Source organism: Flavobacterium sp. (assembly GCF_044377315.1).
Taxonomy (GTDB): domain Bacteria; phylum Bacteroidota; class Bacteroidia; order Flavobacteriales; family Flavobacteriaceae; genus Flavobacterium.
Map to the genome: position 1 here is coordinate 1 of NZ_JBILJG010000019.1, position 57517 is coordinate 57517.

The following is a 57517-nucleotide window of genomic DNA, read 5'->3' on the forward strand; positions in this document are numbered from 1 at the left end:
ATAGAGTTGAAGTTAATGCTACTGATAACACATTAGAATTAGGTGCTAACTATCCAGCTGGAGTTTACAATGTTATTGTATCTCAAGGTGAAAAAGTAGAAACTGTTCGTATGGTTAAAAGATAAGAATTAATTCTTTTCAATAAATTAGAGGCTGTCAGAAATGACAGCCTCTTTTTTTTACAATTGAACTTAAAATAACTAGTAAAATACCTAATCTGTTTTTAGTATATTTGCATAAATAATTAGCATCAACATTAGTGGATACCATCAATAAGCAAAAAATTCTAAACGATCCAATTTATGGATTTATTACGATTCCCAATTCATTATTATACGACTTAATTCAGCATCCTTATTTTCAAAGGTTGCGTCGTATTTCTCAAATGGGATTATCCTATTTAGTTTATCCAGGAGCCCATCATACAAGATTTCATCATGCTTTAGGTTGTATGCATATTATGCAAAAAGCTGTTGAAGTGCTTCGATTTAAAGCAATACTTATTTCACAAGAAGAAGAAGATGCACTTTACATTGCGATCTTGCTACACGATATTGGACACGGGCCATTTTCTCATGCTATGGAACACAGTATTGTAGAAAATGTAAATCACGAAGAAATTTCAATGCTTTTCATGAATAGACTAAATCAAGAATTTGATGGAAAACTTTCTTTAGCAATTAAAATTTTCAAAGGAGATTACCATAGAAAATTCATGCTTCAACTAATATCAAGCCAGTTGGATATGGATAGAATGGATTATCTAAAAAGAGATAGTTTTTACACAGGTGTTGCCGAAGGAAATATTAATTCAGATAGACTTATTCAGATGCTAAATGTAGTTGATGATGTTTTAGTAATGGAAGAAAAAGGAATTTATTCAATAGAAAAATTTTTAATGGCAAGACGATTAATGTATTGGCAAGCTTATTTGCATAAAACCAGTTTGGTTGCCGAATTAATTTTAACCAAAATATTAAAAAGAGCCAAATTTTTAACTCAAAACGGAACAATTTTAGAAAGTAGTAAACCGTTTCAATTTTTCTTGAATACCAAAGTTGAACTTGAAAATTTTGATGAGGCAACCTTACTCAAATTCTCTCAATTAGACGATTTTGATATCATTAGCGCTATTAAAGCATGGCAATTTAATGATGATTTTATACTTAGTTCGTTAAGTAAAATGATAATTAATAGAGATTTATTAAAGATAAAATTGAGTAGTGATAAATTTCCGGTTGAAGAAATTCAAAATCTTGGTGCTAAATTTTCTGAGCAACATACTATTTCGAAAGAAGATAGCAACTATTTTATTTTTAAAGGAAAAATTAAGAATCAGGCATATAGCAAAATTGCTGAGCCTATAAGGATATTGAAAAAAGACAAAACAATTGAAGATATTGTAGAAGCTTCAGATCAATTAAACTTGAAAGCGTTATCAAAACCCGTTACAAAATATTATATTTGTTACCCAAAACAACTACAGTAAATCTATTTTTTATATTTTTGTCGTAATGAAATTTACAGCCGAACAAATAGCCAAAATTCTTGATGGAGTAGTAGTAGGGAATCCTAGTGCAGAAGTATATAAATTAGCCAAAATTGAAGAAGGCATAAAAGGCTCATTGACTTTTTTATCTAACGCAAAATACAATAATTATATATATTCAACCGAGGCTACAATAACAATAGTTAACAAAAATTTTGAGCCCGAACAAGAGGTAGCTACGACAATGATAAAAGTAGATGATGCTTATCAATCTTTTTCTAAATTACTAGAATATTACAACCAAGTCAAGTTAATGAAGTCGGGTATTGAACAACCCTCTGTTATTTCAGAAAATGTAATTTATGGCGAAAACCTTTATTTAGGAAGTTTTTGTTATATTGGTAAAAATGTTACGATTGGAAAAAATGTCAAAATTTATCCTAATACTTTTATTGGTGACAATGTTTTAATAGGTGATAATTGTGTTTTCTTTGCGGGTGTTCGAGTTTACTCTGAAACAGAAATTGGAAATAATTGTACTATTCATTCGGGTTCTATAATTGGTTCTGATGGATTTGGGTTTGCACCACATGACGATGGAACCTATAGCAAAATTCCTCAAATTGGTAATGTTATTTTAGAAGATAATGTTGAAGTTGGAGCCTGTACAACCATAGATAGAGCTACATTAGGTTCAACAATTATTAGAAAAGGAGTAAAGTTGGATAATCAAATTCAAATTGCACATAATGTCGAAATAGGTGAAAATACTGTAATTGCAGCTCAAACAGGAATTGCCGGCTCAACCAAGATAGGAAAAAATTGCATGATTGGCGGTCAAGTTGGATTTGCGGGTCATTTGGTAATTGGTAACAATGTAAAAATTCAGGCGCAATCGGGTATCGGTAAAAATTTGAGTGATGGCGAAACAGTTCAAGGTTCACCGGCATTCAATTATAGTGATTTTAGCAAATCATTTGTTCATTTTAGAAATTTTCCAAAAATAATTTCTGAAATTGAAGATATAAAAAAGAAAATAAATTAAATTTTCAATAAAATAATAAAAAACTATGGTTAAACAAAAAACCATCAAAAACGAAATTTCTCTAACAGGGGTTGGACTTCACACAGGAAAAGAAGTAAAAATGACATTTAAACCTGCACCCATCAATAATGGATATACCTTTGTCCGTGTTGATCTTGAAGGTTGTCCCATTATTGAAGCAGATGCCAATTATGTAGTAAACACTCAAAGAGGTACCAATCTTGAAAAGTTAGGAGTTAAAATTCAAACTTCAGAACACGTATTGGCCGCATTTGTAGGTTGCGATGTAGATAATGTTATAATTGAATTAAACGAATCGGAGCCTCCAATTATGGATGGTTCGTCTAAATATTTTGTAGAAGCTATTGAAAAAGCAGGAGTTGAAGAACAAGAGGCAGAAAGAAAGTATTATGTGGTTAAAGAAGTAATTTCGTTTACAGATGAAGCAACAGGTAGCGAAATTATAATAATGCCATCTGACGAATATCAAGTTACTGCTATGGTCGATTTTGGAACCAAAGTTCTTGGTACTCAAAATGCTACAATGAAAAATCTTTCTGAATTTAAAGCTGAAATTTCTGATTCAAGAACGTTTAGTTTTTTACATGAACTAGAAACACTTTTAGATAAAGGATTAATTAAAGGCGGTGATTTAAATAATGCTATTGTTTATGTTGATAAAGATATTTCTGAATCAACAATGGAAAATTTAAAAAAAGCCTTTGGCAAAGAAACTATTGCTGTTACTCCAAATGGAATTTTAGATAATTTAACGTTACACTATCCAAATGAAGCTGCAAGACATAAACTACTTGATGTAGTTGGTGATTTAGCACTTGTAGGTTGTTGGATAAAAGGAAAGGTAATTGCTAACAAACCTGGCCATTTTGTAAATACACAATTCGCAAAGAAGTTAGCAAAAATCATCAAAATTGAGCAAAAAAATCATATTCCAGTTTACGATTTAAACAAAGAACCATTGATGGATATTCACCAAATTATGGCGATGCTTCCTCATAGACCACCGTTTTTATTGATTGACAGAATTCTTGAAATGTCAGATTCGCATGTAGTTGGACTGAAAAATGTTACAATGAATGAAAATTTCTTTGTTGGACATTTTCCAGATGCTCCAGTTATGCCTGGCGTATTAATTGTAGAAGCAATGGCACAATCGGGTGGAATTTTGGTTTTGAGCACTGTTCCAGACCCCGAAAATTATTTGACCTATTTCATGAAAATTGATAATGTTAAATTTAAACATAAAGTGTTACCCGGTGATACTTTAATATTCAAATGTGATTTAATTTCTCCAATCAGAAGAGGAATTTGTCATATGCAAGCCAATGCTTACGCTAATGGAAAATTAGTTGCAGAAGCTGAATTAATGGCACAAATAGCAAAAAAACAATAATTTAAGGCAGTAGGGTTTTGGTAGTAGCTAGTAGAAAAGCAACCTACAACCAAAAACCTACAACCTAAAACCTATAAAATATGAATCAACCATTAGCATACGTTCATCCGGGCGCAAAAATAGCCAAAAATGTTGTCATTGAACCTTTTACAACTATCCACAACAATGTAGTTATTGGTGACGGTACTTGGATAGGTTCCAATGTTACTATTATGGAAGGAGCAAGAATTGGCAAAAATTGTAATATTTTTCCAGGTGCAGTTATTGCAGCTGTTCCCCAAGATTTAAAATTTGGAGGTGAAGATTCACTTGCAATAATAGGTGATAACTGTACTATAAGAGAGTGTGTTACAATAAATAGAGGAACTATAGCTTCGGGTCAAACTAAAATTGGAAATAATTGCTTACTAATGGCAACTGCGCACGTTGCTCACGATTGTCATATTGGTGATAATGTGATAATTGTAAACGGTGTGCTTTTAGGTGGTCACGTAACAATAGGTAATTATGCAATTATTGGTGGTTTATCTGCTGTACATCAATTTATTAGTATTGGCGATCATGCTATGATTTCTGGAGGTTCATTACTTCGTAAAGATGTTCCGCCTTATACTAAAGCTGCAAAAGAACCGCTATCATACGTTGGAATAAATTCTGTAGGTTTAAGAAGAAGAGGGTTTACCTCTGAAAAAATTAGAGAAATTCAAGAAATTTATAGAATACTATATCAAAAAAACTATAACACTTCACAAGCAGTTGGAATTATTGAAGCCGAAATGGCTGCTTCTCCAGAAAGAGACGAAATATTAGATTTTATAAGAAATTCATCTCGCGGAATAATGAAAGGTTATTCAGGAAGTCTATAAATATTGCAAATAGTATGAATTTTAGTAGAAAGCTATTTTGGTTTAAAAAACGATTAGGTTGGAATCATAAATATTTCGTTGGAAAATGGAATTATATTGATAGAGAAACATCTAGGTATCTTAAAATAGTAGAGTTTATTAAAGAAACTAACATTGAAAAACCAAAGATATTAGATCTTGGCTGTGGTTTTGGATCTTTGCGAAAAAATATACAAGTTGAAGATTTTTCACACTTTTTAGGAATTGATTTATCAGATACGGCTATTTATCAAGCAAAAAAAAAGAACTATGAAAAAACTCAATTTTTGGTTTCTGATATTCAAAGATATAGTTCAAATGAAAAGTATGATGTTATAGTTTTTAATGAAGTTATCTATTATTTAGATGATTATATGGAAACACTGAAGTATTATTCAAATTTTTTCAATAATGGAAAAGGTTATTTTATAATTTCTATCTACGGAATTGGGCAAAATTTTATTGATGCTATTTCAAAGGAATACGAACTTGTAAAAACTGAAAATGTACATAAAAAAGATAATAATGCTTATTGGGGCATAACATTATTTAAAACAATAAATTAAAAACTAAATAAATTAAAATGGCATCTACATCAGATATTAGAAATGGACTTTGTATAAAATTTAATCATGATATTTATAAAATCATCGAATTTCTTCACGTAAAACCAGGAAAAGGACCAGCTTTCGTTAGAACAAAACTTAAAAGTTTAACCAACGGCAAAGTTCTAGATAATACTTTTTCTGCTGGTCACAAAATTGATGAAGTTCGTGTAGAAACACATACTTTTCAATATTTATATGCTGAAGGGGATCAATTTCACTTTATGGATAATGAATCTTTTGAACAAATTACTTTGAACAAAACCATTCTTGATGCACCAGATTTGCTAAAAGAAGGAACTAATGTAATGGTTCAAATTAATACTGAAACTGATTTGCCACTTTCGGTAGATATGCCAGCTTCTGTAGTATTAGAAGTTACTTATTCTGAACCAGGTGTTAAAGGAAATACATCAACAAATGCCACTAAACCTGCAACAGTTGAAACAGGCGCAACTATCAACGTTCCTTTATTTATAAATGAAGGCGATAAAATAAAAATTGATACAGCAACAGGTTCTTATATGGAACGTGTAAAAGAATAGTTAATTAGATAATTTGTCAATTTGAGAATAAAATAATTTTCATTGACACATTTTCTAATTATCAAATTATCTAATTGAATTATGAAATTTTCAAAAAAACAGTCCTTAAAAGATATTGCAAAAATCATCGATTGCCAATACGTTGGAAGCGATGATTTTCCTGTTTTGGGAATGAACGAAATTCACGTTGTTGAAAGTGGCGATATTGTTTTTGTAGATCATCCAAAATATTACGATAAAGCATTGCAATCTAAGGCAACAATTGTTTTAATTAACAAAAATGTTGATTGTCCAGAAGGAAAAGCATTGTTGATTTCTGATGATCCATTTAGAGATTTTAATAAATTGACTAAACATTTTAGACCTTTTCAATTTTCAACTATTTCTATTTCTGAAACGGCTACAATTGGTGAAGGAACAATTATACAACCTAATTGTTTTATTGGAAATAATGTTTCAATTGGTAAGAATTGCTTACTTCATTCAAATGTCTCTATTTATGATAATACTGTTATTGGAAATAATGTCATAATTCACGCTGGGTCTATTCTTGGCGCAGATGCTTTTTATTATAAGAAACGTTCAGAAGGTTTTGATCAATTGATTTCATGCGGTCGAGTAGTTGTAGAAGATAATGTTGGGATTGGAGCACTTTGTACCATTGATAAAGGAGTAACAGGCGATACAACAATTGGTGAAGGAACAAAAATGGACAACCAAGTACATGTTGGTCACGATACAATTATTGGAAAAAAATGTCTCATTGCAGCTCAAACCGGAATTGCTGGCTGCGTAATTATAGAAGATGAAGTGACACTATGGGGACAAGTTGGTACAACCAGCGGAATTACAATTGGTACAAAAGCAGTAGTTTTAGGGCAAACAGGTATTACTAAATCTATCGAAGGAGGCAAAACGTATTTTGGAACGCCAATTGAAGAATCGCGTGAAAAGCTAAAACAACTTGCTAATATTAAGAAAATTCCAGAATTATTAAAATCTATAAAGTAATGAAAGCAAAGGAACTAGTTCTCGATTTTTACAAAAATGATTTAATTTTGAATAAAGAGGAAGTTAAAGAATTTTTACATCCAGATATTATTATTGAATGGAATAGTAGTAAAGGTTTTTTACAAATGAAGTATGATGATGTTATAAACTTAAGTGAAGAACTCAACCGTTCTTATATTCGTTCAAAAATGCAAATAACACATACTATAGCAGAAGATAATAAAGTATTTATAAGATATTCGCATTTTGTAAAAACAATTGAAAATCCTAGAGAAGATATGTTATTAGGTCACTTTTTTGTTATTTGGGAAATAAAAGACAATAAGTTATACCGCGGTTTTCAAATGAGCCAATTTTCATAAAACATATATAGAAAATTAGCAAAAATTGTATAAAAAACTAATTACTTATCACTAAATACTAATTACTATTTTATACTTTTGCAACACAGTAAAATATACACAAACAAATTAAACATACTATGAGCGTTTTAGTTAATAAAAATTCAAAAATAATTGTTCAAGGTTTTACAGGTAGCGAAGGAACTTTTCACGCTTCTCAAATGATTGAATACGGAACAAATGTTGTAGGTGGTGTAACGCCAGGAAAAGGTGGTTCAACACATTTAGACAGACCTGTTTTCAATACTGTAAAAGATGCTGTTGAACAAGCAGGAGCAGACACCACTATTATTTTTGTACCACCAGCTTTTGCTGCCGACGCCATTATGGAAGCTGCCGATGCTGGAATTAAAGTTATTATTTGTATTACAGAAGGTATTCCAGTAGCAGATATGATTAAAGCATATTCCTATATTAAAGATAGAAATTGTAGATTAATTGGACCAAACTGTCCTGGTGTAATCACTCCAGAAGAAGCTAAAGTTGGTATCATGCCTGGTTTTGTTTTCAAAAAAGGAAATGTTGGAATCGTTTCTAAATCTGGAACTTTAACTTACGAAGCTGCTGACCAAGTGGTAAAACAAGGAATGGGAATTACAACAGCAATCGGAATAGGTGGAGACCCGATTATCGGAACAACTACAAAAGAAGCTGTTGAATTATTAATGAATGATCCTGAAACGCATTGTATCGTTATGATTGGTGAAATTGGTGGTCAATTAGAAGCTGATGCTGCAAAATGGATTAAAGCTGATGGAAACCGTAAACCAGTAGTTGGATTTATTGCAGGTGAAACAGCTCCAAAAGGAAGAACAATGGGACACGCAGGTGCAATTGTGGGTGGCGCTGATGATACAGCTGAAGCAAAAAAACGTATCATGAGAGAAAACGGAATTCACGTAGTAGATTCTCCTGCAGAAATTGGTAAAAAAGTTAAAGAAGTTATGGGATAATAAATATCTCGTTTATATAAAAAAAGAGCTTTCAGATATTGAAAGCTCTTTTTTTGTAAAAATATTTTTAATCTTAAAAAGGACTAGACCATTTACTATCTACATAAACATTTGTTCCAGAAAGTGTTCTTAAAAATGCTACGACAGCATTAACTTCTGGAGCTGTTAAATTCAATTGTTGACCAAAACCATTTGGACGTAATCTAGGATCTAGATTAGTATTTCCAGGAGCTAAGTTAATAGTTCCATAATGTCCGATAGCAGCTTGTAAAGTTGTAATAACTCCTGTGTGCATCATTGAACCATTTGTATTTCCATCTGTTTTAACTAAATCTCGTAAAGATGGCGCACGAGTATTAGTAATGTCAATTCCAACACCACTTATAGTTCCAATTATTCCATTATTTCTTGAATTGGGATCAATATCAAATTCTGGAGCAGCATGACAACCAGCGCATCCTAAACCTCCACCAGTTCTACTTCCAGTTGCATTAAAAACAGGAGGCGATAAAAATAAATTCTTTCCTTGATTTTCTTGTGCAGTAAAATTTGAGAATGGTTGTCTATCATTGGCTACTAAAGCTCTTCCGGCGTCATATTTTGAATCAAATGATTGAATACTTCTAATAAATTGTGCTAAAGCTAATTGCATTTTACTTTCAGTAATTTCTTCAGAATCATATACAAATTTGAACAGCTCCTTATAATAACCAATTGCAGATAATTTTGTAATTAATCCTGAAAAAGCCTCGTCACCATTTGTGCCACTATATCCCATTTCGCCATGGTCTTTTATTGGCATTGTGGTTTGAGTTTCTAAATTAATGGCTCTTTCATCCCAAAAGAATTTTGCTTCATTTGCAAAACGATTATTAATTAATCGCATAGAATGTCTTCCTGTTGTTCCGTTTACACCTTGACTCGCTACTGCAACATCACTAAAAGCATTAGCTTGTTGGTGACAACTTGAACAAGAAATGGTATTATTTGAAGAAAGTTTTTTATCATAAAATAAAACTCGACCTAAAGTAGCCCCTTTATCAGTAATTGGATTATTCGTACCATTAATTCGAGTGATATAATTTGGAATAGGTTGATTGGCATAATTTACTAAATTATTCAAATCTATTTTTGTGCCAAATGCTTCAGTTACGTTAGGAAAAGTAGTTGTTACTATTGCTTGGTATGCTGTATCATCATCAGAATTACAAGATATAAGAAAAGAAAACAAGAGAGGAGATAATGCTTTTAGTAATTTCATATTGTGTTTTTTATTGGTTTAAAAATTAATGTTTAAGTCTTGGTTTATGTGAAAACAACCTGCTTAATTCTCCTGTTAAGTATTCATAATCATCTAATTGTTCTTTTTTGCAAAGTTTTTTTATTTCCAAAAAATGATTGAAGTGAGTTGTTTCAATCTGCTTTTGATAATTAGCTAATTTCAAATACAAACTATCTTTTTGCGATGAATCAATTTTTTCTTCATTCAATAATTGATACAATTCGTTTTTCGTTTTTCTAATAGAACTATCTAATTTCCTAATTAATTTTTGATGTTCTTGTATTGTTTTTTCATATTTAACAATTTGATTTTCATCAAAATGAAGTATCTCAATTATAATTTCTCTTGGCATTTTTCTTCCATTAGGCTCATGCTTATTTGATAGAAATAAATATCCTAAAATCCCAAAATTTAGCACTAACAATGCTATAACAGCTACTGATAATAATTTAGTTTTGTTCATCACTTATATAATTGATTACTCTTATTTATAGAATGCTCTAAACTTGCCATTTTAGATTCTCCTGAACTAGGTTTTCCACTTATTAAAAATAGATTTATTGCAATCATAACCGCAGTTGAAACAGCAACAAGCCACAAGGTTCTTAATGAAACAGTTGTTTCTTGAATTCGTTGCTCAATTTTTTGAAAAAGAGCCTCGTTCGGTTTCACTTTTACAATTCCCTCAACACTATTTAAAATTTCATTTATAAAATTTTCTCTTTCCATATTATTTTAGACGATAACTTATTTTATTTTTTGCGATAATTTTCAAATTTGGTACTCAATTTTTCTTTCAAAGAAGCTTTTGCTCTGAAAATCAATGATTCAACCGACGAAATGCTAACATTCATAATTTCTGCAATTTCGGGATTATTCAATCCATCTAATTTTGAAAGTATAAAAGCAGTTTTTTGATTTTCGGTTAATTCATTTATAGTTTGAAACAAAATCTGAGCATTTTCCTTATTTTCCAATGCAACTCCTGGATGTTCAAAGGTGGAAAGATTATTTATTTCAAACTCATTTTCTGATTTTTTTCCAAAAATGAAGAAACGTTTTACACTTCTTTTATGCTTTAAATAATCTAAACTTTTGTTAATTGAAATGCGATAAATCCATGTTTTTATTGAAGCTTTTTCATTAAATGAAGCTAACGAATCATAAACTTGAACAAAAACATCTTGTGTAATTTCTTCTGCATCTTCCATATTTTGAAGATAATGCAACACAACATTGTAAACCAAAACATTATATTGGTTATAAATAGTCTCAAAGTCATGTTGCATTTTTTGCATTAATTAGTTGGCTAGCTTAATTGTATTAGACGACGAAATTAATTAGTTCTTGCGGTCAAATTCTATTTTTTCAAATAGTAAAATAGTGCTATATTTGGCGTTTATTAAGTCAAACATAACACAAACATTTTAGATATGAAATTACTTGAAGGAAAAATAGCTATAATAACTGGCGCAAGTCGCGGAATTGGTAGCGGAATTGCAAAAGTATTTGCACAACACGGAGCAAACGTAGCTTTTACATACAGTTCATCTGCTGAATCGGCTCTAGTTTTAGAAAACGAACTAAGCGGTTTAGGAATTAAAGCAAAAGGATATAAATCTAACGCAGCCGATTTTAATGAAGCACAACAATTGGTTGACGATGTTATCGCAGAATTTGGAAACATTGACATTCTAATAAACAATGCCGGAATCACAAAAGACAACTTGTTAATGAGAATGAGTGAAGAAGATTTTGATAAAGTAATCGAAATCAACTTAAAATCAGTTTTCAATATGACAAAAGCAGTTCAAAAAGTAATGCTTAAAAACCGTAAAGGTTCAATTGTAAATATGAGTAGCGTAGTAGGGGTAAAGGGTAATGCCGGACAAGCCAACTATGCTGCATCAAAAGCTGGAATGATTGGTTTTACCAAATCTATTGCGCTTGAGTTAGGCTCTAGAAATATTCGTTGCAACGCAATCGCTCCTGGATTTATTGAAACCGAAATGACTGCTAAACTAAATGAAGATGTTGTACAAGGTTGGAGAGATTCAATTCCGTTAAAACGTGGTGGAACTCCAGAAGATGTTGCCAACGCATGTTTATTTTTAGCTTCAGATATGAGTGCTTACGTTTCAGGGCAAGTATTGAATGTTTGTGGTGGAATGTTGACTTAATTTATTTATTAGAAGCTATTTCCAGCTATACGTTGCAATTTTTTGTTTTTTAAATAAAAAAAGGAAAAGGATTTCCACTGCTATCTGGGCTATAGCATTCCGTAATTAACCATTATTAGTTTTAAAATGAAAAATAAATATTTAATAATCATTATTGCAATAGGAATGATTTATATTATTTTTGGTGTACTATTCAAAATAACACATCTTGAAATTGGACCATTAACAGGTAATTCATTTTTAACAATAGGTTTTTGCATAGAAGTTTTAACATTAATTTTATTTATACTAAAATTAGCAAAAAACAAAAAGAACGATTTTCTAAACAAATAGAATAATTATTCAATAAAATAATGCCGACAAACACAATTCTTTTACTATTACTTTCCATAGCAATTGCTGGTGGTTTGTCTTATTTTCAATATTTTTATAAAGCTAGTAGTAAGTCTAAAGTGACCAAAATACTGGCTTTTTTACGTTTTTTATCTATTTTCGGAATTTTACTTTTGTTAATCAATCCAATTCTTTCCCGAAAAACATTTGAAACTATCAAAACGCCATTGGCAATTGTGGTTGATAATTCCAAATCTATTGCAGATCTTAAAGCAGATAAAACTTCAAAAGAATTATTCGAAAAACTAAATGCAAACGCTTATTTAAAAGAAAAGTTCGATATTCAATCGTATAAATTTGATAGCGAATTTCAATCGGCTGACGAATTCGATTTTACAGGAACTGAATCTAAAATTTCTGAAGTTGCCAAAAATCTAAAAAGTAGTAACAAAAATCTAAGTTATCCAACGGTTTTAATTTCTGATGGAAACCAAACTTCGGGTGAAGATTTTGTCTATAGTTTTGATACTAAAAACAAAGTTTATCCTTTGGTTGTAGGTGATACAACTACTTATCTTGATTTGAAAATAGTGCAAGTTAATGCCAATAAATACGCTTTTCACAAAAATAAATTTCCTGTAGAAGTGTTTTTGCAATATGCTGGTAACAAAAGTATAAATACAAATTTCAGTATTTCACAAGGAAATAGTGTTTTAGCTAAACAAACTGTTGCTTTTTCACCATCAAGAAAATCGCAAGTTGTTACTGTATTGCTTCCTGCTGATAAAGTTGGTTTGCAATTATTCACGGCAACCATTTCATCATCAGAATCTGAACAAAATAAGTACAACAATTCAAAGAAATTTGCAGTCGAAGTTATAGATCAGCGAACAGAAGTGGCACTAGTTTCTGTCATAAATCATCCAGATGTTGGCGCCTTGAAAAGAAGTATTGAATCTAATGCTTCTCGTAAAGTAACTATTGTAAAGCCTAAAGAAATCAACGATTTAGACAAGTTTAATGTTTTGATTTTGTATCAACCAAATGGTGAATTCAAACAACTTTTTGAAACCAATAAGAATGCAAAACTAAACACTTGGATTATTACTGGAACTAATTCCGACTATAATCTTTTGAATCAATATCAGAATGTATTCGATTTCAAAATGTCTTCTCAAAAAGAGAATTATTTGGCTTCATATGAAAGTAATTTCAACTTGTTTGCACTTGATAATATTGGTTTTGAAAACTTTCCTCCATTAGAAAATCCATTTGGAACAATAACAGCAAATGAAAATATTTCGGTTTTATTAACTTCAAGAATTAGAAATATCGAAACTAATTCACCGCTATTGGCTTTTTCAGATAATCAAGGTTTGAGAAGTGCATTTTTGTTTGGAGAAAACAGTTGGAAATGGCGAGAACAAAACTATTTAGACAAAAAAGAATTCACCGATTTTGATTTGTTTGTTGATAAAACCATTCAATTCTTAGCCACTAATAATTCTAAAAAATCTTTCATTATCAATCATGAACGTTTTTATAATTCTGGAGATGCTTTAGAAATAACTGCTCAGTATTTTAATAAAAATTATGAGTTAGATGAAAAAGCTCGTTTGACGATTTCGGTAACAAATACTAAAACCAAACAAGTTAAGAAATACGACTTGTTACGCGATTCAAATGCTTTTAAGGTTAGTTTGGACGGATTAATAGCTGGTCAATATACATTTACGGTAAAAGAATTAAATTCAAATGCTTCTTATACAAATGGTTTTGAAATTTTAGATTTTGATATTGAAAAACAATTTGTAAATCCAGATTTAACTAAGTTGAAACAATTAGCTTCTCAAACCAATGGAAAAGCTTATGTTCCAAATCAAATTGATGATTTAGTAAAAATACTTTTAGCCAACGAAGATTACAAGGCAGTTCAAAAATCAATTGTAAAGAAAACGCCAATTATTGATTGGATTTGGTTACTTATTTTAATAGCTATTTCATTAGCTTCTGAATGGTTTATTAGAAAATATAACGGAATGTTATAAATAAAATTTACGATTCAACAATCTCAAATAATTGTATCTGATTCTTTATTCTTTCAATTAGCATATTCATCATTCGTTTGTTTAGACTGGATGAATTTTTAATGTAAGTATTATATTCATCGATGGTAAAAAGGCTTATTATAATACCTTTCATGCTATTCCTAAACTTCACTTCACTTTTAATAATATGCTCAATGTATGCCATTTTCTTTTCTGCTGGAAAATGGTAAAAATCAGTTTTATGTTTGCTTATTTGATTTTTAATTACTTCAATGAATAAATCATTTTGTAATTTTAAAATAGGGCGTAGGGTTTTATTTTGAAAAATTTCATCCACTGACGATTGTTCGGTTATAGTTCCGATTGGTTCTCCTCTGAATTTTTCTATGAATTGATTTCTATCTTCCATTTTTTATTTTAAAGATAAAAAAAACCTCTGTCGTTATGACAGAGGTTTTACATTAGTTATTAATAATTAATTGTTAATTATTTTTTAATTTTGAAAGACACTTTTCTTACCAATCGTCTAGCTTGAGAAGAATTAGGATTAACAGATTTATCTTCACCTTTTCCAATAACGACTAATCTACTAGCATTTATACCTGCATCTATTAAAACTTTTTTAACATTTGCAGATCTATTATTGGCTAACTTATTGTTATATTCACTGTTTCCAACTTCATCGGCATGACCTAATATCTCGATAGTAGATTCTGGATGGTTACGCATATAAGTCAAAATAAAGTCAATACCTTCTGTAGAAGCGTCAGTTGGATCAGTTTGATTAAACTCAAAGTAAGCAGTAACATAACCTTCATTTATTAATTTTTCAATCATTTGAGCGTTTATAGCATTTGCAGTTTTGGTTTCACCACTTACCCCATCAACACCATCTTTACTTGTGGTCATTGTTACTAATTTTTCTAACTCATCTGGAACACCATTTTTGTTAACATCAATCATTCTACCTTTTGTATCAACAGCAACACCTGTAATAGAATTGTTTTCAACATCTAAATAATCTGGAACACCATCTTTATCGGTATCGTTCATCAGTGTCTCTAAATCATTAATTCTATTATCAAGTTCTGTAATTTCTTGCAGTTTTTTATCTTCAATTAAAGCCCAATCACCATGAAAATCGCTACTTCCCAATGAATAATTTAGTCCAAAATTGTAATTTATCATTCGACCAGATAAATTATTGTTTTCTTGAGCATAGTGCCCATCCCATGCAAAATGTTGTCTGTAGTTACTAATTGTAGATAAATCAAAACTAATTGCTAACTTATTAGTTATTCTATATTGTGGAGAAATACCAAAAATTAAACCTCCATTATATTCAGTATTTCCTGCATTTGAATCTTGCACATTGAATTCAGCACCAGGAGTATTTACTAAAGTTATATCTTTTCCTGTATCTAATTTAGGCGACATTGCCAATATATTTACTCCTCCATGAATAAGTAGCCCAAATCTTTTAAGATTTTCTTCAATACCCAATAATCGTGAAGCGTTTATTACACCTTGTATTCCCAAACGATATTGTTCAACTTCAAATTTTTTAGGACTATTATCAAAATTTTTAAATATATCGTAATTTAGATCTGCTTTTACTCCAAATTTTGGATTCATCATATATCTAGCACCAATTCCAAAATTATTAAATGTAAATTTACCTAAAATTTTACTTGCATCACTAGAAGAATAACCTTCTGAAAAAGGATTTAAACCTCTGCTTTGACCAGCATTAACTTCAATCGTCCAACGGTTATATCCATTTGATTGTTTTTCTCCATCTGTGTTTTCGTCAGTTTGACTGAAGTTTGTTGCAAATGATAATAATGAAATAAGTAGTAAACTTTTCTTCATGATTTGATATATAATTTAACATTTTTTTATTGTTCTCAACATCTCACAAGCTGCAAATATAGTTTTTTTTTTTAATTATCAAGTAATTAAACAGTTGTTTGCACTTTTTTGTTATGTGTTTTATAAACAATTAAATTGATTTTCGTCTTTCAAAGTTAGTTTAAAATATAATACGGGTAAAGATAAATGTCATGAAACGGGTTTTTAATGACATGAAAGAAAATAAATAAGTTTGGTTTAATAAACGTAAATAACTCAAAAACAAATATTTAAATCCGTTAAAGACAGGATAACTAAAGAAACATTATCACAATAGATAAAATAACAATGGATTAGTGTAAGTTTAGAAGGAAAATGACAAGTTCATTGAAAAAAAAATGAATATGTTGAAGAAAGATTACAGAAGTTGTGATGCTTCAAAAGTGTCTTTATCTGTGGGGAATTCAAATATTTCTAGATCAAAATAAATAATGGAGGCAATAATATGATCAAAAATATCGGCCATTATATATTCATATTGTTCAAATCGTTGGTCTTTAGAAAATGTGTAAATTTCTAACGGGATTCCGTAAGCAGTAGGTTGTAACTGTCTGCATAACAAAATCATATCTTTGTTCAATCCAGGATAATTTTCTAAATAATTAGTTATATATTTTCTGAATAACCCAAAATTAGTCATGTTTCTACCATTAATAGAAAGTGATTTATCAACATTATAAGTTTTATTATAACTATTAATTTCGGTTTGGCGAGTATCTATATATTTAGAAATTAATTGAATTTTTTTCATTTTTTCTAATTCTTCATCGGTTAAAAAACGAATACTTTTTGCTTTTATAAGTAAATGTCTTTTAATTCTTCTACCATTTGAATCAAGCATTCCTCGCCAATTTCTGAATGAATCTGAGATTAAACTATAAGTTGGAATTGTGGTTGTAGTATTATCAAAATTTCTAACTTTTACAGTTGCCAAATTAATTTCTATAACATCACCATCTGCTCCAAATTTATCAAATGTAATCCAGTCGCCAATACGAACCATATCGTTCAATGAAACTTGAATACTAGCAACAAATCCCAAAATGGTATCTCTAAAAACTAAAATGATAATGGCAGAAATAGCTCCTAATGCACCAAGAATAGTCTTTTTTTCAATATCAAAAATTTCGTAGATAATTATAAAAACACCAAACATCCAAAGCACAATCATTATTACCTGAACGTAACTATCAATAGGTTTATCACTAAAACGTTCTTTGGATTTAAGAAAATCTCTAAAAGCATTTAAAAAGCTTCTACTTATCCATAAACTAAATAAAACGATATAAACTCCAACAATTTTGGCAAAAAACCATTCCCAACTAACAAAATCTTTCATAATAATAGGAACAGATTTGTAAATAAACAGAAACGGAATTAAATGTGCTATGTATTTAGCAGTCTGATTATTAACTAATAAATCATCAAAATTTGTTTTGGTTTTTTTGGCAATTACAACCAACATGGTTACCAAAATTATTTTGAACATTACATAAATTCCATATGCTAAAAAACCTAATAGAATGATGTTTAATAACAAACTAGTGTAGGAAGCAAGCGTATCATTAATACCAATTTGGAGCAAAAATGGATAGCACCAACCAAATATTTTTCCAATAAAATTAGACATCTTTTAAATACTTTTTTTCTATGTAGAATGTTCCAAATGGTATAAAGGAAGCGATATTTACAACGGCTAAGTCTTTAAAGCTCCAGTTTTGTTCTTTTTTTATCAAAACTGAAAATAATACATAACCAATAAATAAAACGCCGTGTGCCATTCCAATAGGAAATAGAAAGGTTTTGTATAATTCTTGGTTTGTTGGCTTAATAAAAAGCATGTTAGCTAATAAAATTAAAAAGGATATTCCCTCTAAAATGGCAGTGTATTTAAATATTTTTGTCATCATTTAATTATTTTTAAATGCAAAATTAACTATATCCAAATTTAAAAACCTACAAACTGCATTACTTTTGCAATAATTTAGCATTTATGAGTAAAAGAGATTTAAAAAAATTTGTTTCCGAACTAACCAAGACACAGCTTGAAGAGCAAGTTATTGAGTTGTATGAAAAATTTAAAGATGTAAAAGTCTATTATGATTTTGTTTTTAATCCAAAAGAAAATGATTTGATAAAAGAAGCAAAACTCAAAATATCAAATGAATATTTTCCGGTTCGTGAAAAAAAACCAAAAATGCGGCGTTCGGTTGCTCAAAAGTTCATTAAACATTATATTTCTCTAGGTGTCGATGCTTTTATCATTGCTGATATAATGCTTTATAACATAGAAATTGCTCAAACATTATCCTCTGAAAAACAAATTAACCAAGAAGCTTTTTATAAAAGTATGTTTAATTCGTTTGAACAAGTTATAGCTTTTGTTTTTGAAAAAGGCATTTTTTATGAATTCAAAAGTAGAGTAGTGGCTATTCATGATGAAGCTTTACATCAAAAATGGATGAATTCATATCAGTTTATTGATAAAATTGAGCGTATTAACATATAAAATTGCATTTCATCGATATTTTGATGTTTAACTATTGTTTAGGTGTATTTTTGCAAAATCACCAAAACTGCACAATGCAACACATAGATATAGAAACAGAAATCGAAGAAAAAAAGGAGCTTTACGGTTACCAACAAGGTGATATTGATGCCATTTTTAAACGACTAGATAATGCTAAAAGCAATTATCATTTATTATATCAATTGCCAACTGGCGGTGGAAAAACGGTTATTTTTTCTGAAATTGTAAGACGCTATTTGTCGCAACATAACAAAAAAGTGGTGGTTTTGACACATCGAATAGAACTTTGTAAGCAAACATCTAAAATGCTTAAAGGTTTTGATGTAAAAAATAAAATAATTAACAGTAAAGTCAAAGAATTACCAGATCAAAATGATTATTCGTGCTTTGTTGCTATGGTCGAAACCTTAAAAAACCGCATAAACGACGAGAAACTTCATTTAGATAACATCGGACTAGTAATTATTGACGAAGCACATTATAATTCGTTTAGAAAATTATTAAGTTCGTTCAAAAACGCCTTTATTCTTGGTGTTACTGCCACACCGTTAAGTTCTAATGTTAAACTACCAATGTATCAAAATTATAACGAATTGATTGTTGGTGACACAATTACTTCTTTAGTTAAAAACGGTTTTTTGGCAGAAGCAACTACCTATAGTTATGATGTTGGATTAAGCTCGTTAAAAGTTGGAATAAATGGCGATTATACAGTAAAATCTTCCGATGATTTGTATAGTAATATGGTAATGCAAGAAAAACTTTTGCATGCTTACACGGAAAAATCTTTAGGAAAAAAAACATTAATTTTTAATAATGGAATCAACACATCATTATATGTTTATGATATGTTCAAAGCTGCCGGATTTGAAATTAGACATTTAGACAACACAACTTCAACCGAAGATAGGAAGCAAATTTTGCATTGGTTCAAGAAAACACCAAATGCCATTTTAACTTCTGTTGGAATTTTAACAACTGGTTTTGATGAACCAACAGTAGAAAGTATAATTCTGAATAGAGCCACTAAATCATTGACATTGTATTTTCAGATGATTGGACGAGGCTCAAGAAGATTGCCGAATAAAGACAAATTTACAGTTATAGATTTAGGAAACAACGCTGCTAGATTTGGTCTATGGAGCGATCCTGTAAATTGGCAGCATATTTTTGAATCCCCCGAATATTATCTTGAAAATCTTCGTGATGATGCCGAAATTGAAACACATTTCAAATACGTAATGTCTGATGAATTGAGAAAAAAATTCTCTAAAACTGAAATTGTAACTTTTAATATTGATGAAGAACATAAATTGGCAATTGCACAAAATCTTCGCTCAAAAGTTGTTATAGAAAAATCGCTTGAACAACATGCTACTATGTGTGTCATTAATTCAGAAGATTTATACAGTGCAAAACTTTTGGCAAGAGAACTTACCGATGATATTGAATATCGAATGAAACGTTATGCTAATTGTTTAAGTCATTGTAGTAAAAATTATAGAGATTGGTTAATTGAAGACTACAAGCTTAAACTCAATTTATTAATTAGTAAAAAATTTAGAGAAATCGCTTTTGAGGATTAATTTTACAACTATTAATTTGCACTATAATTTATATTATGTAAAATAGAATATTTTTGAACTCCCATATTCTATTGTTTTTACTACAACAACTGCAATTTATTTAAAACCTACTATTAGTATTGTTAGTTATTGTTTTTATACTATTTTTACATTTATTAATTAATCATTAATCGATGAACGCAATAGCATCAAGAATAGCTGATTTTCTTAAAGTTCATTTACCATTTAGCAATTTAACTTTTGATGAATTAACTCAAATTGCTACCAATATTCGTGTTATTAATCTTGAAAAAGATCAATCGCTTTTTCAAATTAATGATAAACTTCACGACAGTTTTTATGTTGTTGCTTCTGGTGTTATAAATCTGTCAATAGTTTCAGATGCTGAAGAAACATTATTAAACAAATGTGTTGAAGGTGAAATTTTTGGTTTACGACCATTTTTTGCCAAAAATAACTATATGATGACTGCCAAAGCTCGTGAGGAAAGCATTATTTATGCTATCCCTATCGAAACTTTCAAACCATTTGTTGCTCAAAATACAGAAGTTTTGAATTTTCTTTTAGAAAGTTTTGCAAGTACCAATTATAGTTCAAACGATTCTAACGGAAAATTAATTTCGGATACGGTCATTTTTTCAAATTCTAAATCAGAAACACAATATTTTCAATCATTAACTTATAATAAATTTCCTCTAACCACAGCTATTACCAGTATTATTAAAGAAACCGCACAATTAATGACCGAGAACAATTCTGATTTTGTACTTGTTACTGATAAAAATTACCCTATCGGAATTGTGACTGATAGCGATATGCGTTCTAAAATTGCCACAGCTCGATTTCCAATGACTTTGACTATTGATAAAATTATGTCATCACCTGTTATTGCTGTAACTGAGAATGTTTCTTTGGCTGAAGCGCAACTACTTTTGCTTCAATATAGCGTGAGTCATTTGTGTGTAACCGTTGATGGAACTGACAAATCGGAAGTTAAAGGGATTATTACTGAGCATGATTTAATTATTGCCCAAGCCAGCAATCCTGGTGTTTTGATTAAAGAAATCAAACGTTCACAAGAACCAAAAGATTTGCGCAAAGTTAGGCTTAAGCTTGCCGAACTTATACAAACTTCTTTAGATAAGAACATTCCACTTTCTCATGTTATGAATGTGGCTGGCGAAATAAACACTGCTATTTTAAAACGTGCTGTAGAAATTGCTACTATAGAATTAGGCTCTGCTCCTGCTCGTTTTGCATGGTTTAGCATTGGTAGTCAAGGGCGTAAAGAACAATTATTGCTAACTGATCAAGATAGTTTTTTAATTTTTGAAGATGTTGCCGAAGCTAACTATAGAGATGTGAAAGATTATTTTATAAAACTGTCTAAAAAAATAGTTTCTATCTTAGAGCAAGTTGGTTATGCACCTTGTTCGTATGGATATAATGCAAGTAATATGTTTTGGTGTAAATCACTAACAGACTGGATTAAACAGTATGACACTTGGATGAATACTCCAGGTGAAAATAGCGATAACATAAGCGGAATATTCTTTGACTACGAGTTAGTAATTGGTGAGTCAAAAATTGAAGAAGCTATCAGTAATTTGGTAATGAAAAACACTCAAAAAAATGGCTTATTTTTTGATTATTTAGGAAACGATGCGCTTAGAAAGCCTGCTCCACTAAGTTTCTTTAAAAAATTCAACCTAGAAGATGAAGGTATTTACAAAGATAAATTTGATTTAAAAAATAGAGCAATTATGCCACTGGTTGATGCAGCTCGTTTGTTTACACTTAGCAATCACATCAAAGGTATTAACAATACTTATCTAAGATTCAAACAATTAGCCATTTCAAATCCTGCAAATTCTGAAGTTTTTCTCGCTTGTGCGGAAGCATTTTTAGTGTTAAATAAAATTCGAACTGTAGAAGGATTGAAAAATGATAACGACGGACAATATATTACAATTGAAAACCTTTCTAAAGTTGACAAAGAAAAACTTAAAAACGCTTTAAATCCAATGAAAGAATTGGAAGATTTGATTAAAGATTCTTTTCAACTTACTCAATTCTCGTAACTTATGTTTGACTGGATAAAAAATATAACGAAAGAATATCCGCCTTTTTGGATGAATTATTTATCTAAATTTGATAAAAATCCTTCCAAAAGATTTGTTGTTTTATCTACTGAAACAACTGGTTTAAACCCAAAGAAAGACTTAATACTATCAATTGGTGCTATAGGAATAGAAAACGACAGTATTCACGTTGGTGATAGTTATGAAATTATTATTTCGCAAAAAGAAAATCTTTCTAAAGAAGACAGTCAAAATGAGTTTTTAATTCACACCAATCAAAAGAAAGTTACTGAAACTCGCGCTATTCAAACATTTATTAAATATTTGGGTAATGCAGTATTAGTTGGGTATCGTATCAATTTTGATATAGAAATAATAAACGAAGCTTTAGAAAAACTTAATTGTGGCCGATTGAAAAACGAAGCATTAGACATTGAAATTATGTATAAAAAACTTCACGACATAAATGATAAAAACTTTACTTTGGAAGAGTTAGGAATGCTTTTTAAAGTACCAAAAGCCGAAAGAGTTTCTACTGCTGACGATACTTTTACAATTGCTTTACTGTTTTTGAAATTAAAATCTAGATTAGGAATTTCTTAACTATTTTGCAAAAAATCAATTAGTTTTTTAACCGCAATTGCTCGATGACTTATTTCTGATTTTTCTTGCATAGTAAGCTCTGCAAAAGTTTTTGAATAACCAGAAGCAACAAAAATTGGATCATAACCAAAACCATTATCTCCTACTCTATTTTCAATGATTTTTCCGTTTGCAATTCCGGAAAAAAGATGTTGTTTTCCGCCTATATTCAAACAAATTACTGTTTTAAAGTTGGCTTTTTTGTTGTTTTTATCTTTTAATTTTTCTAAAACCTTATCAATATTTTTGGAATCATCTTTGGGTTCACCAGCATATCTTGCTGAAAAAACACCTGGTTCTCCATTTAAAGCATCTATTTCTAAACCAGAATCATCAGCAAAACAATCAAATCCGAATTTTTCAGTTACATAATTAGCTTTTAAAATAGCATTTCCTTCAATGGTGTTGGCAGTTTCTGGAATATCTTCAGTGCATCCAATCTCGTTTAGACTCAAAATTTCTATTGAATTAGGAACTAAAAGTTGAATTTCTTTAATTTTATTAAGATTGTTGGAAGCAAAAACTAGTTTCATAATTGATTTATCAAGTTATTATAAATAAACACCTGTTTATTACGTAAATCTCAGTCTAACATAAACATGTTTTATACCTTTTTTATCCGATTCACGCTCGTCTATTTCGAGAATATCTGTAAGTGATTTTAACATCGGTGTAAGTTTAGAAAATCCATAATTACGAGGGTCAAATTCTGGTTTTTTCTTAGAAATTAAGTTTCCTACATCACCCAAAAAAGCCCAGCCATCGTCGTCGCCAATTGCTTCAAGTGTGTCTTCTATAAGTTCAATAGTTTTGATGTCAATTTTATTAACAACTTCTTTTTGAGGTACTAATTCATTAGTATTAGTTTCAAGTAGCTTTGGCGTTGGCTTGGAAGTTTTAGTTGTTACGGTTCTAACTTTTCTTGTTTTTGTAATAGCACCATCTAAAACTTCTATGTAAATAAATCTATCACAAGCAACTATAAACGAATTCGGTGTTTTTTTCTCTCCAATACCAATAACTTTCATGCCAGATTCTCTTAATCTGATTGCTAATCGTGTAAAATCGGAATCGCTGGAGACAATACAAAAACCATCTACTTTGTCTGAATATAACAAATCCATAGCATCAATAATCATGGCCGAATCTGATGAATTTTTTCCGACAGTATAGCTGTATTGTTGAATTGGTGTTATGGCGTGCTCGAGCAAAACAGATTTCCAACCGTTTGAGTTAGGTTTGGTCCAATCGGCGTAAATACGTTTGGTTGTTGGTGTTCCTAACTTTGCGATTTCTTCGATCATGCCTTTTACATTGCTATAGGGAACATTGTCGGCATCGATTAAAACAGCTAGTTTGAGTTCTTTATTGGTTAACATAATTGAGGGTTGATTTTTGAAATTAAAATCAAATTCAAAGATACAATGTTTTTTTTGAAAACGAATGCCCTAGCCGTGATTGCTTCTCCAGTTCGCACTTTCAGGCTCGAGTGTAGTGGAAATCCTGTTATTGCGAGAATACAAAATTTCATTTAAATACTAAATAGAAACTCGCGATAACAGATTGCAACGGATAGCGCGATTAGCTCCTTAAAAATTATGAAATAAAATATAAAATAGTTAATTTTGCAACTTGAAAAAACAAAAAATCAGATGGTAAAAGATTTATTCGAAAGAATTCAAAACAATAAAGGTCCTTTAGGTAAATGGGCTTCTCAAGCAGAAGGATATTTTGTATTTCCTAAACTAGAAGGAGAATTAGGACCAAGAATGAAGTTTCAAGGAAAAGATATTTTAAATTGGAGTTTGAATGATTATTTAGGACTAGCCAATCATCCAGAAGTTCGTAAGGCTGATACTGATGCAGCAATTGCTTATGGTGCAGCTTATCCGATGGGTGCAAGAATGATGAGTGGTCATACCAATGCACACGAACAATTAGAAAATGAACTAGCTGAATTTGTTCAAAAAGAAGCTGCTTATTTATTAAATTTTGGATACCAAGGAATCATGTCTTGTATAGATGCACTTGTAACCAAAAATGATATTATAGTTTATGATGTAGATGCGCATGCGTGCATTATAGATGGTGTTCGTCTTCACATGGGTAAACGTTTTACCTACAAGCATAATGATATTGAGAGCATGGAGAAAAATCTTCAACGTGCTACAAAAATGGCTACCGAAACAGGTGGTGGAATTTTATTTATTACCGAAGGAGTTTTTGGAATGCGTGGTCAACAAGGCAAGTTGAAAGAAATTGTAGAAATGAAGAAAAAATACAATTTTCGTTTATTAGTTGATGATGCTCACGGATTTGGAACATTAGGAAAAACTGGCGCTGGTGCTGGTGAAGAACAAGGTTGCCAAGACGGAATTGATGTTTACTTCTCTACATTTGCTAAATCTATGGCAAGTATTGGTGCTTTTTTGGCTGCTGATAAAGATATTATTGATTATTTAAAATACAATTTGCGTTCACAAATGTTTGCAAAAGCGTTACCAATGATTCAAACAGTTGGTGCGTTGAAACGTTTGGAATTATTGCGCAAATCATCTGAATTGAAAGACAAACTTTGGGAAAATGTAAATGCATTACAAGGCGGTTTGAAAGCTAAAGGATTTAATATCGGTGATACTAACACATGTGTAACGCCTGTTTATTTAGAGGGTTCAATACCAGAAGCAATGGTTATGGTAAATGACTTGAGAGAAAATTATGGAATCTTCTTATCTATAGTGGTTTATCCTGTTATACCTAAAGGAATTATTTTATTAAGAATGATACCAACTGCTACACATACTTTAGCCGATATTGACGAGACTTTAACTGCTTTTGAAGCTATCCGTGAAAGATTAGTAAACGGAACGTATGCTAAATTAGCAGAACAAAATGTTGAGAATATGGCTTAATAAAGGCTTTTTTATATTTTATAGAAAAATCCATCGAGAAATTGATGGATTTTTTTATTTAATCTCTAGCCTAGCTATTTATTGGAATGTCTATTATAAGTAGGCTTTATTTTTATTCTTGAAGTAACTTTCCATTTCTCTTTTTATTCTAAATATGAAAAATAAGACACGTGGATTAATTCTAAATCATTGTTTTAAAATTGTGAAATAAACTTTATTATCACAAATTAAGAATATAGTTGATATTGTTGCTGATAGTATAAAACCACTTTCAAAGCCGCCAACTTAAAAATATACCCACCCATCCCAAACCTACAAATCCTTCTTATAAGTCTTTCTTTTTCTAAAAGTTACAGGATCAAAATGCTTCCATATTTGATGAACAGCATGATTATCGGCTAGTTCTGGCGTTCTTATACAGTTTTTTATTCCTTTTTTGGCAAAAGAAACATAGTTTTCGTTAAAAATAATAGCGGTAACCCCTTTATTATGGTATTCTGGAGCAACTCCTATTAAGTAAAACAAAACGTCTTTACTTTCTTTTCTGGCTTTTAGCATGTGGTAAACTCCAAATGGAAATAATTTACCGTTTGCTTTTTGTAAAGCTTCTGCAAAACTCGGCATTACAATGCTAAATGCAACCATATTATCATCTTTATCAAGCACAAACTTTATGTATTCAGGATTGATAAAGCTTATATACTTTTTCTTGAAATATTCTTTCTGTACATCTGTAATAGCAACAAACGATGATAAACCGGCGTACGAATGGTTGAACAAATCAAACATTTTGTCAACATAAGGCATAATGTCTTTTGTTTTGGTAAAATTCAACGGACTTAATTGGTATCTTTTTTTGATTAATTCTTGAGCTTTAAAGAAAAATTCGGGTTTTATATTTTCAAATTTCATTTTGTTTTCCCAATATTCTTTCTCTTGAACAAATCCTAATTGTTCAAGATGTGCTGAATAATAAGGATAATTATACCAAGTAATCATTGAACCAATTTCGTCAAATCCTTCGGTTAGAACACCTACTTTATCAAGATTAGAAAATCCCATTGGACCTTCAACGTGTTCTAATTTGTGGTCTTTACCAAATTCATATACTTTTTCTAGCAATGCTTTGGTAACTTCAATATCATCAATAACATCCCACCAACCAAAGCGAACTTTCTTTTTGTTTTGGTCGTTTACTTCATTCCAATTAATAATGGCTGCAATTCTTCCAACAATCAGGTTGTCTTTATAAGCTAAATAAAGTTTTGCGTCAGCGCTCTTAAAAGCAGGATTTTTATCTTTATCAAAAGTTTCAATTTCGTCAGCAATGAGCGGTGGCACCCAATAAGGATGATTTTTATATAACGAAAAGGGAAATTTAACGTACTCTTTTAAATCTTTTTTAGTAACTACTTCTCTAACTTCTATCATTATTCTTCTTTTTCATTTGATTTTGGCAATTTATCGAGCATCTTCTTTTCATTATTTTTTTTCTTTTTTTCTTTTTTAGCTTTATCAGCTTTATTTTTTTCTGGTGATTTTATCAAATGATCTTTGTAATTTGTGTCTGAACGCCAAGTAAGACCAATTCCACCATACATAATTGAAGGAGAATTTTTTAAACTTTTGCTTATTGAAGCATCAATTTGAAGATTACCCAGAAGCAAATAAGCACCGCCAGCAGAAATAAAATTATCTTTATAAAATTTATTAGAAAGTCCTTTAATTTCGGTAAAAGCAGACCAACGCTCATTAAAACCTTTGGTTAATGTTAGTAAATAGCCCAATTGTTGACCTTCTGTAGCAATTTTATCCAAAAATGTGTTGGTTATAAACACAAGTTGTTCACCAAAAATATTTTGTGTTATCAACATTAATTTTGGACTAATAATTGCTAATTCTTCAGCACCAATTAAAAATTTATTATTACTAAAGTTTAAGTTCATACCTCCATAAACAGCCACAATCGGAATTAATTGACTCATTTTGAACTTCTGATTGGCTTTCCAACTATATAAGTTTACATTTTCTTCATAAAACTTATATGGATCATAAACTAAGTATTTCAAACCTATTGTTGAAACTTTTAAACCATTTCTACTTCTGTCTCTATCAGAAAATTCTTGTGTGTCTCTTTGATGGCTTAACTCTAATACGGCCTCTAACTGTTCTTTAAAAAAACCATAACGCACGTTTAAATCAGCCACTACTCCATTTGCTTTATAATCTAATGTATTAACAGCGAATGTGTTGTCTTTTTCGTTAATGAAACCAAACCCGCCTTCTAATTGAATAACCGTTCTACCAACAGCAAAAGCCGACATTGATTCGCTAGGACGATTAGAATTGACAATATCCGTATATTGAGCATTACTCAATTGAAAAGTAAGTAATGCTATAAAGGATAAAAACTTTAACTTCATAAAAATTGGTTTTAAATACATTAAATTCAAAGTATCCAAATGTAGAATTTTTTTATTATTTATTTAAGATTCCAATTCGGCAAGATTTATTATTTTTGAACAAATTTATTAACTTATGGAAACGGCTTCTTTTACTGGTTTTTTCAAAACGCTTATTTACATTGTTGGATTTTATTATGTTTTTAGATTTTTGGCTAAATTATTTTTACCAATTTTACTGAAAAAAGCGGTTCAAAAAGCGGGTGAGAATTTTCAAAAACAACAACAGCAATACCAACAACAATATCAAAATACCACAAGTAACAACGATATTATTTATGACAAAGCAACTTCTTCTAAACCTCGCGAAACTAAAAAAGTTGGCGAATATGTTGATTATGAAGAAATAGAATAATTTTTTTTTATTTAGTATTCACAAAAGTTTGATTACCTACTTATTTTTTGACTATTTTTGAACTTTACTATTGTTTACTAAATCGCTTTATGAATTTACTTAAGAAGTTTTATCCACATGCACTTGCCGTTCTTGGTTTTGTGCTAGTTTCTATCATTTATTTTTATCCTGTTTTACAAGGAAAAAAAATATACCAATCCGATATTGCACAATATACCGGAATGGCAAAAGAGCAAAATGACTTTAGAGCCAATGAAAATACCGAGCCTTATTGGACCAATTCAGCTTTTGGTGGAATGCCAACATATCAGCTTGGAGCAAAATATCCTAACGATTTTATAGGCAATTTGGATGATGTAATTCGCTTTTTGCCTAGACCAGCAGATTATTTATTTCTTTACTTTTTAGGATTTTATGTATTGCTTTTGGTTTTGAAAATTGATCCATTAAAAGCCTTTTTTGGTGCATTAGCCTTCGGTCTATCAACCTATTTAATTATAATTCTTGGTGTTGGACACAATGCCAAAGCGCACGCTATTGCTTATATACCATTTGTAATTGCAGGAACTATTTTAGTTTATAAAAAGAAATACATAATTGGTGGATTGTTAGCCATGTTTGCCACCGCTTTAGAGATTAATGCCAATCACTTTCAGATGACGTATTACTTTTTGTTTTTACTTTTAATTATTGGAATTTATTATTCTGTAAAACTAGTAAAATCAAAAGATTACAAAGCTATAGTAAAAATAAAATTGACCTTTTTAGTTACTATAATTTTGGCTCTTGGAGCAAATGCTACTAATTTATTAGCTACAAAAGAATACGCTGATTTTAGTACAAGAGGAAAAAATGAATTGACCTACAATCCAGATGGTTCAAAAGTAGAAGGCACAAATGGACTTTCGTATGATTATATAACAGAATACAGTTATGGTGTTGCAGAAAGTTTGAACATATTTTCCGCTCGCCTATTTGGTGGTTCTAATAGTGAAAATATTGGTACACAAAGCAAAATGTACGAATTCATGGTTGGTCAGGGCGTTCCCGAAGGTCAAGCTGCTGAGTTTGCTTCTGGTTTACCAACTTATTGGGGCGATCAACCTATTGTGGCTGCTCCAGCTTATATTGGTGCTGTTGTGTTTTTCTTGGCAATTTTGGCTTTGTTTATTGATAAACGTAAACTTAAATATGTATTTCTTTCAGGAGCAATCCTTTCGTTGGTGCTTTCTTGGGGAAAAAATTTTTCCATTATAACCGACTTGATGATTGATTACATGCCTTTATACAATAAGTTTAGAGCAGTTTCATCTATACAAGTTGTTCTAGAATTGTGTATGCCTATATTGGCAATTATGGGGTTACAAGCATTTTTCAAAGCGGAAAAAGAAGTTCAATTCAAAGCTTTATGGCAATCGGCAGCAGTGGTTTTAGGATTAATTGTTGCTTTGTTTCTATTCAAAGGAATGTTTGCTTTTTCTGGTGGTAGCGATGGTTACTATCTACAAAGCTATGGTCCTGAATTTGTTGATGCACTAAAAGAAGATAGAAAAAGTATGTATTCTGCTGATTTACTACGTTCAGGATTTTTGATTGCACTAGCAGCTTTCTTACTTTGGATGGCAAACAAGAACAAATTGAACCAACAAAAGACTGTCATTTTAGTGGGATTGGTAATGGTTTTGGATTTGTTTTTTATAGCAAAAAACTATGTTAGCAAAGATGATTTTGTACCAGCAAGTCAAGTGGATGTTCCTTTTGCGGCAACTCCAGCAGATATGCAGATTTTACAAGATACAACACATTATAGAGTTCTAGAAATAGATGGCAATATGTCAAGTGCTCGTGCTTCTTATTTTCATAAATCAATTGGTGGATATAGTGCTGTAAAACCGCAAAGAATGCAACAATTATTTGATTATCAAATAGCTCAAAACAATATTGATGTATTGAATATGTTGAATGTAAAATACCTAATTCAAACAGATTCAACTGGAAATTATTTTCCAACTTTAAATCCTGAAGCAAATGGAAATGCTTGGTTTGTAAAAGAATTAAAATTAGTTAAAGATGCTGATGCCGAAATGAAATCTTTGGATAGTTTGGATACAAAAAACATTGCGATATCCCAAAATATAGTCGATTTTAAAAGTCTTTCATTACTAAATTTTGAAAAAGATTCTATTGCAACAATTGAATTAAAAAAATACAAACCTAATCATTTGGTTTACGAATCAAATAATTCAAAAGCTGGTTTTGGTGTGTTTTCTGAAATGTATTATAAAAACGGTTGGAAAGCCACTATCAAAGGTAAAGAACTTCCAATTTATCGAGTAAATTATGTTTTACGCGGATTAGAAATTCCAGCAGGAAAACACACAATTGAATTCAAGTTTGAACCTGAAGTTGTTAAAACTGGTAGCGCAATCGCCTTATATAGTTTCATTGGAATGATTTTGATATTGATTGGTGGAATTTATTTGGAATATAAAAAATCTAATAGTAAAGATTAGAAATAAATAAATGAAAAAAAACAGTTCTTTTTATGCAAATCCAGAAGTTCATCAAGCTAGAAGAATTGAGGAAATAAAAGCATTATCCTATGAAGATAGAATAAAGCGATTATTTGCATTGATTGAGATTTCATTTAAAATTAAGAATTCAAATAAGAAAAAATGACTGAACAAATTTTTGCAATTTGGAAATATTTTTTTCAGTATGATGTAAAATATATCACTATTGGTGGTTTTGCAGTAAATTTCCATGGTTATAATAGAAGTACTGGTGATATTGATTTATTATTAGAAGATTCTACAGAAAATAGGCATAAATTAAGAAATGCATTTATTGAAATTGGTCTTGGTGATATAAAAGAGTTGGAGACAATGCAATTTGTTGCTGGTTGGACAGAGTTTTCATTAAATAATGGGTTTAGCCTCGACCTTATGACTTCTATCAAAGGTCTTGAAAATAAACCTTTTGATGAACTATTTGAAGTTGCAAATGAAACAACAATTGATGGTGTTTCAATCAAGTTTATTGATTACGAAAATTTAATTATTGCAAAGAAAGCAACTAATCGTCCAAAAGATATTTTAGACATTGAAGAGTTAGAAAAAATTAATAAAAAATCTGATTCTTAAATTGAAAACTAAACCAAAAAAAATCCTAATCATCACTTACTATTGGCCACCAGCAGGCGGTCCTGGTGTGCAACGTTGGTTGAAGTTTGTAAAATATTTACCTGATTTTGGTGTGCAACCAATAGTATTTATTCCAGAAAACCCTACTTACCCTATTATTGATGAAGCTTTGGTAAATGAAGTTTCGGATAAAACGATTATTTTAAAACATAAAATCTTTGAACCTTATCAATTAGCAGGGATTTTTTCTAAAAAACAAACCAAAAAAATTAGTTCAGGCATCATTCCTAATCAAAAAAAACAAACATTTTTAGAGAAAATATTGCTTTGGATTCGTGGTAATTTATTTATTCCAGATGCACGTAAATATTGGGTTAAACCTTCAGTTGACTATCTTAAAAAATACATTAAAGAAAATGAAATTGATACCATTGTAACTTCTGGACCACCACATAGTTTACATTTGATTGGTTTACATCTGAAAAATGACTTAAAAATTAACTGGCTTGCCGATTTTCGTGATCCTTGGACGACTATTGGCTATCATAAAGCATTGAAATTATCTTCATATGCCGCCAATAAACATAAAACATTAGAAAAAAAGGTTTTAACAACTGCCGATACTATAATTGTTACCAGTAAAACCACTAAAACCGAATTTCAAGCCATTACTAATCAACCAATTGAAGTAATTACTAATGGTTATGATGTTGAAAATATTCCGAGACAGAAATTGGATGAAAAATTTACAATGTCACATATTGGCTCGTTTTTATCTGATAGAAATCCATCTATTTTATGGGAAGTTTTGAGTGAATTGGTTACTGAAAATAAAAATTTTGCCTCACGTTTTCAGTTGAATTTAATTGGAAAAGTTAGTCAAGAAATTATTGATAGTATTTCAAAATTCAGTTTAAGCAATTATTGCAATTTAGTTGGCTATGTTTCACATAATAAAGCAATTGTATTTCAGAAAAAATCACAAGTTTTATTATTAATTGAAATCAATTCTCCAGAAACCAAAAGTATTATTCCTGGTAAATTGTTTGAATATATGGTTTCAGAAAGACCTATTATTGCCATTGGACCAAAAGATTCAGATTTTGCCGAAATCATAACAACTACCAATACTGGTGTTTTCTTTACTTATGATGAAAAAGAAAGATTAAAGAAAATAATTTTAGCTAATTTTGAGCTGTATTTAGAAAACAAATTACAGGTTTATCCAGTTGGTTTGCAACAATATTCAAGAAAAAGCTTGACCGAAAAATTAGTAAAAATCCTAAATTCAAATTCCTAAATCTAAATTCTAAAATGGGAATCGTAATCAACCAATCTATTAAAAACACTATCATTACCTATATTGGTTTTGCGATTGGTGCGGCTAATGCATTGTTTATGTATCCTCATTTTTTAGGCGAAACTTATTATGGATTAACAGGTTATATTTTATCTTCTGCCAATGTTATTTTTCCATTGTTAGCATTTGGTGTTCATAATACTTTAATCAAATTTTTTACACAATATGAAACGGATCAAGAGAAAAGTTCGTTTTTAACCTTTGTTTTAGTTTTGCCTTTATTGGTCATTATACCCGTTTTTATTGCAGGAACACTTGGTTATGATTGGATTGCAACATTCTTTTCTGCTAAAAATCCAATTGTTTACAATTATGTATGGCAAATTCCTGTAATTGGTATTTGTATGGGCTATTTTGAGATTTTCTATGCTTGGGTAAAAGTGCATTTGCAATCTGTTTTTGGAAGTTTTGTCAAAGAAATTCTGCTTCGCGTTTTTATCTCAATTTTTCTTTTTGGTGTTTATTTTGATTGGATTTCAACTTTAACATTTATTAATTCCTTAATGGGAATTTATCTCGCTTCTACACTTGTAATGTTTGTTTATGCCATGAAAGTTCGACGCATAACTTTTAATTTCAAAATGCCTAATAATAGCAAGTCCATTGTGGTTTATTCATTTTTTATTATTCTTTCGGGAAGTATTGCCAATATGTTGTTGGATATTGACAAAACTATGCTGAATCAATACATTGAAATTGAAAATATTGCCTATTATTCAGTTGCTATTTTTATTGCAACAGTAATTGCGGTTCCAAGTCGTGCGATGCATCAAATAACGTATCCGATTACGGCAAAATTGATGACAGAAGGCAAGCACGATGAACTCAACGATTTGTACAAAAAAACTTCTATCACTTTGCAAATTGTTGGTGGATTGGTTTTGGTTGGAATCTTGGTCAACATCAAGCAATTGTATCTATTATTGCCTGCCAATTATAGTGGTGGCATATTTGTAGTTTTCACTATCGGAATTTCTAAATATTTTGATTTGATTTTGGGTAATAATAATGCTATTATTTTTAATTCAAAATATTACAAAGCGGTTTTATTTTTGGGTTTACTGCTGGCCTTTTTTGCCATTACTTTGAATATGCTTTTTATCCCTATGTATGGTATTAATGGTGCGGCTTTAGCAACTTTAATTTCGATAACACTTTATAGTTTAGCAAAACTATTGTTTGTGGTTGTAAAAATGAAATTATATCCGTTTTCTAATAAAACGTTGCTTTCTTTTGGAATTTTGACAGCCACTTTTTTACTGTTTTATTATTGGGATTTTCCTTTTAACCCTATTCTGAATATTGTCTTGAAATCGATTTTGGTAACTATTCTTTATGTTTTGGTTAATTATAAATTAGTTATTTCGGCTGAGTTTAATCAAGTAGTTCACTCTATACTCCAAAAGCTGCGATTAGTCTAGTCATGATTAGCTCACTTTGCTTTTATTTTTTATAGGAGTTCACTGAATGCATAGCATTTGTAGTGGAAATCCTTTTGCTTTTTAAAGAAAAAAGTAAAAGATTATAACGTATAGCGCGAATAGCTTCCCCCCCCAAAAAAAAAAATCCTGCTTCCTCTTTTCAGAATCAGCAGGATTTTACAAACTAACCAACCAACCAATTTTTTTATTCTTTGTCTTCAACTAAGGTTTTTGGAAAACTCAAAAGAAATATTGATGGCTTAAAGGATCAAACTGAAATAAGAAAAGATGAAGATTGATTTTTTGCTGATACAAAGGTTTTTCTATAATTGAAGAACTAGATTTAATTTTAATAAACCTATAATTTCTCCTTCAAATACTTACCAGTTACTGATTTTTTATTCTTTACAATTTCTTCCGGAGTACCGAAAGCTAATAATTGCCCACCGTTTTCGCCACCTTCTGGACCTAAATCTATTAAATAATCGGCACATTTTATTAAATCTAAGTTGTGTTCAATTACAATAATTGAATGTCCTTTTTCTAGTAAAGCTTCGAATGATGACAATAATTTCTTGATGTCATGAAAATGCAATCCTGTTGTTGGTTCGTCAAAAACAAAAAGTGCTTTGTCTTTGGTAGTTCCTTTTACTAAAAAAGAAGCCAATTTAATCCGCTGTGCTTCACCACCCGAAAGCGTTGATGATGATTGCCCTAATTGTACATATCCCAAACCTACATCTTGCAAAGGTTGTAGTTTTTGTATAATTTTATTTTGTTTGTGCAATGTAAAAAAAGCAATAGCATCATCAATAGTCATTGTTAAAATATCGTCAATATTTTTGCCTTCAAAATTGACTTCAAGAATTTCTTTTTTGAAACGTTTTCCACCACAAGTTTCACATGGTAACTCAACATCTGCCATAAAAACCATTTCTACATTGATCGAACCATCACCTTTACAGGTTTCACATCGTCCACCATCAACATTGAAAGAAAAATGTTTGGGTTGATAACCTCTAATTTTAGATAATTTTTCTTTAGAATATAAATCTCGAATATCGTCATATGCCTTGATATAAGTCACAGGATTAGAACGTGAACTTCTTCCTATTGGGTTTTGATCGACATATTCAATGCTTTTGATATGTGAATAACTTCCGGCTAATTCGGTAAATTGTCCAGCTTTTTCACCAATTCCTTCTAACTTTTTCTGTAAAGCTGGGAATAAAATTTTCTTTACCAATGTGCTTTTTCCACTTCCAGAAACACCAGTGATTACGGTTAATGAATCTAATGGAAAAGTAACATCAATATTTTTTAGATTATTTTCACGTGCCCCTTTAACTTCAATAAAATTCTTTGAAGTTCTATGTTTTTTAGGAACAGTAATTTCTAGTTTTCCATTCAAATATTGCGAAGTTAAGGAGTCGCTTTTTAAAATTTCAGCAAAATCACCTTGCGCCACTAATTCTCCACCATAAGTTCCTGCTTCTGGACCAATATCTATAATCATATCGGATGCTTTCATAATATCTTCATCATGTTCAACCACAATAACAGTATTGCCTAAATCACGCAAATCTTTCAATACTTTTATCAATCGTTCAGTATCTTTTGGATGCAAGCCAATACTCGGTTCATCTAAAATATACATTGAACCAACTAGCGAGCTTCCTAACGAAGTTGCCAAGTTAATACGTTGACTTTCACCGCCAGAAAGTGAAGCTGAATTTCTATTGAGAGTAAGATAATCCAAACCAACATCTGATAAAAAAGCCAATCTATTATTAATTTCTATCAAAAGTCGTTTCGCAACTTTCAAATCATATTTGGATAAATGTAATTCATTAAAAAAACCAATTAGGTTCTTAATTGGCATATCTACCAATTCTGAAATAGTCTTTCCTCCTACTTTTATATTATTGGTTTCTTGTCTAAGGCGTTTCCCTTTGCAAGTGCTACATTTGGTTTTGCCACGATAACGCGAAAGCATTACACGGTTCTGAATTTTATAATTTTTCTCTTCCAATTCTTTGAAAAAATCATTCAATCCTGTGAAGAATTTGTTGCCTTTCCAAACTAAATCTTTTTGATTTTCTGAAAGTTCATAAAAAGGTTTGTGAATAGGGAAATCAAATTTATAGGCATTGTTTACCAATTGCTCATTGTACCAACTCATACTTTCGCCACGCCATGGATAAATTGCGTTTTCATAAACTGAAAGTGATGAGTTAGGAATAACTAATTCTTCATCAATTCCGATAATATTTCCGTAACCTTCGCAAGTTGGACAGGCTCCATAAGGATTGTTGAAGCTAAATAAATGAATATTAGGTTCAAGAAATGTGATTCCGTCAAGAGTAAAATTGGTGTTATAATTGATTCTCTTATTTGTATTTAAATCCTGCAAAAAACATTCACCTTTTCCTTCAAAAAAAGCTGTTTGAACAGCATCTGCCAATCGATTGAAAAACTCTTCTTCTTCTTTAACAATGATTCTATCAATTATAAGAAGAATATCTTTGTTGTCTAATGAGTGTTGGCCGATTTCGTCTAAACGAACCACTTCGTTATTAACCAAAATGCGAGCAAAACCTTGCTGTAAAAGCACTTTTAGTTTATCTTCTAACTTTCTACCTTGTTCTAAATGAATTGGTGCTAGCAAAAGCCATTTACTAGCGGTTTCAAAAGTTTTTACATCATTAATAACATCACTAACATTGTCTTTTTTTACTTCTTTACCAGAAATTGGAGAAATTGTTTTTCCAATACGGGCAAACAACAACTTCATATAATCATATATTTCTGTTGAAGTTCCAACGGTTGAACGTGCATTAGTTGTATTTACTTTCTGTTCAATAGCAATTGCAGGTGCAATTCCTTTTATATAATCAACTTTTGGTTTGTCTAATCTTCCTAAAAATTGTCTTGCATAAGAAGACAAACTTTCAACATAGCGTCTTTGCCCTTCAGCATATAAAGTATCAAAAGCCAAACTCGATTTTCCAGAACCAGAAAGCCCAGTAATAACAACTAATTTATTACGAGGAATTGCTACATCAAGATTTTTCAAGTTGTGAATTTGCGCTCCTTTTATCAGAATGTTTTTCTTAGGCTCGAGTATAGATATATCTTTAGGAATCATACTAAAAAGTGAATTTTTGCAAATATAATCATTTCTAAAATTAGAAATAGTATAAAGTTATGAGCAAAATTGAAGCAAATTACTAATTTGATAAATAGACAAATTCAATTTTTTTTGGATAAAATTACTACTATATGAGATTTTAGAAACAAATTTTAAATTAAACACAATTATTAACATTACAATACGATGTGAAATGCAATAATTTTACCTATACATTAGCTCAACATATTGTGTTTATCCACTAATTTCTAATTCCAATATAAATATATGATTCTATTGGATTAGTATATATATCAAACGTTTTCGTAAATGTTTTTTATGTATAGTTTTTATATAGTTAAACAAAATAGGAACAATCGATAGGTTGAGTAAATTTGGAATTAAACTAAATTAATAATATTATGAAAAAAATTACTCTATTAGCACTACTATTGACTTTTTCAATAGGAAATGCTCAAACAATTGAAGGTACTTGGAAAATGACACCAGCAGCTGCGGCTTTGGGAGTTGGTCCAAATTTAGGAGACATTTCTTGGTGGTCAAATTCAGCCGGTGATGTTACAACAAGAGGTTGTTATTTTGACGATGAGTTTATGTTTAATGCAGATGGCTCTTTTTCAAATGTACACGGAACACAAACATGGTTAGAAGGTTGGCAAGGATTTGCTGATGGTTGTGGTACTCCAGTTGCACCTCATAATAGTTCAAATGCTGCATCTTGGGTATATAATTCAGGTGCTAATACATTAACATTAACAGGTATTGGTGCTTATTTAGGTTTATCTAAAGTATATAACGGAGGTGAACTTTCAAATCCTGCTAATGCTCCAGCATCTATAACTTATACAGTTACAACACTAACTGCTAGTTCTATGATTTTAGACATCTCAATTGGTGGTGGATGGTGGCGTTTCAATTTAACAAAGCAAGGAGTTGCTCCTTCTTGTTCTGATGGAATTCAAAATGGTGACGAAACAGGAGTTGATTGCGGCGGGTCTTGTCCTAATGTTTGTTTAGCTCAAATTAATTTGCCTGTAACTTTTGAGGGAACAATTACTAATTATGCTGTTACAGATTTTGGTGGAACTTCTTCGAGCTTAGTTGCTGATCCAGAAAATGCAAGTAATATGGTAATGAAAGTTATTAAAACTGTTGGTGCTGCAGGTTGGGCAGGAACTACAATGAGTACTGATTCAGGTTTTAGCTCTCCAGTTCCATTTACATCTACTAACAAAAAAATGTATGTTAAAGTTTGGGCTGCAAATGCTGGAATTCCAGTAAGATTAAAAGTTGAAGATCACGCAAATGTTAATCATTATGTTGAGAAAGATGCTTTTACAACAGCTTCAGGTTGGCAAACTTTAGAATTTGATTTTGCAACTCCAGCTACTGCTGCTTTTGATCCAAGTTTTATTTATGACAAAGCTTCCATTTTCTTCAATTTTGTTCCAGATGTTACAAATGCAACTGAATTGACTTTTTATTTTGACGATGTTAGTTACGGTACGTCTTTAGCAAATTCTTCATTCAATTTGGCTTCTTCATTAAAAGTTTATCCAAATCCTGCTAACAATGTAATTACTGTTGATTCATTTAAAACTATTGAATCTATCACTATTGTTAATCTTTTGGGACAAGAAGTTATTTTAAAAAATACAAATTCTGAATCAGTAACTTTAGATATTTCTTCACTTCAAAATGGAATTTATATTCTAAAAACAACTGTTGGAGGTTCTACAGCAACTTCAAGAATAATCAAAGAATAAATTTTTATATTTTTTCAAAAAAAGCACGTTTTTATAGACGTGCTTTTTTATTATAATTATTTTCCTTTTTCTATTTAGTTATATTGTTTATCTTTATCGGTATTAATCTATTTTACAATGCGTTTACGTCTTTTTATTTTTATTTTTTACTTAACACTAAATTCTTTTAGTCAAGAATTGCCTCCTATTGTAAAATACGGCTCATCAACTTATGATGCAGGTAATCAGAACTGGATGATTTCTCAAGATAAAAATCATTATGTTTATTTTGCTAACAATGAAGGATTATTGGAATTTAATGGCTCCAATTGGACTTTATATAAATCTCCTAACGAAACAATTATTAGATCTGTAAATGTTATTGGTAATAAAATATTCACGGGTTGTTATATGGAATTTGGTTTTTGGAAAAGACAAAGTAATGGTCGGTTGACATATACTTCTTTGAGCAAAAAAATTAAATCTAAAATACTTGACGATGAACAGTTTTGGAATATTATAAATTATGATCAATGGGTAATATTTCAATCATTAAGTAGAATTTATATTTATGATACTAAAACTTCTTTGTTTAGAATTATTATTCCTAAAAATAATATTCTGAAATCATTTAAAACTTCAAATTCAATTTATTATCAAACCGAAAATGATGGATTGTACGAAATTGAAAATGGTAAAAGTAAATTGGTTATAAATAATTCTGTTTTAAAAAATATTAAAATTGTAAATATATTTTCAATTGATGAAGGCATGTTAATTCATACTCAATTCAATGGTTTTTTTAAACTAATAAATGGAAACCTAACAAAATTTAATACAGAAGCTGATTCCGAAATTGCGGCTAGTAGTATTTATAGTAGTCAAATGCTTTCCGATAGTAGTTTTGCAGTAGGAACAATTTCTAATGGCGTTTTTATTCTAACTAAAGATGGAAAAGTCAACTATCATATTACTCAAAATAAAGGGTTAAGTAACAATACTGTTTTATCACTATTTGAAGATATTGATAAAAATTTATGGATTGGATTAGACAATGGTATCAATTGTGTCAATTTACAGTCGCCGGTAAGAAGCTTTTCTGATGACACCGGAATTCTTGGTACAGTTTATACATCAGCACTTCATAAGAATAAATTATATATAGGAACCAATCAAGGTTTGTTTTTTAAAGACTATTCAAATGGAAATCCGTTTGAGTTTATTTCAGGTACAAAAGGTCAAGTATGGTCACTTTTTGTTCATTATGGAACATTATTTTGCGGACATGACTCTGGAACTTTTGTAATTGAAAATGAAAAAGCAAAGCAAGTTTTTTCAAAATCAGGAACCTGGAAATTTGAGCCCTCTCCAATTAATAGAAATACTATTATTCAAGGAAATTATTATGGGTTATCAGTTTTAGAAAAAACAAACAATCAATGGCAGTTTAGAAATAAAATAACAGGTTTTGATTATTCATCTAGATATTTTGAAATCACAAACAGCAACGAAGTTTATGTTAGCCATGAATACAAAGGCGTTTTTAGATTTCAACTAGATTCAAAAAACATAAATGCTTCAAATTTAAATACTTATACAAGTCCAACTAAAGGAAAAAATGCAGGATTAATTACTTTTAATAATACAATTTATTATGCTTACAAAGAAGGTTTTTTTAAGTTAAATAAGAAAACAAAACAATTTGAAAAAGATAAATCTCTTAGTTCTGTCTTTGATAATAAAGAATATACTTCAGGCAAAATGGTGTTAGATAATTCAAACAAGTTATGGCTATTTTCAAAAAATTACATCAATTATTTTACCCTTAACAAATTAAGCTCCGATTTAAAAAAGAATTCAATTCCAATTCCATCTTCACTAACAAACTCAATGTTGGGATATGAAAATATAACACAATTATCTAATTCAAATTATCTTATTGGTACAACAGATGGTTACTACACAATCAATATCAATGATTTAAGTTTTAAAAATTATAGCGTATCAATTTCTGATATAAGTATAAATAAATTGAATGAAAAATTAACTAGTTTTTCAATAACCGAAGAAGGCAGTTTTAAATATGATGAAAACAACGTGACCTTTAGTTACACAGTTCCAGAGTATAACAAATATATTAATGCAGAATATCAATATTTACTAGAAGGCTTTCAGGATGAATGGAGCGAATGGAGTGCAAAACCAACAGTAAATTTTAAAAACTTGCCTTCTGGAGATTATATTTTCAAAGTTAGAGCAAGAATAGCAAGTTCGACTCCAGAAAATGAAGCTGTATATTCTTTTACAATTAAAAAACCTTGGTATGCAACTAATTTTGCTTTACTACTTTACATTATGTTATTAGCATACATGCTTGTATATATCAACAAATTATATAAAAATTATTATCAAAAACAACGTGAAAAATTAATAGAAGAGAATAATTTATTACTTGAAATCAAAGAGTTAGAAAACGAACAACAATTGATGAAAATAAGAAATGAGCAACTTTCACAAGATGTTGATGCCAAAAATAAAGAGTTGGCTGTTTCTACAATGAGTTTAATAAAAAAAGACGAACTACTTTCCGTAATAAAAGAAGATTTGAAAAAAACATCTGACGAAAATAGTAGCAGAAGCATAAAATCTGTAATCTCAACTATTACACGAAACATTTCTGAAGAAGACACCTGGAATGTTTTTAAAGAAGCTTTTGATACTGCTGACAAAGATTTTTTAAAGAAAGTTAAAGCTGCTCATCCATCACTAACGCCAAATGATTTAAGACTTTGTGCCTACTTACGATTGAATCTTTCTTCTAAAGAAATTGCTCCTTTATTGAATATTTCTGTACGAAGTGTTGAGATAAAACGATATCGTTTGCGCAAAAAGATGGATTTATCACACGAACAAGGATTAGTAGAATACATACTATCTATTTAAATCTTACTTTTTAGATAATTTAACTATACATTACCTCAACAAAAACGTTTTCGATTCGATTAAAATGTATAGTCTTTCACAATTTTAAATCTAAATAAAACCTCATTTTATAGTTAAATAAAGTGTTTTTTTACTAAATTATCAAAATCATAATCTTTTTATGAGATGTATATTTTTTGTAGAGGTACATTTTAGTTATTTATCATAAGAAGTAAGTAATTTTAAAAATCTAAACAAAATAATATTATGAAATCTAAACTATTAGTAATTATTTTCATTTTAATTTCATCAATTGGGTTTTCTCAAAAGCATGAAATTAGTGGAAAGGTTATGGATGGCTCAAGCGGAGTTCCGCTTCCAGGAGTTAACATAACAGTAAAAAACACATCGCAAACAATAGCTACAGATGTAGATGGAAAATTCAAATTTTCTAATTTGTTAAAAGGTTCAACCTTAGTATTCAGCTACATTGGCTATCAAAATTTTGAGTTGAAAGTAACACAAAGTCAAGAAATTACGGTTTCACTAAAAGAATCAAAAAACAGTCTTGACGAAATTGTGGTTGTTGGATATGGTAGTGTAAAGAAAAAAAATCTTACAGGATCAGTTTCTTTAGTATCGAGCGCAACTATAGAAAATCTTAAACCTATAAAAGTTGAGCAAGCATTGCAAGGAACAGTTGCAGGTGTTCAAGTTTTAGCTAATTCTGGAGCACCAAGTTCAAAACTTGATATAAGAATAAGAGGTATATCGTCTAATGGAGAAAATGGCCCTCTTGTTTTAGTTGATGGTTATCAAGGAAATATGGAACTACTAAATCCTTCCGATATAGAATCTATTACTGTTTTGAAAGATGCTCAAGCAGCTGTATATGGTGCAGTTGGTGCAAACGGTGTAGTCTTAGTTACAACTAAGCAAGGGAAGAAAAATTCTAAAACTAAATTTACTTTCAATTCTTATACTGGTTTTCAGGAAACTACAAAAAAAATTAGAGTGTTAGATGCAACTGAATATGCTTTGTTGCTAAACGAAAGCTATACAAATGCTGGATTAGCAGCACCCTATTCTTCTGTTGTTGGTTTAGGTGAAGGAACTAATTGGCAAGATGAAGTATTTAAATTAGCACCAATAATTAATAATGATTTATCCGTTTCAGGAGGATCTGATAAGATTACTTATACCTTTAGTGCTTCCAAAATCAAACAAGATGGTATTGTTGGACTCGAAAAATCTGGCTTTGATAGAGGTACTGCAAGAATAGCAATTGGAGCTGATTTGAGTGAAAAACTTACTATTAAAACTAATTTAATCTATACCGACTTTAACAGACAAGGCTTAAATGAAGGTGGCTTAGGTTCTGTTTTGTTCAATGCTATAAACACACCATCTGTATTTAAACCTTACGATGCTGTTGGAAATTTTACACAAGTGCCAAGCACACCTGGTTATGGAATAGAAGTTATAAATCCTTTGGCACAAATACAAAATACTTATAATAGATACAATCAAGAAAGATTAAATGGGAGCATTGGTCTAGAATATAAACTATTTGATAATTTAAAACTAACATCTAGATATGGGTTTCAAAGAGGAAATAGTGTTGATAAATCTTTTAATCCATTGATTAATTATGGAGACGGTAAAGTATTTAATAATGTAACACAAAGTACTGTTTCTCAAAACACTCAGAAATTTAGTAATTATACTTTTGACTTATTTGCAGAATATGAAAAAAGAATTTTAGAAAATCATAAATTCAAGTTGACTATTGGTGGTACTTTATTTGAAGAAAATGGAGAAGGTTTATTTGCAACTGGATATGATGTGCCAAATAACTCATGGGAATTTGCAGACATTGCATTAGCAATTGGATTACCCAAAGAACCTGTTAGAACTAATGGTTCTTATAAATCTACTCCTTATAAAAGACCGTCTTTTTTTGGAACTATTGATTATGATTATAAAAAGAAATATTTATTATCCTACATATTTAGAAGAGATCAGTCTTCAAAATTTGGTCCTAATAACAGCGTTGCCTATTTTAATTCTGTGCTTACTGGTTGGATAATTTCTGATGAAGATTTTTTTAATAATGAAGGCAAAATTAATTTTTTAAAATTAAGAGCTAGTTACGGCACCTTAGGTAATGATGCCATTTCTGGAGATACTTTTAGATCATTATTATCAGGAGAAGGTGTTTATGTATTTGATAACTCATTAGCAAGTGGTGTAGCTTTGGGAACAATAACAAACCCAGACGTTAAGTGGGAATCAGATACTAAATTGGATATTGGTTTTGATGCAAAATTGTTTAATAATAAAATTGAAATTACCGCTGATTATTATAACAACACAAGAAAAGACCTGCTAATAAGAGCTACTCCTGTTTCAGGAATAAATGGTGGTTCAGCTCCTGGTTCTGGTAATCCAACTGTTAATGCTGGAACAGTTAAGAATAAAGGATTTGAATTTTCAATTAACTATAAAAACAATGATAAAAAACTTAAATATAATTTAGGATTTAATATTGCTTCTTTAAATAATGAAGTAACTGAAGTTAAAAACTCATCTGGTTATATTGAAAGTGGAGCATTTAGTACTGGACAACCATCTCCGACAAGAATGCAAGTAGGACAGCCAATAGGTTCTTTCTATGGTTACCAAACTGATGGGATTTTTCAAAACCAAGCTGAAGTAAATGCACATCCTTCTCAATTAGCATTAGGAGCTGAAGCACAACCAGGCGATTTGAGATTTAAAGATGTAAATGGTGATGGATTAATAAATGCTAATGACAGAACTTTCATAGGAAAAGCTATTCCAGATTACACACTAGGTTTCAATATGACTTTTAATTATGGTGGTTTTGATTTTGTAGCTTATTCATATGCTTCGATCGGAAATGATATGATTAGAAACTATGAAAGAACTGAAAATAAACTAAATAAACTAAATTATGTTTTAGACAGATGGACAGGAGAAGGAACAAGCACTGAAGTTCCAAGAGTTACTGCAGGAGCATCGTCTAACAACCTTTTTTCTGATTATTTTGTTGAAGATGCATCATTCTTTAGAATTCAAAATATACAATTAGGTTATTCATTACCAAGCACTTTTATTGAAAAAGTTGGATTTTCTAAAGTTAGATTATATGCCTCTGTAAATAATGCCCTTACTCTTACCAAATACAGAGGTTTTGATCCTGCTGCAAATAGTGGAGATCCTATTTCTGGTGGTATTGATTATGGCTATTATCCTACTCCAAGAATTTATATGCTTGGTATTAATGTTAATTTTTAAAGTTATGAAAATGAAAAGATATAATATCAAAATTAGTTATTTTATAATGTCATTATTATTAATAATAACAAGCTGTTCAGATGAGTTTGTAAATGAGAAACCACCTTATTCAATTGATTCCGAAAGTTATTTTAATAACAAACAAGAATATGAAAATGCTTTAATTGGAGCATATGACATGTTACAATCTTCTTACCTAAATGTTATGTTAGGTGAAATTGCATCAGACAATACTCTTTCTGGTGGAGAAAGTGCTACAGATTTTGTTGGAATACAACAAGTAGATGAAATGATTCATACACCCATAAATTCAGAACTACGAAATATTTGGAACTGGATGTTTGCTGGAGTTTACAGAGCAAGTTATATATTAGAATTCAAAGATAAAATCGATTTTGAAGGAAAAAATCAAATAATTGCAGAAGCTCGATTTCTCAAAGCTTATTACAATTTTGAGTTGGTAAAATGGTTTGGTCCAATTCCAATTAAAGTTGACAAAAGATTTAGTGTAAAAGATGTAGAAACTTTACCAAGAGCTCCTTTAACAGAAGTTTATGCTAACATAGAAAGTGATTTGGCATTCGCTATCGAAAATTTAAATCCAATTCCGTCTCAAAAAGGTCGCGCTACTAAAGGAGCAGCTCAGGCTTTACTAGGAAAAGTTTATCTATTTCAAAATAAATATGTAAATGCATCAAATGTTTTACAAGATTTAATAGATGACGCAAATTACTCTCTGGTTACAAATTACAATACAATATTTGAAAATGAAGGAGAAAATGGTTTAGAATCTGTTTTTGAAGTTCAATATACAGATGCTGAAGGCGCTGGTTTTGGATGCTTACAATGTAGCGAAGGAAATGTAGCTGTTGGTTTTAATGGTATTAGAAATTATGATGGTCCATTATATGATTCTGGATATAGTTTTAATGTTCCAACACAAGAAACTTACAACTCATTTGAAGCAGGTGATAATAGAAGAGATGTAGCAATTTTAAATATTGTTTCATGGTCGGCATCAAATAATGCTACTTATGGAGAAGGTTATAAACATACAGGTTTCTTTAACAAAAAATACATAGCTAGAAAAGGAGACTCAAATATAGGTGATCAAAACCTAACCAACCCAAACAACTATAGAGCAATTCGATATGCAGATGTATTATTGATGGCAGCCGAAGCCTACAATCGTGGTGGAATTGATGATGCAAAAGCTAGAACTTATTTGAATGAAGTAAGAAGACGTGCTTTTGGCGACACAAATCATGATATTTCTGCGTCAGGTGCCGCTTTAACCGATTTTATTTGGGCAGAAAGACGTGTAGAACTTATGGGCGAAGGACATCGTTTCTTTGACCTAGTAAGAACAGGAAAAGCAGCACAAGCTATTAACGGGTTTACTCCAAATAAAAATGAAGTATTTCCAATTCCATTTGAAGAAATTCAATTTTCTAATGGAAATTGGCAACAAAACACAGGATACTAAAAATATAGAACTATGAAAAAAATAAAAATAATACTATCACTATTCATTCTGACATCTTTTATAGGATGTACAAGCGATGATGAAAATGTGAACTTAGACAATCTTGTTGCTCCATCCAATATATCTGCTTTAATGACAATTGAGCAAGATAATTCTGGAAAAGTTACTATAACACCTCGTGGTGAAGGTGTAACTCAATTTGAAATAAATTTTGGTGACGGAACTACAGAAAACGCTTTTGTAAGTCCAGGAGGATCTATCCAAAATATATACGATGAAGGTACTTACCAAGTAAAAATTATTGGTTTAACTCTTAATGGCAAAAAAACTGAAGTAACTCAACCTTTAACTGTATCATTTTTAGCACCAACAGACCTAGAGGTTACCATTACAACAGGTGCTAATCTTACCGCAAATGTTAGTGCTAAGGCAAAACTAGAAACCTACTTTCAGGTTTATTTTGGTGAAAGTGCAACTGAAACTCCTGTTGATTTTATGGAAGGAGAAACTGTTTCTCATACTTATTCTTCTGTTGGAACTTATCAAGTAAAAGTAGTTGCTTTGAGTGGAGGTATTGCAACTACTGAACAAACTCAAACGGTTGTCATAACTAACTTAACAGCAGCTCCTACTCCAACTGTACCTGCTTCAAGTGTTATATCAATGTTCAGTAACGCCTATACAAATGTTGCCGTAGATACTTGGAGAACTAACTGGTCAAGCGCAACATTGGATGAAGTTTCAATAAATGGTAATGCAACAAAAAAATATAGTGCTTTAAATTTTGTAGGTGTTGAAGCTACTACAACTCCAATAAATGCATCAAATATGACACATTTTCATACTGATGTTTGGTCTTCCGATTTCACTCAATTTAAAATTAAATTAGTTGACTTTGGTGCCAATGGTAGTTTTGGTGGTGGTGATGATGTAGAACATGAAATTACATTTAATGCTCCAGCAAAAGATACTTGGGTAAGTTTAGATATTCCTTTATCCGATTTTACTGGTTTAACAACAAAAGCACACATTGCACAATTAATCTATGTTGGCGCACCATCTGGTAATACAACTGTTTATATAGACAACGTTTATTTCTACAATCAAAATGCAACACTTTCTACTCCAGCACCAACCCCAACTTTGCCTGCTGCTAATGTAATATCTATGTTTAGTGATGTTTATACTAACGTAAATGTGAATACTTGGAGAACTCCATGGTCAAATGCAACTTTACAAGAAATTTCAATTGCAGGAAATCCAGTTAAAAAATACAGTGCCTTAGATTTTGTTGGAATTGAAACAACTTCAAACCCTATTAATGCATCAAGCATGACACATTTTCATACAGATGTTTGGTCAAGTGATTTTACAACATTTAGAGTGAAGTTAGTTGACTTTGGAGCAAATGGAGCATTTGGTGGTGGTGACGATGTTGAACATGAAATTGTTTTAACCTCACCTGCTCAAAATACTTGGGTAAGTTTGGATATTCCTTTATCACAATTTACTGGATTAACAACCAAATCACATATTGGTCAATTAATTTATTCGGCTTTGCCTACAGGAAATAATACAGTTTACATCGATAATGTTTATTTTCATAACTAATAACATAAATCAAATATGAAAAATATAAAAAAGTACCTATTAGTTTTTACTTCATTATGGCTGTTTGTAAGTTGCCAAGAAGATAAAGCTACGTTTGGAGATTTAAACGCTCCAACAAATTTGACTATAACAGCTGAACTCGTTGGAAAAACGGCTGAATTGCCCAATGGTGACGGTTCAGGTTTTGTTAACTTTACAGCAAAAGCTGCTAATGCAATTTCCTATAAAATTATTTTTGGAGATGGTGAAACAAAAAATGCACCAAGTGGAGAATATTTAAAAAGATACACAAAAACTGGAACACATATTTATACAGTTACCGTTCTTGCTTCTGGTAAAGGTGGCGTAACGACAACAGCAAATATTGATATTGAAGTTTTTAGTGATTTCAATGATGATGAAGCAGTAACATTTTTAACTGGTGGAGCTTCTAAAAAATGGTATTGGTCTGCTTCTGAACCAGGGCATCTAGGTGTTGGAAAAAACATTAATCCTCTTGATCCAAACTCTCCAAATCATATACCAAGTTACTATGAAGCAGCCGCATGGGAAAAAGCTAGTTCTGGAGACAGCAGCTGTTTATATGAAAATGAATTGACTTTTTCATTAGATAATGGCACTCTAAAATATACATTAAACAATAATGGTAGTACATTCTTTAATACTGCTTTTCAAAGTGTTGCTGGTGGTAGTGCAGGTTTTGATTTTTGCTATAGTTATGATACATCTGGAACAAAAACTGTAAACCTTTCTCCATCAGAATCTGTTGTTGCAGCAAATGGAGTTCCAGGACAAACAAGAGGAACTATGATGAATTTTTCAGACGGTGGTTTTATGGGATATTACATTGGTCAAAGTTCATACGAAATTCTATCAATTACTGCCAATAGATTATATGTTAGAGCAGTTATGGGTGGAAATCCTGCCCTAGCTTGGTATCATGTTTTTACAACAACCAAACCAACACAAACACCAGATGTTGATTTTACAAACCTAGTTTGGTCAGACGAATTTAATACTGATGGTGCTCCTGATTCAACTAAATGGGGTTATGATTTAGGCGCAGGTGGTTGGGGAAATGGTGAAGCTCAAACATATACAAATGCTTCTGCAAATGTATCTGTTTCTGGAGGAAACCTAAAAATTACAGCTATTAAAAGTGGTAGTACTTATACATCTACAAGGTTGAAATCTGAAAATAAATACGAATTTACTTACGGAAAAGTTGAAGTAAGAGCAAAACTTCCATTCGGTGGTGGAACATGGCCTGCTATATGGATGCTAGGTCAAAATTATGCTACAAATATTTGGCCAGCATGTGGAGAAATTGACATAATGGAACATAAAGGAAATGATGTAAATAAAATTTATGGTACATTACATTATCCAGGTAATTTTGGTGGTAATGCAAATGGTAATAGTACAACAATTACTGGTGCGACAACAGAATTTCATATTTACAAAACTATTTGGACAGCAACATCAATAAAAATTTATGTTGATGATTTGCTTTACCATTCAGTTGCCAACAACAACTCTTTACCATTTAATAGCGATTTCTTTTTGATTCTGAATGTAGCTATGGGTGGAACTTTTGGTGGTGCAATAGATCCAACTTTCACACAATCATCAATGGAGATTGATTATGTAAGGGTATATCAATAAATCATATTTCAAATACAGGAATGGTAGTTCACTATCATTCTTGTATTTTTATTAAACTTGAATTTTTTATAATGAAATTAATTCCAATTAGACTATTTTTAAGCATAGTTATTCTTTCACTATCAAGCTGTAGTTCTGCACAAAAAAAGAAAGCAAATCTAAGAAAAGAAACTACTTTAGAACAAAAAGTTGATTCTGTTATGAATCTAATGACTTTAGAAGAAAAAATTGGTCAACTCAATCAATATAATGGTTTTTGGGATATAACTGGACCAGTTCCAAAAGAAGGACAAGCAGCCAAAAAATACGAACATTTAAAAAAAGGTTTAGTTGGTTCTATGTTAAATGTCAAAGGCGTTAAAGATGTAAAAGCATTACAAAAAATTGCAGTAGAACAAACACGTCTTGGAATTCCATTAATTTTTGGATTTGATGTTATTCACGGATATAAAACAATTAGCCCAATTCCATTAGCAGAATCAGCTAGTTGGGATATTGATGCCATAAAAAAATCAGCTTCAATTGCAGCTGAAGAAGCTTCCGCAGTTGGCTTAAACTGGACTTTCGCTCCAATGGTTGACATTTCTCGCGATGCTCGTTGGGGTCGCGTAATGGAAGGCGCTGGAGAAGACCCTTATTTGGGAAGTCAAATTGCCATTGCTAGAATAAAAGGATTTCAAGGTGAAAATTTCAAATCAAATAAAACAATTATAGCATGTGCAAAGCATTTTGCAGGTTATGCTCAAGCAGAGGCGGGTCGTGATTATAACTCTGTTGATATAAGTGAAGAAATGTTACAAAATGTAATTTTTCCACCTTTCAAAGCTTCAGTCGATGCAGGTGTTCGCACTTTTATGAATTCATTTAATGAACTTAACGGAATTCCAGCAACAGCAAGTAGTTATTTACAAAGAGATGTTTTAAAAAGAGATTGGAAATTTGATGGTTTTGTAGTTTCCGACTGGGGTTCTATTAGTGAAATGATAAGCCATGGTTACGCAAAAGATGGTAAACAAGCAGCAGAAATTGCTATAAATGCTGGTTCAGACATGGATATGGAGTCTGTATTATATGTTGAGCACTTAGCCACTTTGGTAAATGAAGGAAAAGTAAAACAAGCAGTTATAAACGATGCTGTAAAAAGGATTTTAAAAGTAAAATTTGAACTTGGTTTGTTCGCTAATCCATATAAGTATTGCGATGAAGCTTATGAAAAAGCAACTGTTGGAAAAAAAGAATTTCACGAAGGTGTTTTAGATGTTGCTAAAAAATCAATTGTTTTATTAAAAAATCAAAATGATATATTGCCATTGAAAAAATCTGGTCAAAAAATCGCTCTTATTGGTGCATTGGCAAACGATAAAACCAGTCCGTTAGGAAGCTGGAGATTAGCAGCTGATGAGAACTCGGCGGTTTCTGTATTGGAAGGTTTGCAAAATTATAAAGGAAATACATTAGCCTATTCAAAAGGTGCTGATGTTGCAGTCGGAAAAATTGAATTTATTTTTGAAACTAAAATCAATGAAACAGACAAAAGTGGATTTGCAGAAGCGATAGCTTTAGCCAAACAATCAGATATTGCCATACTTGTTTTAGGTGAACACGGTTTGCAATCTGGCGAAGGAAGAAGTCGATCTGATATTGCATTACCTGGTGTTCAACAAGAATTATTAGAAGAAATTTACAAAGTAAATAAAAACATTGTTTTAGTTTTAAATAATGGTCGTCCACTTGCCTTTCCATGGGCAGCTGAAAATATTCCAGCAATTGTTGAAGCTTGGCATCTTGGTTCTCAAAGCGGAAATGCAATCGCTCAAGTTCTTTATGGAGATTACAATCCAAGCGGTAAATTGCCAATGACTTTTCCGAGAAACGTTGGGCAAGTTCCAATTTATTACAATCATAAAAATACTGGAAGACCTAGTATTGAAAACAAAGATTTAGTGTTTTGGTCACATTATATGGATGTTGACAATTCGCCTCTTTATCCTTTTGGGTATGGATTAAGTTATTCTAAATTTGACTATTCAAATCTTTTTTTAAGTTCGAATTCTTTTGATAAAAACGGAAAAATTGAAGTTTCAGTAACGGTAACAAATTCTGGAAAAGTTACAGGAAAAGAAGTTGTTCAATTGTATATTCGTGATTTAATAGGAAGTTTAACGCGTCCTGTAAAAGAACTAAAAGGTTTTGAAATAATTGAATTAAAACCAAATGAATCAAAAAAAGTTACTTTTACTATAAATGAAAAAACTATAGAATATTTTACAGCAAATAAAAAATGGGAAGCAGAATCAGGTGATTTCAAAGTATTTATAGGAACGAATTCTGCCGAAACTATTGAAGCAAATTTCAAATTCAATAACTAAAAAAATGAAAACAACTATTCTTGTTGCAATTTTGCTTCTATCATTTTCCTTTTCTTGTGCACAAGAAACTAAACGTAAACTAGTTTGGGAAGAAAATTTTGAAGGCAAAAAACTTGATGAAACTGTATGGAATTATGAATTAGGAAACGGCTGTCCATCTATTTGTGGTTGGGGAAATAACGAACGTCAAGTTTATACCAAAATCAATCACAAACTTAAAAAAGGAAAACTTACAATTACTGCCATGAAAGAAAAAGAAACCTACACATCTACTCGCATTACATCAGCTGGCAAAAAAGAATTTCAATATGGTCGAATCGAAGCACGGGCAAAATTACCTGTGGGCGAAGGAATTTGGCCTGCATTCTGGATGTTAGGTTCAAATATAAACAATGTAGGTTGGCCAAAATGTGGCGAAATTGATATTCTTGAATACGTTGGTAAAAATCCACATTTAGTATATACTTCTTTGCACACCCAAGATAGTCATGGTGAAACTATTAATTCAAAAAAAATAGTTTTTCCTAAAATTGAAGAAGGATTTCACATTTTTGCAGTTGATTGGACTAAGGATAAAATGGATTTTTTTGTTGATGATAAACTAGTATATACTTTTCAACCAGAAGTTAAAAATGAAAACACATGGCCTTTTAACCAACCCTTTTATATAATTATTAATATGGCTATTGGCGGAAATTTTGGCGGACCAGAAGTGGATGATTCCATTTTTCCTCAAGAATATGTATTGGATTACGTAAAAGTGTATCAATAATTCAAACTTTTTTTAAAAATTAGTACCTAAAACTGTTAAAATTTCAATTAATATTTGTTTCTTAAGAAAATATTATGCTACATTTGGCTAATAATTAACTCACAAAACCTAGTTGCCTATACAATAAAATTACTTTTTAGAGAAAATCTCAAATTTTAACTCAAAACTAAAAGTGTAATTTTATGGCTACTATTCAAACCTCAGATGCCTTATTGGTAAATAAATATATGGCTGGAGATGAAAACGCTCTTGCTATATTAATAAAAAGACATCAGTCTAAAATATACGGTTTTATTTATTCAAAAATTGCCGATAGAGCTATTGCAGACGATGTTTTTCAGGATACTTTCGTAAAAGTTATCAAAACTCTTAAATCACAATCTTATAACGAAGAAGGAAAATTTTTGCCTTGGGTAATGCGTATTGCACATAATTTAATTGTTGATCACTTTAGAAAAAGTAAAAAAATGCCAATGCTTCGCGAAACCGAAGAGTTTTCTATTTTTACTATCTTAAAAGATAATTCTCCAACAATCGAAGGACAACTTATTACGGAACAAATAGAAGGCGATTTGGCAAAAATAATTGAAGAACTTCCATACGATCAAAAAGAAGTAGTAATGATGCGTATTTACCAAGATTTGAGTTTCAAAGAAATATCAGATTTAACAGGCGTTAGCATCAATACAGCCTTAGGCAGAATGCGTTACGCTATATTGAACATGCGAAAACTTATTGAAAAAAATCAAATAATTTTAACTAATTAAACAATATTGTAACAACTGTTGCGTTATAGAATATATAATTTAAATCATTCTATGGCAAAACTTTACTCTAAAAAAACTGTTGCAATAACTAAAATGGCACCAAAAAAAGAAACAATCGATTTTTTGCTTAATTTTTCTAAAGCATTATCTGTTGTGAAAATTGGAAAAGCTAAATTTGAAATTATTGCCAACTAGGAGAAATCCCGAATTGTAGTACTCTTCGGGATTTTTTATTTAACAAAGGTTTTTAAAACCTCTTTTCGACCAATAGTTTTGGTAATGATGTCTTTTTCAATATCCCAACTACGCGCTGGCGAATATTCTCTTCCATACCAAATAATTTGCAAATGCAATTCGTTCCATAATTCTCTCGGAAAAATAGCTTTCGCATCTTTTTCGGTTTGTACAACATTTTTTCCGCTAGATAAATTCCAGCGATATAGCAATCTGTGAATGTGCGTGTCAACAGGAAAAGCTGGTACTCCAAACGCTTGACTCATAACAACACTAGCCGTTTTGTGACCAACTGCAGGTAATTCTTCAAGTTCTTCAAAACTTTGAGGTACTTCACCATTGTATTTGTCTATCAAAATATGTGACAAACCATGAATTCCTTTTGATTTCATTGGCGATAATCCACAAGGTCTAATAATTTCTTTTATTTCTTCCACACTCATTTTTATCATATCAAACGGATTATCAGCTTTTGCAAAAAGAAGTGGTGTAATCTTATTAACACGAACATCTGTGCATTGAGCTGAAAGCAAAACCGCAATCAGCAACGTATAAGCATCTTTATGATCTAACGGAATAGGAATTTCGGGATATAAATCATTTAACGTATTAATAACAAACGTTGCACGCTCTTTTTTAGTCATTTTTAAGTAAATTTGGGTGTAAAAATAAACTAAACTTTTAAACTAATAAACTCTTAAACTTTTAAACTCAAAAAAAATGACAAATTTAAAAAAAGGCGACAAAGCACCCGATTTTTCAGGGTTTGATCAAGACAATAAATTCCATCAATTAGAAGATTACAAAGGCAAAAAGTTGGTAGTTTTCTTTTATCCAAAAGCTAATACACCTGGTTGCACTGCCGAAGCTTGCGATTTGCGTGACAATTACGAACGTTTTCAAGCCAACAATTATGCTTTGTTAGGTGTAAGTGCCGATAGCGAAAAAGCGCAATTAAAGTTTAAAGAAAAATTCAATTTTCCTTTTCCTCTTTTAGCAGATGAAGATAAGTCGGTTATTCAAGCCTTTGGCGTTTGGGGACCAAAAAAATTCATGGGAAAAGAATACGATGGTATTCACAGAACAACTTTTGTAATTGACGAAAACGGAATTATTGTAAACGTAATTACCGATGTAAAAACTAAAGCGCATGCTGCACAGATATTAAAATAATTACTTTTCAATTTATAAAAAAATGGAGTTCGTTGGAGCTCCATTTTTTTTGTTAATAGGTTTGAATTAAAACGTCAGTTGGGAACTGTTAATTTTCATATCGTTCTATCAAAATGCCTAAAAGTTCTAATTCATCACCTTCTCGCGTTCCTTTTTTTGCATCAAAAATTACTTCAAGTCTTTCTAGAGCTTGATTGTAATCTTTTTCATTTTTTATAAGATGGATATTCATAGTCTTTTTTATTGTGTTAGCATTAATTTAATCATATTCTGCTTATTTCCATAATATAAATCGAATCACAACAAATTTTTAAATCTTTATAAATTATAAACTGCGACTGATTATACTATTTAGTTTAATTTCCAAATATTTTATAGTTATATACCCTACCAAATCAACACCTTCAACTTCTCATCTTGATACATTGGGCTTCCTTTTTTGATGTTAAAAGCTTTGTGAAATTCTGTGATATTGGCTAATGGGCCGTTAATTCTAAACTGCGCTGGCGAGTGTACATCGGTCATTACTTGTTGTGCTAGGGCTTCTTTGTTGGTATTAACCATCCAAGCATAGCCGTATGCCAAAAAGTAGCGTTGATCAGGATTTAGTCCGCTAATTTTTTCGTTGGTTTTGTATTGTTTGGTTTTCTTAAACGCTTCGTAACCCATTACAACACCACCCAAATCGGCAATGTTTTCGCCTTGTGTAGCATCGCCATTTACGTTTTTGTCACCAACTTTGTACTTGCTATATTGGTCAACAATCAACTTAGTTTTGGTTCTGAACTTAGCTAAATCTTCTGGTGTCCACCAATTATTCAAGTTGCCTTTTTCGTCAAACTGGCTTCCTTGATCGTCAAATCCGTGTGTGATTTCGTGTCCAAAAGTCGAACCGCCAATAATTCCGTATAAAACCGCATCATCGGGCATTCTTCCTTCAAATCCTGGTACTAAAATATTGCAAGCTGGCACGCAAATTTCGTTGTTACTTGGGTTGTAATAAGCATTGTACGTTTGTGGATACATGTGCCATTCGTTTCTATCAACTGGTTTTCCAAATTTTGAAACATTATCAGTATAACTCCATTTGTTTACAGCCATAATGTTACTACAATATGATTTTCTATCTATTGTAACACTGCTCATGTCTTTCCATTTGTCTGGATAACCTACTTTCATTACCACTTTGCTCAGTTTGGTAAGCGCTTTTTCTTTGGTAACAGCACTCATCCAATCTAATTTTTTGATTCTTTCGGCATATACATCGCGAATGTTGTTTCCTATTTCTAACAATTTTTCTTTAGAACCTTTTGGCAAATACTCAGCCACATATACCTGTCCGATTAATTCACCTAAAGAATTATCGGTTTGCCCTACTACTCTTTTCCATCTTGGTTTTTGTTCTTTTACACCACTCATTACAGTTGCAAAAAATTTGAAGTTTTGATTTTCAAAATCTTTGCTCAAATAAGAAGCATAAGTATTTATCAAATCCCATTTTAGATACGTTTTCCAATCTTCGATAGTATATTTGATAATGCAAGTATTCAATTGAGTAAAAAATTCTGGTTGCCCAACAATTACTGTATCGGCATTTTTAACTTTCAAATCGGTAAAAAGTTTATTCCAATTGATATTTTTGGTAGCACCATTTAATTGGGCAATGTTCATTTTGTTGTAATTTTTAATTGGATCACGCATTCCTTCT

The 57517-nt window shown here is 30.8% G+C and carries 49 protein-coding genes and 1 pseudogene; 34 read left to right on the forward strand and 16 right to left on the reverse strand.

The genetic code is table 11. The features are described from left to right. Window positions 1-259: 259 nt before the first annotated feature. From ACIQ66_RS07310 to sucD, 9 genes are all read left to right on the forward strand, one after another. The gene (locus ACIQ66_RS07310; protein WP_396212140.1) at window positions 260-1489 is read left to right on the forward strand and encodes an HD domain-containing protein; all 1230 of its coding nucleotides are present in this window, start codon (window positions 260-262) and stop codon (window positions 1487-1489) included. A gap of 25 nt (window positions 1490-1514) precedes the next feature. Continuing rightward, window positions 1515-2534: a UDP-3-O-(3-hydroxymyristoyl)glucosamine N-acyltransferase gene (lpxD, locus tag ACIQ66_RS07315; RefSeq protein ID WP_396212141.1), complete on the forward strand. Its 1020-nt coding sequence runs from the start codon at window positions 1515-1517 to the stop codon at window positions 2532-2534. A gap of 25 nt (window positions 2535-2559) precedes the next feature. Continuing rightward, a complete protein-coding gene (locus tag ACIQ66_RS07320; RefSeq protein ID WP_396212142.1) occupies window positions 2560-3948 on the forward strand; it encodes a bifunctional UDP-3-O-[3-hydroxymyristoyl] N-acetylglucosamine deacetylase/3-hydroxyacyl-ACP dehydratase in 1389 nt (462 codons plus the stop codon). Window positions 3949-4028: 80 nt separating this feature from the next. Then, the gene (lpxA, locus tag ACIQ66_RS07325; RefSeq protein ID WP_396212143.1) at window positions 4029-4814 is read left to right on the forward strand and encodes an acyl-ACP--UDP-N-acetylglucosamine O-acyltransferase; all 786 of its coding nucleotides are present in this window, start codon (window positions 4029-4031) and stop codon (window positions 4812-4814) included. Between the two features lie 14 nt (window positions 4815-4828). Further along, entirely contained in the window at window positions 4829-5398 is a 570-nt protein-coding gene (locus ACIQ66_RS07330) for a class I SAM-dependent methyltransferase (RefSeq protein WP_396212144.1), read from the forward strand. A 17-nt stretch (window positions 5399-5415) separates the two neighbouring features. Beyond that, the gene (gene efp, locus ACIQ66_RS07335; RefSeq protein ID WP_396212145.1) at window positions 5416-5982 is read left to right on the forward strand and encodes an elongation factor P; all 567 of its coding nucleotides are present in this window, start codon (window positions 5416-5418) and stop codon (window positions 5980-5982) included. An 81-nt stretch (window positions 5983-6063) separates the two neighbouring features. After that, window positions 6064-6993, forward strand: coding sequence for a UDP-3-O-(3-hydroxymyristoyl)glucosamine N-acyltransferase (locus ACIQ66_RS07340; RefSeq protein WP_396212146.1), 930 nt, complete (start codon window positions 6064-6066; stop codon window positions 6991-6993). Then, window positions 6993-7355: a nuclear transport factor 2 family protein gene (locus tag ACIQ66_RS07345; RefSeq protein WP_396212147.1), complete on the forward strand. Its 363-nt coding sequence runs from the start codon at window positions 6993-6995 to the stop codon at window positions 7353-7355. Before ACIQ66_RS07340 ends, ACIQ66_RS07345 begins: the two co-directional genes overlap by 1 nt. A gap of 119 nt (window positions 7356-7474) precedes the next feature. Beyond that, window positions 7475-8347 (forward strand): succinate--CoA ligase subunit alpha, encoded by an 873-nt coding sequence (gene sucD, locus ACIQ66_RS07350; RefSeq protein WP_396212148.1) that lies wholly within the window; start codon window positions 7475-7477, stop codon window positions 8345-8347. A 73-nt stretch (window positions 8348-8420) separates the two neighbouring features. Here the strand turns inward: sucD and ACIQ66_RS07355 are convergent, their stop codons facing one another. The 4 genes from ACIQ66_RS07355 to ACIQ66_RS07370 are packed head-to-tail and all read right to left on the reverse strand — an operon-like array spanning window position 8421 to window position 10918. Continuing rightward, the gene (locus ACIQ66_RS07355; RefSeq protein ID WP_396212149.1) at window positions 8421-9608 is read right to left on the reverse strand and encodes a cytochrome-c peroxidase; all 1188 of its coding nucleotides are present in this window, start codon (window positions 9606-9608) and stop codon (window positions 8421-8423) included. A 25-nt stretch (window positions 9609-9633) separates the two neighbouring features. After that, window positions 9634-10092: a hypothetical protein gene (locus tag ACIQ66_RS07360; protein WP_396212150.1), complete on the reverse strand. Its 459-nt coding sequence runs from the start codon at window positions 10090-10092 to the stop codon at window positions 9634-9636. Further along, window positions 10092-10358, reverse strand: a complete 267-nt coding sequence (locus ACIQ66_RS07365) for a hypothetical protein (protein ID WP_396212151.1) — start codon at window positions 10356-10358, stop codon at window positions 10092-10094. Before ACIQ66_RS07365 ends, ACIQ66_RS07360 begins: the two co-directional genes overlap by 1 nt. A 23-nt stretch (window positions 10359-10381) precedes the next feature. Beyond that, the gene (locus ACIQ66_RS07370) at window positions 10382-10918 is read right to left on the reverse strand and encodes an RNA polymerase sigma factor (RefSeq protein WP_396212152.1); all 537 of its coding nucleotides are present in this window, start codon (window positions 10916-10918) and stop codon (window positions 10382-10384) included. A 144-nt stretch (window positions 10919-11062) separates the two neighbouring features. On the opposite strand from ACIQ66_RS07370, the gene fabG reads away from it, so the two are divergent. From fabG to ACIQ66_RS07385, 3 genes are all read left to right on the forward strand, one after another. Then, window positions 11063-11809 carry a 3-oxoacyl-[acyl-carrier-protein] reductase gene (fabG, locus tag ACIQ66_RS07375; RefSeq protein WP_396212153.1) on the forward strand — a complete coding sequence of 249 codons (747 nt, stop codon included), beginning with the start codon at window positions 11063-11065 and terminating at the stop codon, window positions 11807-11809. Between the two features lie 126 nt (window positions 11810-11935). Then, window positions 11936-12142: a hypothetical protein gene (locus ACIQ66_RS07380; protein WP_396212154.1), complete on the forward strand. Its 207-nt coding sequence runs from the start codon at window positions 11936-11938 to the stop codon at window positions 12140-12142. Window positions 12143-12162: 20 nt separating this feature from the next. Beyond that, window positions 12163-14190 (forward strand): hypothetical protein, encoded by a 2028-nt coding sequence (locus ACIQ66_RS07385; protein ID WP_396212155.1) that lies wholly within the window; start codon window positions 12163-12165, stop codon window positions 14188-14190. 7 nt (window positions 14191-14197) lie between these two features. Here the strand turns inward: ACIQ66_RS07385 and ACIQ66_RS07390 are convergent, their stop codons facing one another. The 4 genes from ACIQ66_RS07390 to ACIQ66_RS07405 all read right to left on the reverse strand — a co-directional run bounded on the left by ACIQ66_RS07390 (window position 14198) and on the right by ACIQ66_RS07405 (window position 18008). Continuing rightward, on the reverse strand, window positions 14198-14599 hold the full coding sequence (locus ACIQ66_RS07390) for a glyoxalase (RefSeq protein WP_396212156.1): 402 nt from the start codon (window positions 14597-14599) through the stop codon (window positions 14198-14200). Window positions 14600-14676: 77 nt separating this feature from the next. Continuing rightward, window positions 14677-16062 carry an OmpA family protein gene (locus tag ACIQ66_RS07395; RefSeq protein WP_396212157.1) on the reverse strand — a complete coding sequence of 462 codons (1386 nt, stop codon included), beginning with the start codon at window positions 16060-16062 and terminating at the stop codon, window positions 14677-14679. Window positions 16063-16459: 397 nt separating this feature from the next. Then, a complete protein-coding gene (locus ACIQ66_RS07400; RefSeq protein ID WP_396212158.1) occupies window positions 16460-17731 on the reverse strand; it encodes a mechanosensitive ion channel family protein in 1272 nt (423 codons plus the stop codon). Then, the gene (locus tag ACIQ66_RS07405) at window positions 17724-18008 is read right to left on the reverse strand and encodes a DUF3817 domain-containing protein (protein WP_396212188.1); all 285 of its coding nucleotides are present in this window, start codon (window positions 18006-18008) and stop codon (window positions 17724-17726) included. The genes ACIQ66_RS07400 and ACIQ66_RS07405 overlap by 8 nt, the downstream gene beginning before the upstream one ends. A gap of 86 nt (window positions 18009-18094) precedes the next feature. On the opposite strand from ACIQ66_RS07405, the gene ACIQ66_RS07410 reads away from it, so the two are divergent. From ACIQ66_RS07410 to ACIQ66_RS07425, 4 genes are all read left to right on the forward strand, one after another. After that, complete coding sequence (locus tag ACIQ66_RS07410) at window positions 18095-18610, forward strand: DUF6155 family protein (RefSeq protein ID WP_396212159.1); 516 nt, start codon at window positions 18095-18097, stop codon at window positions 18608-18610. A 74-nt stretch (window positions 18611-18684) separates the two neighbouring features. Continuing rightward, window positions 18685-20217: a DEAD/DEAH box helicase gene (locus ACIQ66_RS07415; protein WP_396212160.1), complete on the forward strand. Its 1533-nt coding sequence runs from the start codon at window positions 18685-18687 to the stop codon at window positions 20215-20217. Window positions 20218-20390: 173 nt separating this feature from the next. Next, entirely contained in the window at window positions 20391-22298 is a 1908-nt protein-coding gene (locus ACIQ66_RS07420; RefSeq protein WP_396212161.1) for a DUF294 nucleotidyltransferase-like domain-containing protein, read from the forward strand. A 3-nt stretch (window positions 22299-22301) separates the two neighbouring features. Then, window positions 22302-22901: an exonuclease domain-containing protein gene (locus ACIQ66_RS07425; RefSeq protein WP_396212162.1), complete on the forward strand. Its 600-nt coding sequence runs from the start codon at window positions 22302-22304 to the stop codon at window positions 22899-22901. On the opposite strand, the gene ACIQ66_RS07430 is transcribed toward ACIQ66_RS07425, so the two are convergent. Both ACIQ66_RS07430 and ACIQ66_RS07435 read right to left on the reverse strand, forming a co-directional pair. Next, entirely contained in the window at window positions 22898-23473 is a 576-nt protein-coding gene (locus ACIQ66_RS07430; RefSeq protein WP_396212163.1) for a non-canonical purine NTP diphosphatase, read from the reverse strand. The genes ACIQ66_RS07425 and ACIQ66_RS07430 overlap by 4 nt on opposite strands. 39 nt (window positions 23474-23512) lie before the next feature. Next, the gene (locus tag ACIQ66_RS07435) at window positions 23513-24322 is read right to left on the reverse strand and encodes an NYN domain-containing protein (protein ID WP_396212190.1); all 810 of its coding nucleotides are present in this window, start codon (window positions 24320-24322) and stop codon (window positions 23513-23515) included. 270 nt (window positions 24323-24592) lie between these two features. On the opposite strand from ACIQ66_RS07435, the gene ACIQ66_RS07440 reads away from it, so the two are divergent. Next, window positions 24593-25852, forward strand: coding sequence for an aminotransferase class I/II-fold pyridoxal phosphate-dependent enzyme (locus ACIQ66_RS07440; RefSeq protein WP_396212164.1), 1260 nt, complete (start codon window positions 24593-24595; stop codon window positions 25850-25852). A 312-nt stretch (window positions 25853-26164) separates the two neighbouring features. Here ACIQ66_RS07440 and ACIQ66_RS07445 read toward each other — a convergent pair whose 3' ends face one another. Together ACIQ66_RS07445 and ACIQ66_RS07450 are read right to left on the reverse strand one after the other, a co-directional pair. Further along, window positions 26165-27283 (reverse strand): GTP cyclohydrolase, encoded by a 1119-nt coding sequence (locus ACIQ66_RS07445; RefSeq protein ID WP_396212165.1) that lies wholly within the window; start codon window positions 27281-27283, stop codon window positions 26165-26167. Beyond that, complete coding sequence (locus ACIQ66_RS07450) at window positions 27283-28275, reverse strand: transporter (RefSeq protein WP_396212166.1); 993 nt, start codon at window positions 28273-28275, stop codon at window positions 27283-27285. The genes ACIQ66_RS07445 and ACIQ66_RS07450 overlap by 1 nt, the downstream gene beginning before the upstream one ends. A 115-nt stretch (window positions 28276-28390) precedes the next feature. On the opposite strand from ACIQ66_RS07450, the gene ACIQ66_RS07455 reads away from it, so the two are divergent. The 6 genes from ACIQ66_RS07455 to ACIQ66_RS07480 all read left to right on the forward strand — a co-directional run bounded on the left by ACIQ66_RS07455 (window position 28391) and on the right by ACIQ66_RS07480 (window position 34593). Continuing rightward, a complete protein-coding gene (locus tag ACIQ66_RS07455) occupies window positions 28391-28669 on the forward strand; it encodes a DUF4834 family protein (RefSeq protein WP_396212167.1) in 279 nt (92 codons plus the stop codon). A gap of 89 nt (window positions 28670-28758) precedes the next feature. Next, entirely contained in the window at window positions 28759-31182 is a 2424-nt protein-coding gene (locus tag ACIQ66_RS07460; RefSeq protein WP_396212168.1) for a YfhO family protein, read from the forward strand. Between the two features lie 10 nt (window positions 31183-31192). After that, a complete protein-coding gene (locus tag ACIQ66_RS07465; protein ID WP_396212169.1) occupies window positions 31193-31348 on the forward strand; it encodes a hypothetical protein in 156 nt (51 codons plus the stop codon). Further along, complete coding sequence (locus ACIQ66_RS07470; RefSeq protein ID WP_396212170.1) at window positions 31345-31812, forward strand: nucleotidyltransferase; 468 nt, start codon at window positions 31345-31347, stop codon at window positions 31810-31812. The genes ACIQ66_RS07465 and ACIQ66_RS07470 overlap by 4 nt, the downstream gene beginning before the upstream one ends. A 1-nt stretch (window position 31813) precedes the next feature. Continuing rightward, window positions 31814-33112, forward strand: a complete 1299-nt coding sequence (locus ACIQ66_RS07475) for a glycosyltransferase family 4 protein (RefSeq protein ID WP_396212172.1) — start codon at window positions 31814-31816, stop codon at window positions 33110-33112. Between the two features lie 14 nt (window positions 33113-33126). Next, window positions 33127-34593 (forward strand): lipopolysaccharide biosynthesis protein, encoded by a 1467-nt coding sequence (locus ACIQ66_RS07480; RefSeq protein WP_396212173.1) that lies wholly within the window; start codon window positions 33127-33129, stop codon window positions 34591-34593. 358 nt (window positions 34594-34951) lie between these two features. On the opposite strand, the gene uvrA is transcribed toward ACIQ66_RS07480, so the two are convergent. Then, window positions 34952-37741, reverse strand: coding sequence for an excinuclease ABC subunit UvrA (gene uvrA / locus ACIQ66_RS07485; protein ID WP_396212174.1), 2790 nt, complete (start codon window positions 37739-37741; stop codon window positions 34952-34954). Window positions 37742-38145: 404 nt separating this feature from the next. Here uvrA and ACIQ66_RS07490 point away from each other — a divergent pair, with 404 nt between their 5' ends. From ACIQ66_RS07490 to ACIQ66_RS07535, 10 genes are all read left to right on the forward strand, one after another. Next, window positions 38146-39510 (forward strand): T9SS type A sorting domain-containing protein, encoded by a 1365-nt coding sequence (locus tag ACIQ66_RS07490; RefSeq protein ID WP_396212175.1) that lies wholly within the window; start codon window positions 38146-38148, stop codon window positions 39508-39510. A gap of 117 nt (window positions 39511-39627) precedes the next feature. Then, window positions 39628-42432, forward strand: coding sequence for a triple tyrosine motif-containing protein (locus ACIQ66_RS07495; protein ID WP_396212176.1), 2805 nt, complete (start codon window positions 39628-39630; stop codon window positions 42430-42432). Window positions 42433-42678: 246 nt separating this feature from the next. Beyond that, on the forward strand, window positions 42679-45732 hold the full coding sequence (locus ACIQ66_RS07500) for a SusC/RagA family TonB-linked outer membrane protein (protein WP_396212177.1): 3054 nt from the start codon (window positions 42679-42681) through the stop codon (window positions 45730-45732). A 10-nt stretch (window positions 45733-45742) separates the two neighbouring features. After that, complete coding sequence (locus ACIQ66_RS07505; RefSeq protein WP_396212178.1) at window positions 45743-47218, forward strand: RagB/SusD family nutrient uptake outer membrane protein; 1476 nt, start codon at window positions 45743-45745, stop codon at window positions 47216-47218. 12 nt (window positions 47219-47230) lie between these two features. Continuing rightward, window positions 47231-48829, forward strand: a complete 1599-nt coding sequence (locus ACIQ66_RS07510) for a hypothetical protein (protein ID WP_396212179.1) — start codon at window positions 47231-47233, stop codon at window positions 48827-48829. A gap of 15 nt (window positions 48830-48844) precedes the next feature. Continuing rightward, window positions 48845-50494 carry a family 16 glycosylhydrolase gene (locus ACIQ66_RS07515; protein ID WP_396212180.1) on the forward strand — a complete coding sequence of 550 codons (1650 nt, stop codon included), beginning with the start codon at window positions 48845-48847 and terminating at the stop codon, window positions 50492-50494. A gap of 71 nt (window positions 50495-50565) precedes the next feature. Beyond that, window positions 50566-52863: a beta-glucosidase BglX gene (bglX, locus tag ACIQ66_RS07520; RefSeq protein ID WP_396212181.1), complete on the forward strand. Its 2298-nt coding sequence runs from the start codon at window positions 50566-50568 to the stop codon at window positions 52861-52863. A gap of 4 nt (window positions 52864-52867) precedes the next feature. Continuing rightward, complete coding sequence (locus tag ACIQ66_RS07525; RefSeq protein WP_396212182.1) at window positions 52868-53635, forward strand: family 16 glycosylhydrolase; 768 nt, start codon at window positions 52868-52870, stop codon at window positions 53633-53635. A gap of 182 nt (window positions 53636-53817) precedes the next feature. Further along, window positions 53818-54402, forward strand: a complete 585-nt coding sequence (locus ACIQ66_RS07530; RefSeq protein WP_396212183.1) for an RNA polymerase sigma factor — start codon at window positions 53818-53820, stop codon at window positions 54400-54402. Between the two features lie 51 nt (window positions 54403-54453). Continuing rightward, window positions 54454-54597, forward strand: a complete 144-nt coding sequence (locus ACIQ66_RS07535) for a hypothetical protein (protein WP_396212184.1) — start codon at window positions 54454-54456, stop codon at window positions 54595-54597. Between the two features lie 35 nt (window positions 54598-54632). On the opposite strand, the gene nth is transcribed toward ACIQ66_RS07535, so the two are convergent. Then, entirely contained in the window at window positions 54633-55280 is a 648-nt protein-coding gene (gene nth / locus ACIQ66_RS07540) for an endonuclease III domain-containing protein (RefSeq protein WP_396212185.1), read from the reverse strand. A 76-nt stretch (window positions 55281-55356) separates the two neighbouring features. Here nth and bcp point away from each other — a divergent pair, with 76 nt between their 5' ends. Next, window positions 55357-55809: a thioredoxin-dependent thiol peroxidase gene (bcp, locus tag ACIQ66_RS07545; protein ID WP_396212186.1), complete on the forward strand. Its 453-nt coding sequence runs from the start codon at window positions 55357-55359 to the stop codon at window positions 55807-55809. A 91-nt stretch (window positions 55810-55900) separates the two neighbouring features. Here bcp and ACIQ66_RS07550 read toward each other — a convergent pair. Next, window positions 55901-56041 (reverse strand): annotated as a pseudogene (locus tag ACIQ66_RS07550) (transcriptional regulator); the annotation flags it as partial. A gap of 155 nt (window positions 56042-56196) precedes the next feature. Next, window positions 56197-57517 (reverse strand): M13 family metallopeptidase (locus ACIQ66_RS07555; RefSeq protein WP_396212187.1); only part of this gene is annotated, 1321 nt, incomplete at its 5' end.

Coding starts and splice junctions, on each gene's coding strand:
- lpxD (WP_396212141.1), top strand. CDS start 1,515: ATGAAATTTACAGCCGAACAAATAGCCAAAATTCTTGATGGAGTAGTA.
- ACIQ66_RS07320 (WP_396212142.1), top strand. CDS start 2,560: ATGGTTAAACAAAAAACCATCAAAAACGAAATTTCTCTAACAGGGGTT.
- lpxA (WP_396212143.1), top strand. CDS start 4,029: ATGAATCAACCATTAGCATACGTTCATCCGGGCGCAAAAATAGCCAAA.
- ACIQ66_RS07330 (WP_396212144.1), top strand. CDS start 4,829: ATGAATTTTAGTAGAAAGCTATTTTGGTTTAAAAAACGATTAGGTTGG.
- efp (WP_396212145.1), top strand. CDS start 5,416: ATGGCATCTACATCAGATATTAGAAATGGACTTTGTATAAAATTTAAT.
- ACIQ66_RS07340 (WP_396212146.1), top strand. CDS start 6,064: ATGAAATTTTCAAAAAAACAGTCCTTAAAAGATATTGCAAAAATCATC.
- ACIQ66_RS07345 (WP_396212147.1), top strand. CDS start 6,993: ATGAAAGCAAAGGAACTAGTTCTCGATTTTTACAAAAATGATTTAATT.
- sucD (WP_396212148.1), top strand. CDS start 7,475: ATGAGCGTTTTAGTTAATAAAAATTCAAAAATAATTGTTCAAGGTTTT.
- ACIQ66_RS07355 (WP_396212149.1), bottom strand. CDS start 9,608: ATGAAATTACTAAAAGCATTATCTCCTCTCTTGTTTTCTTTTCTTATA.
- ACIQ66_RS07360 (WP_396212150.1), bottom strand. CDS start 10,092: ATGAACAAAACTAAATTATTATCAGTAGCTGTTATAGCATTGTTAGTG.
- ACIQ66_RS07365 (WP_396212151.1), bottom strand. CDS start 10,358: ATGGAAAGAGAAAATTTTATAAATGAAATTTTAAATAGTGTTGAGGGA.
- ACIQ66_RS07370 (WP_396212152.1), bottom strand. CDS start 10,918: ATGCAACATGACTTTGAGACTATTTATAACCAATATAATGTTTTGGTT.
- fabG (WP_396212153.1), top strand. CDS start 11,063: ATGAAATTACTTGAAGGAAAAATAGCTATAATAACTGGCGCAAGTCGC.
- ACIQ66_RS07380 (WP_396212154.1), top strand. CDS start 11,936: ATGAAAAATAAATATTTAATAATCATTATTGCAATAGGAATGATTTAT.
- ACIQ66_RS07385 (WP_396212155.1), top strand. CDS start 12,163: ATGCCGACAAACACAATTCTTTTACTATTACTTTCCATAGCAATTGCT.
- ACIQ66_RS07390 (WP_396212156.1), bottom strand. CDS start 14,599: ATGGAAGATAGAAATCAATTCATAGAAAAATTCAGAGGAGAACCAATC.
- ACIQ66_RS07395 (WP_396212157.1), bottom strand. CDS start 16,062: ATGAAGAAAAGTTTACTACTTATTTCATTATTATCATTTGCAACAAAC.
- ACIQ66_RS07400 (WP_396212158.1), bottom strand. CDS start 17,731: ATGTCTAATTTTATTGGAAAAATATTTGGTTGGTGCTATCCATTTTTG.
- ACIQ66_RS07405 (WP_396212188.1), bottom strand. CDS start 18,008: ATGACAAAAATATTTAAATACACTGCCATTTTAGAGGGAATATCCTTT.
- ACIQ66_RS07410 (WP_396212159.1), top strand. CDS start 18,095: ATGAGTAAAAGAGATTTAAAAAAATTTGTTTCCGAACTAACCAAGACA.
- ACIQ66_RS07415 (WP_396212160.1), top strand. CDS start 18,685: ATGCAACACATAGATATAGAAACAGAAATCGAAGAAAAAAAGGAGCTT.
- ACIQ66_RS07420 (WP_396212161.1), top strand. CDS start 20,391: ATGAACGCAATAGCATCAAGAATAGCTGATTTTCTTAAAGTTCATTTA.
- ACIQ66_RS07425 (WP_396212162.1), top strand. CDS start 22,302: ATGTTTGACTGGATAAAAAATATAACGAAAGAATATCCGCCTTTTTGG.
- ACIQ66_RS07430 (WP_396212163.1), bottom strand. CDS start 23,473: ATGAAACTAGTTTTTGCTTCCAACAATCTTAATAAAATTAAAGAAATT.
- ACIQ66_RS07440 (WP_396212164.1), top strand. CDS start 24,593: ATGGTAAAAGATTTATTCGAAAGAATTCAAAACAATAAAGGTCCTTTA.
- ACIQ66_RS07445 (WP_396212165.1), bottom strand. CDS start 27,283: ATGATAGAAGTTAGAGAAGTAGTTACTAAAAAAGATTTAAAAGAGTAC.
- ACIQ66_RS07450 (WP_396212166.1), bottom strand. CDS start 28,275: ATGAAGTTAAAGTTTTTATCCTTTATAGCATTACTTACTTTTCAATTG.
- ACIQ66_RS07455 (WP_396212167.1), top strand. CDS start 28,391: ATGGAAACGGCTTCTTTTACTGGTTTTTTCAAAACGCTTATTTACATT.
- ACIQ66_RS07460 (WP_396212168.1), top strand. CDS start 28,759: ATGAATTTACTTAAGAAGTTTTATCCACATGCACTTGCCGTTCTTGGT.
- ACIQ66_RS07465 (WP_396212169.1), top strand. CDS start 31,193: ATGAAAAAAAACAGTTCTTTTTATGCAAATCCAGAAGTTCATCAAGCT.
- ACIQ66_RS07470 (WP_396212170.1), top strand. CDS start 31,345: ATGACTGAACAAATTTTTGCAATTTGGAAATATTTTTTTCAGTATGAT.
- ACIQ66_RS07480 (WP_396212173.1), top strand. CDS start 33,127: ATGGGAATCGTAATCAACCAATCTATTAAAAACACTATCATTACCTAT.
- uvrA (WP_396212174.1), bottom strand. CDS start 37,741: ATGATTCCTAAAGATATATCTATACTCGAGCCTAAGAAAAACATTCTG.
- ACIQ66_RS07490 (WP_396212175.1), top strand. CDS start 38,146: ATGAAAAAAATTACTCTATTAGCACTACTATTGACTTTTTCAATAGGA.
- ACIQ66_RS07495 (WP_396212176.1), top strand. CDS start 39,628: ATGCGTTTACGTCTTTTTATTTTTATTTTTTACTTAACACTAAATTCT.
- ACIQ66_RS07500 (WP_396212177.1), top strand. CDS start 42,679: ATGAAATCTAAACTATTAGTAATTATTTTCATTTTAATTTCATCAATT.
- ACIQ66_RS07505 (WP_396212178.1), top strand. CDS start 45,743: ATGAAAAGATATAATATCAAAATTAGTTATTTTATAATGTCATTATTA.
- ACIQ66_RS07510 (WP_396212179.1), top strand. CDS start 47,231: ATGAAAAAAATAAAAATAATACTATCACTATTCATTCTGACATCTTTT.
- ACIQ66_RS07515 (WP_396212180.1), top strand. CDS start 48,845: ATGAAAAATATAAAAAAGTACCTATTAGTTTTTACTTCATTATGGCTG.
- bglX (WP_396212181.1), top strand. CDS start 50,566: ATGAAATTAATTCCAATTAGACTATTTTTAAGCATAGTTATTCTTTCA.
- ACIQ66_RS07525 (WP_396212182.1), top strand. CDS start 52,868: ATGAAAACAACTATTCTTGTTGCAATTTTGCTTCTATCATTTTCCTTT.
- ACIQ66_RS07530 (WP_396212183.1), top strand. CDS start 53,818: ATGGCTACTATTCAAACCTCAGATGCCTTATTGGTAAATAAATATATG.
- ACIQ66_RS07535 (WP_396212184.1), top strand. CDS start 54,454: ATGGCAAAACTTTACTCTAAAAAAACTGTTGCAATAACTAAAATGGCA.
- nth (WP_396212185.1), bottom strand. CDS start 55,280: ATGACTAAAAAAGAGCGTGCAACGTTTGTTATTAATACGTTAAATGAT.
- bcp (WP_396212186.1), top strand. CDS start 55,357: ATGACAAATTTAAAAAAAGGCGACAAAGCACCCGATTTTTCAGGGTTT.